The sequence below is a fragment of the Delftia lacustris genome (assembly GCF_040267515.1).
GTDB lineage: Bacteria > Pseudomonadota > Gammaproteobacteria > Burkholderiales > Burkholderiaceae_C > Comamonas > Comamonas tsuruhatensis.
On the sequence record NZ_CP141274.1, the window covers coordinates 2,428,913 to 2,481,837 of the forward strand.

Annotated in this window: 62 protein-coding genes and 1 tRNA gene (1 of these 63 cut by a window edge); 28 read left to right on the plus strand and 35 right to left on the minus strand. The window is 66.0% G+C overall.

Annotated elements, in window-relative coordinates; all coding sequences use genetic code 11:
* The 9 genes from U6958_RS12365 to U6958_RS12405 all read left to right on the plus strand — a co-directional run.
* A protein-coding gene (locus U6958_RS12365; protein WP_074923687.1) for a hypothetical protein crosses the window boundary here: on the plus strand, window positions 1–364 show its 3' portion. The gene continues 74 nt to the left of window position 1, outside the view; only the last 364 of its 438 coding nucleotides appear in the window; its start codon lies beyond the left edge, outside the window; the stop codon is at window positions 362–364.
* Window positions 361–891 carry a hypothetical protein gene (locus tag U6958_RS12370; RefSeq protein WP_074923686.1) on the plus strand — a complete coding sequence of 177 codons (531 nt, stop codon included), beginning with the start codon at window positions 361–363 and terminating at the stop codon, window positions 889–891. Before U6958_RS12365 ends, U6958_RS12370 begins: the two co-directional genes overlap by 4 nt.
* A gap of 13 nt (window positions 892–904) precedes the next feature.
* Window positions 905–1,411 (plus strand): hypothetical protein, encoded by a 507-nt coding sequence (locus U6958_RS12375; protein ID WP_074923685.1) that lies wholly within the window; start codon window positions 905–907, stop codon window positions 1,409–1,411.
* Between the two features lie 956 nt (window positions 1,412–2,367).
* Window positions 2,368–2,808, plus strand: coding sequence for a hypothetical protein (locus U6958_RS12380; protein ID WP_244160564.1), 441 nt, complete (start codon window positions 2,368–2,370; stop codon window positions 2,806–2,808).
* Between the two features lie 51 nt (window positions 2,809–2,859).
* Entirely contained in the window at window positions 2,860–3,171 is a 312-nt protein-coding gene (locus tag U6958_RS12385; protein WP_074923684.1) for a hypothetical protein, read from the plus strand.
* Window positions 3,168–3,746: a glycoside hydrolase family protein gene (locus U6958_RS12390; protein WP_074923683.1), complete on the plus strand. Its 579-nt coding sequence runs from the start codon at window positions 3,168–3,170 to the stop codon at window positions 3,744–3,746. Before U6958_RS12385 ends, U6958_RS12390 begins: the two co-directional genes overlap by 4 nt.
* Entirely contained in the window at window positions 3,743–3,991 is a 249-nt protein-coding gene (locus tag U6958_RS12395) for a hypothetical protein (RefSeq protein ID WP_074923682.1), read from the plus strand. Before U6958_RS12390 ends, U6958_RS12395 begins: the two co-directional genes overlap by 4 nt.
* Window positions 3,992–4,150: 159 nt before the next feature.
* Window positions 4,151–4,504 carry a hypothetical protein gene (locus U6958_RS12400; protein ID WP_404997201.1) on the plus strand — a complete coding sequence of 118 codons (354 nt, stop codon included), beginning with the start codon at window positions 4,151–4,153 and terminating at the stop codon, window positions 4,502–4,504.
* Window positions 4,501–4,773 carry a hypothetical protein gene (locus U6958_RS12405; RefSeq protein ID WP_074923681.1) on the plus strand — a complete coding sequence of 91 codons (273 nt, stop codon included), beginning with the start codon at window positions 4,501–4,503 and terminating at the stop codon, window positions 4,771–4,773. Before U6958_RS12400 ends, U6958_RS12405 begins: the two co-directional genes overlap by 4 nt.
* A gap of 37 nt (window positions 4,774–4,810) precedes the next feature.
* Here U6958_RS12405 and U6958_RS12410 read toward each other — a convergent pair whose 3' ends face one another.
* From U6958_RS12410 to U6958_RS12420, 3 genes are read right to left on the minus strand one after another with little or no spacing between them, the layout of a single operon-like run.
* On the minus strand, window positions 4,811–5,020 hold the full coding sequence (locus tag U6958_RS12410; protein ID WP_074923680.1) for a hypothetical protein: 210 nt from the start codon (window positions 5,018–5,020) through the stop codon (window positions 4,811–4,813).
* Entirely contained in the window at window positions 5,013–5,216 is a 204-nt protein-coding gene (locus tag U6958_RS12415; protein ID WP_143044682.1) for a hypothetical protein, read from the minus strand. Before U6958_RS12415 ends, U6958_RS12410 begins: the two co-directional genes overlap by 8 nt.
* A gap of 12 nt (window positions 5,217–5,228) precedes the next feature.
* The gene (locus tag U6958_RS12420; RefSeq protein WP_143044681.1) at window positions 5,229–5,486 is read right to left on the minus strand and encodes a hypothetical protein; all 258 of its coding nucleotides are present in this window, start codon (window positions 5,484–5,486) and stop codon (window positions 5,229–5,231) included.
* 249 nt (window positions 5,487–5,735) lie between these two features.
* Between U6958_RS12420 and U6958_RS12425 the strand changes: the two genes are divergently transcribed.
* On the plus strand, window positions 5,736–6,398 hold the full coding sequence (locus U6958_RS12425) for an SOS response-associated peptidase (protein ID WP_074923678.1): 663 nt from the start codon (window positions 5,736–5,738) through the stop codon (window positions 6,396–6,398).
* A 254-nt stretch (window positions 6,399–6,652) separates the two neighbouring features.
* Here the strand turns inward: U6958_RS12425 and U6958_RS12430 are convergent, their stop codons facing one another.
* Complete coding sequence (locus U6958_RS12430; protein WP_016453327.1) at window positions 6,653–6,871, minus strand: hypothetical protein; 219 nt, start codon at window positions 6,869–6,871, stop codon at window positions 6,653–6,655.
* Between the two features lie 62 nt (window positions 6,872–6,933).
* Window positions 6,934–7,230, minus strand: a complete 297-nt coding sequence (locus tag U6958_RS12435) for an H-NS histone family protein (RefSeq protein WP_016449506.1) — start codon at window positions 7,228–7,230, stop codon at window positions 6,934–6,936.
* Between the two features lie 466 nt (window positions 7,231–7,696).
* On the opposite strand from U6958_RS12435, the gene U6958_RS12440 reads away from it, so the two are divergent.
* Window positions 7,697–11,518: an ExeM/NucH family extracellular endonuclease gene (locus U6958_RS12440; protein ID WP_074923677.1), complete on the plus strand. Its 3,822-nt coding sequence runs from the start codon at window positions 7,697–7,699 to the stop codon at window positions 11,516–11,518.
* Between the two features lie 102 nt (window positions 11,519–11,620).
* Here U6958_RS12440 and U6958_RS12445 read toward each other — a convergent pair whose 3' ends face one another.
* The gene (locus U6958_RS12445) at window positions 11,621–11,869 is read right to left on the minus strand and encodes a hypothetical protein (RefSeq protein ID WP_143044680.1); all 249 of its coding nucleotides are present in this window, start codon (window positions 11,867–11,869) and stop codon (window positions 11,621–11,623) included.
* A gap of 610 nt (window positions 11,870–12,479) precedes the next feature.
* On the opposite strand from U6958_RS12445, the gene U6958_RS12450 reads away from it, so the two are divergent.
* Window positions 12,480–12,806 (plus strand): lipopolysaccharide assembly protein LapB, encoded by a 327-nt coding sequence (locus U6958_RS12450; RefSeq protein ID WP_016453324.1) that lies wholly within the window; start codon window positions 12,480–12,482, stop codon window positions 12,804–12,806.
* A 17-nt stretch (window positions 12,807–12,823) separates the two neighbouring features.
* On the opposite strand, the gene U6958_RS12455 is transcribed toward U6958_RS12450, so the two are convergent.
* Window positions 12,824–13,288: a ribonuclease HI family protein gene (locus tag U6958_RS12455; RefSeq protein WP_074923676.1), complete on the minus strand. Its 465-nt coding sequence runs from the start codon at window positions 13,286–13,288 to the stop codon at window positions 12,824–12,826.
* Window positions 13,289–13,389: 101 nt separating this feature from the next.
* Here U6958_RS12455 and U6958_RS12460 point away from each other — a divergent pair, with 101 nt between their 5' ends.
* A complete protein-coding gene (locus U6958_RS12460) occupies window positions 13,390–14,013 on the plus strand; it encodes a glutathione S-transferase (protein ID WP_074923675.1) in 624 nt (207 codons plus the stop codon).
* Window positions 14,014–14,084: 71 nt separating this feature from the next.
* Here the strand turns inward: U6958_RS12460 and U6958_RS12465 are convergent, their stop codons facing one another.
* Entirely contained in the window at window positions 14,085–14,519 is a 435-nt protein-coding gene (locus tag U6958_RS12465; RefSeq protein WP_016449501.1) for a YbaY family lipoprotein, read from the minus strand.
* 663 nt (window positions 14,520–15,182) lie between these two features.
* On the opposite strand from U6958_RS12465, the gene U6958_RS12470 reads away from it, so the two are divergent.
* Together U6958_RS12470 and U6958_RS12475 are read left to right on the plus strand one after the other, a co-directional pair.
* Window positions 15,183–15,470, plus strand: a complete 288-nt coding sequence (locus U6958_RS12470) for an H-NS histone family protein (RefSeq protein WP_016449500.1) — start codon at window positions 15,183–15,185, stop codon at window positions 15,468–15,470.
* A gap of 571 nt (window positions 15,471–16,041) precedes the next feature.
* A protein-coding gene (locus U6958_RS12475) for an IS3 family transposase (protein WP_201266015.1) occupies window positions 16,042–17,225 on the plus strand; the annotation gives its coding sequence in 2 pieces (ribosomal slippage) (window positions 16,042–16,324 and window positions 16,324–17,225; 1,185 coding nt in all).
* 169 nt (window positions 17,226–17,394) lie between these two features.
* On the opposite strand, the gene U6958_RS12480 is transcribed toward U6958_RS12475, so the two are convergent.
* Both U6958_RS12480 and U6958_RS12485 read right to left on the minus strand, forming a co-directional pair.
* On the minus strand, window positions 17,395–18,504 hold the full coding sequence (locus U6958_RS12480; RefSeq protein ID WP_074924211.1) for a PHB depolymerase family esterase: 1,110 nt from the start codon (window positions 18,502–18,504) through the stop codon (window positions 17,395–17,397).
* Window positions 18,505–18,514: 10 nt separating this feature from the next.
* The gene (locus U6958_RS12485; protein WP_047326841.1) at window positions 18,515–18,934 is read right to left on the minus strand and encodes a CopG family transcriptional regulator; all 420 of its coding nucleotides are present in this window, start codon (window positions 18,932–18,934) and stop codon (window positions 18,515–18,517) included.
* Window positions 18,935–19,138: 204 nt separating this feature from the next.
* Between U6958_RS12485 and U6958_RS12490 the strand changes: the two genes are divergently transcribed.
* Entirely contained in the window at window positions 19,139–19,792 is a 654-nt protein-coding gene (locus U6958_RS12490) for a hemolysin III family protein (RefSeq protein ID WP_074924208.1), read from the plus strand.
* A 93-nt stretch (window positions 19,793–19,885) separates the two neighbouring features.
* Here U6958_RS12490 and U6958_RS12495 read toward each other — a convergent pair.
* A tRNA-Pro gene (locus tag U6958_RS12495) sits at window positions 19,886–19,962 on the minus strand.
* Window positions 19,963–20,022: 60 nt separating this feature from the next.
* A complete protein-coding gene (gene infA, locus U6958_RS12500; RefSeq protein ID WP_012206460.1) occupies window positions 20,023–20,271 on the minus strand; it encodes a translation initiation factor IF-1 in 249 nt (82 codons plus the stop codon).
* A 452-nt stretch (window positions 20,272–20,723) separates the two neighbouring features.
* On the opposite strand from infA, the gene asd reads away from it, so the two are divergent.
* Entirely contained in the window at window positions 20,724–21,578 is an 855-nt protein-coding gene (gene asd / locus U6958_RS12505) for an archaetidylserine decarboxylase (protein WP_026062786.1), read from the plus strand.
* 48 nt (window positions 21,579–21,626) lie between these two features.
* Here the strand turns inward: asd and U6958_RS12510 are convergent, their stop codons facing one another.
* The 8 genes from U6958_RS12510 to U6958_RS12545 form a co-directional block, all read right to left on the minus strand.
* Window positions 21,627–21,914, minus strand: a complete 288-nt coding sequence (locus tag U6958_RS12510) for a hypothetical protein (protein WP_016448351.1) — start codon at window positions 21,912–21,914, stop codon at window positions 21,627–21,629.
* Between the two features lie 71 nt (window positions 21,915–21,985).
* A complete protein-coding gene (locus U6958_RS12515; protein WP_074924206.1) occupies window positions 21,986–23,038 on the minus strand; it encodes an NAD(P)/FAD-dependent oxidoreductase in 1,053 nt (350 codons plus the stop codon).
* 13 nt (window positions 23,039–23,051) lie between these two features.
* Entirely contained in the window at window positions 23,052–23,381 is a 330-nt protein-coding gene (gene fdxA, locus U6958_RS12520; RefSeq protein WP_012206456.1) for a ferredoxin FdxA, read from the minus strand.
* A 165-nt stretch (window positions 23,382–23,546) separates the two neighbouring features.
* On the minus strand, window positions 23,547–24,914 hold the full coding sequence (locus U6958_RS12525) for a sulfate adenylyltransferase subunit 1 (protein ID WP_016453316.1): 1,368 nt from the start codon (window positions 24,912–24,914) through the stop codon (window positions 23,547–23,549).
* Entirely contained in the window at window positions 24,914–25,846 is a 933-nt protein-coding gene (gene cysD / locus U6958_RS12530) for a sulfate adenylyltransferase subunit CysD (RefSeq protein WP_016448348.1), read from the minus strand. Before cysD ends, U6958_RS12525 begins: the two co-directional genes overlap by 1 nt.
* A 40-nt stretch (window positions 25,847–25,886) precedes the next feature.
* Complete coding sequence (locus U6958_RS12535) at window positions 25,887–26,645, minus strand: phosphoadenylyl-sulfate reductase (protein WP_013801647.1); 759 nt, start codon at window positions 26,643–26,645, stop codon at window positions 25,887–25,889.
* Between the two features lies 1 nt (window position 26,646).
* Window positions 26,647–27,030, minus strand: a complete 384-nt coding sequence (locus tag U6958_RS12540; protein WP_017407096.1) for a DUF934 domain-containing protein — start codon at window positions 27,028–27,030, stop codon at window positions 26,647–26,649.
* Between the two features lie 28 nt (window positions 27,031–27,058).
* Window positions 27,059–28,891 (minus strand): nitrite/sulfite reductase, encoded by a 1,833-nt coding sequence (locus U6958_RS12545; RefSeq protein ID WP_074924203.1) that lies wholly within the window; start codon window positions 28,889–28,891, stop codon window positions 27,059–27,061.
* A gap of 264 nt (window positions 28,892–29,155) precedes the next feature.
* On the opposite strand from U6958_RS12545, the gene U6958_RS12550 reads away from it, so the two are divergent.
* Window positions 29,156–30,199 carry a hypothetical protein gene (locus U6958_RS12550; RefSeq protein WP_074924201.1) on the plus strand — a complete coding sequence of 348 codons (1,044 nt, stop codon included), beginning with the start codon at window positions 29,156–29,158 and terminating at the stop codon, window positions 30,197–30,199.
* Here U6958_RS12550 and U6958_RS12555 read toward each other — a convergent pair.
* From U6958_RS12555 to U6958_RS12590, 8 genes are all read right to left on the minus strand, one after another.
* Window positions 30,135–30,989 carry an ABC transporter ATP-binding protein gene (locus U6958_RS12555; RefSeq protein WP_074924198.1) on the minus strand — a complete coding sequence of 285 codons (855 nt, stop codon included), beginning with the start codon at window positions 30,987–30,989 and terminating at the stop codon, window positions 30,135–30,137. The genes U6958_RS12550 and U6958_RS12555 overlap by 65 nt on opposite strands.
* The gene (locus tag U6958_RS12560; protein WP_074924195.1) at window positions 30,982–31,995 is read right to left on the minus strand and encodes an iron ABC transporter permease; all 1,014 of its coding nucleotides are present in this window, start codon (window positions 31,993–31,995) and stop codon (window positions 30,982–30,984) included. The genes U6958_RS12555 and U6958_RS12560 overlap by 8 nt, the downstream gene beginning before the upstream one ends.
* Window positions 31,995–33,056, minus strand: coding sequence for an iron ABC transporter substrate-binding protein (locus U6958_RS12565; protein WP_074924193.1), 1,062 nt, complete (start codon window positions 33,054–33,056; stop codon window positions 31,995–31,997). Before U6958_RS12565 ends, U6958_RS12560 begins: the two co-directional genes overlap by 1 nt.
* 5 nt (window positions 33,057–33,061) lie before the next feature.
* Window positions 33,062–33,613 (minus strand): DUF2478 domain-containing protein, encoded by a 552-nt coding sequence (locus U6958_RS12570; protein WP_016448340.1) that lies wholly within the window; start codon window positions 33,611–33,613, stop codon window positions 33,062–33,064.
* Between the two features lie 132 nt (window positions 33,614–33,745).
* A complete protein-coding gene (locus U6958_RS12575) occupies window positions 33,746–35,800 on the minus strand; it encodes a TonB-dependent siderophore receptor (protein ID WP_074924190.1) in 2,055 nt (684 codons plus the stop codon).
* A gap of 189 nt (window positions 35,801–35,989) precedes the next feature.
* A complete protein-coding gene (mnmC, locus tag U6958_RS12580; RefSeq protein ID WP_074924188.1) occupies window positions 35,990–37,930 on the minus strand; it encodes an FAD-dependent 5-carboxymethylaminomethyl-2-thiouridine(34) oxidoreductase MnmC in 1,941 nt (646 codons plus the stop codon).
* A 15-nt stretch (window positions 37,931–37,945) separates the two neighbouring features.
* A complete protein-coding gene (locus U6958_RS12585) occupies window positions 37,946–38,614 on the minus strand; it encodes a trimeric intracellular cation channel family protein (RefSeq protein WP_016453307.1) in 669 nt (222 codons plus the stop codon).
* Window positions 38,615–38,786: 172 nt separating this feature from the next.
* On the minus strand, window positions 38,787–39,059 hold the full coding sequence (locus U6958_RS12590; RefSeq protein ID WP_012206441.1) for an oxidative damage protection protein: 273 nt from the start codon (window positions 39,057–39,059) through the stop codon (window positions 38,787–38,789).
* Between the two features lie 144 nt (window positions 39,060–39,203).
* Here U6958_RS12590 and U6958_RS12595 point away from each other — a divergent pair, with 144 nt between their 5' ends.
* From U6958_RS12595 to U6958_RS12625, 7 genes are all read left to right on the plus strand, one after another.
* Window positions 39,204–40,226, plus strand: a complete 1,023-nt coding sequence (locus tag U6958_RS12595) for a sulfate ABC transporter substrate-binding protein (protein ID WP_012206440.1) — start codon at window positions 39,204–39,206, stop codon at window positions 40,224–40,226.
* Window positions 40,227–40,594: 368 nt separating this feature from the next.
* Entirely contained in the window at window positions 40,595–41,596 is a 1,002-nt protein-coding gene (locus U6958_RS12600; protein WP_016448337.1) for a sulfonate ABC transporter substrate-binding protein, read from the plus strand.
* Between the two features lie 23 nt (window positions 41,597–41,619).
* Window positions 41,620–42,675 (plus strand): aliphatic sulfonate ABC transporter substrate-binding protein, encoded by a 1,056-nt coding sequence (locus U6958_RS12605; RefSeq protein ID WP_074924186.1) that lies wholly within the window; start codon window positions 41,620–41,622, stop codon window positions 42,673–42,675.
* A 38-nt stretch (window positions 42,676–42,713) separates the two neighbouring features.
* Complete coding sequence (gene ssuD / locus U6958_RS12610) at window positions 42,714–43,874, plus strand: FMNH2-dependent alkanesulfonate monooxygenase (protein WP_012206437.1); 1,161 nt, start codon at window positions 42,714–42,716, stop codon at window positions 43,872–43,874.
* A gap of 11 nt (window positions 43,875–43,885) precedes the next feature.
* Window positions 43,886–44,737: an aliphatic sulfonate ABC transporter permease SsuC gene (gene ssuC / locus U6958_RS12615; protein WP_074924182.1), complete on the plus strand. Its 852-nt coding sequence runs from the start codon at window positions 43,886–43,888 to the stop codon at window positions 44,735–44,737.
* Window positions 44,738–44,752: 15 nt separating this feature from the next.
* The gene (locus tag U6958_RS12620; RefSeq protein ID WP_074924179.1) at window positions 44,753–45,733 is read left to right on the plus strand and encodes an ATP-binding cassette domain-containing protein; all 981 of its coding nucleotides are present in this window, start codon (window positions 44,753–44,755) and stop codon (window positions 45,731–45,733) included.
* A gap of 54 nt (window positions 45,734–45,787) precedes the next feature.
* Entirely contained in the window at window positions 45,788–46,003 is a 216-nt protein-coding gene (locus U6958_RS12625; RefSeq protein ID WP_012206434.1) for a molybdopterin-binding protein, read from the plus strand.
* Window positions 46,004–46,044: 41 nt separating this feature from the next.
* On the opposite strand, the gene U6958_RS12630 is transcribed toward U6958_RS12625, so the two are convergent.
* From U6958_RS12630 to U6958_RS12645, 4 genes are read right to left on the minus strand one after another with little or no spacing between them, the layout of a single operon-like run.
* Complete coding sequence (locus tag U6958_RS12630) at window positions 46,045–46,524, minus strand: DUF2269 domain-containing protein (protein WP_012206433.1); 480 nt, start codon at window positions 46,522–46,524, stop codon at window positions 46,045–46,047.
* Entirely contained in the window at window positions 46,521–46,925 is a 405-nt protein-coding gene (locus U6958_RS12635; RefSeq protein ID WP_016453303.1) for a DoxX-like family protein, read from the minus strand. The genes U6958_RS12630 and U6958_RS12635 overlap by 4 nt, the downstream gene beginning before the upstream one ends.
* Window positions 46,918–47,787, minus strand: coding sequence for an NAD-dependent epimerase/dehydratase family protein (locus U6958_RS12640; protein WP_074924176.1), 870 nt, complete (start codon window positions 47,785–47,787; stop codon window positions 46,918–46,920). The genes U6958_RS12635 and U6958_RS12640 overlap by 8 nt, the downstream gene beginning before the upstream one ends.
* Before the next feature lie 38 nt (window positions 47,788–47,825).
* Window positions 47,826–48,380: a GbsR/MarR family transcriptional regulator gene (locus U6958_RS12645; protein ID WP_074924174.1), complete on the minus strand. Its 555-nt coding sequence runs from the start codon at window positions 48,378–48,380 to the stop codon at window positions 47,826–47,828.
* A gap of 187 nt (window positions 48,381–48,567) precedes the next feature.
* Between U6958_RS12645 and U6958_RS12650 the strand changes: the two genes are divergently transcribed.
* Both U6958_RS12650 and rlmD read left to right on the plus strand, forming a co-directional pair.
* Complete coding sequence (locus tag U6958_RS12650) at window positions 48,568–48,885, plus strand: hypothetical protein (RefSeq protein ID WP_017405967.1); 318 nt, start codon at window positions 48,568–48,570, stop codon at window positions 48,883–48,885.
* A 76-nt stretch (window positions 48,886–48,961) separates the two neighbouring features.
* The gene (gene rlmD / locus U6958_RS12655; protein ID WP_046240686.1) at window positions 48,962–50,434 is read left to right on the plus strand and encodes a 23S rRNA (uracil(1939)-C(5))-methyltransferase RlmD; all 1,473 of its coding nucleotides are present in this window, start codon (window positions 48,962–48,964) and stop codon (window positions 50,432–50,434) included.
* An 88-nt stretch (window positions 50,435–50,522) separates the two neighbouring features.
* Here the strand turns inward: rlmD and U6958_RS12660 are convergent, their stop codons facing one another.
* Entirely contained in the window at window positions 50,523–50,951 is a 429-nt protein-coding gene (locus U6958_RS12660) for a hypothetical protein (protein ID WP_016448327.1), read from the minus strand.
* Between the two features lie 67 nt (window positions 50,952–51,018).
* On the minus strand, window positions 51,019–51,711 hold the full coding sequence (locus U6958_RS12665) for a Bax inhibitor-1/YccA family protein (RefSeq protein WP_012206426.1): 693 nt from the start codon (window positions 51,709–51,711) through the stop codon (window positions 51,019–51,021).
* Window positions 51,712–51,901: 190 nt separating this feature from the next.
* On the opposite strand from U6958_RS12665, the gene U6958_RS12670 reads away from it, so the two are divergent.
* The gene (locus tag U6958_RS12670) at window positions 51,902–52,309 is read left to right on the plus strand and encodes a heme-binding protein (protein ID WP_017405970.1); all 408 of its coding nucleotides are present in this window, start codon (window positions 51,902–51,904) and stop codon (window positions 52,307–52,309) included.
* A 265-nt stretch (window positions 52,310–52,574) separates the two neighbouring features.
* Here U6958_RS12670 and U6958_RS12675 read toward each other — a convergent pair whose 3' ends face one another.
* Complete coding sequence (locus U6958_RS12675) at window positions 52,575–52,796, minus strand: hemin uptake protein HemP (protein WP_016448325.1); 222 nt, start codon at window positions 52,794–52,796, stop codon at window positions 52,575–52,577.
* Window positions 52,797–52,925 lie beyond the last annotated feature (129 nt).

Genomic DNA, 52,925 nt, shown 5'->3' on the forward strand with positions numbered 1-52,925 from the left:
CGTTCCGTATCCGGTGCGAGAGGAATGCGGCCAGCTGGTGAAGGCCTGTAGCGGCGAGCCGGTGCCCGATGCCGACAAGGTGCCAGAGGACTACACCGGCTGCACGGCCCGCATGCAGCTGCGGCGCGAGATCGATGACCCGGAGGTGCTGCTGGAGCTGAGCACAGCGACCGGTGGCATCGAGCTGGACGGCCCCTGGCTGCGCCTGCTGATGACGGCAGAGCAGACCGCAGCCTTTGTGTACGGCGCTGTTGCGCCCGGCTGGACCTCCTGCATTGGCCAGATCGAGATCACGCGCCCCAGCGGTGACGTGGAGCGGCAGTACGAGCTGCACTTCGCCCTGTACCCGGAGGGCACCCGGTGACCACCGTCGTCTCGTCCGAACCCTCGGCCGCCGTCATCGAGCGGCAGACCTCGGTGGTGGTGACGCGCGAGGGCGGCAAGACCCATGTGGTTCAGCAGCCGGCGCCGCCACAAGTCGTGGTGACCCGAGGCATCCCCGGCCCCGAGGGCAAGCGCGGCCCGGTGGGCCCAGCAGGCGACGCCATCACGGTCAAGGTCGGCCCATCCCCCATCAGCGGCCACAGCGTTGTGGCCTGCAACGCCCAGGGCGAGCTCATCGCCGCCGACTCGACCATTCCCTCGCACCGGGGCGCCGTCCTCGGCGTGGTGGCCGACGCATACAGCCCCGGCGACGACGCTGTAGTGCAGACCGGCTTTGTGCTGGAGCACAGCGGCTGGACCTGGGCGCCAGGCCCGGTGCTGGTCGGGCTGGCCGGCCAACTGGCCCAGGCCCCGCCTGCTGGCGCGCTATTCGCCCAGGTCATCGGCCAGGCGCTGTCCGCCACCCGCATCCTCATCGACATCAACCCACCCATCACCCTTGCTTGAATAGGAGGCCACCATGGCTGCAAAGAAACTTCTCCGCTTCGTCGGCAACGCCATCACCGAGGTGTTTGGCGTGCAGGCATCCACAGGCGCCGCAAATGCTGGCGATATCGTCTCCCTGGACGATTCCGGGCGCTTGGACATGAGCATGATGCCGGTTGGCATGGGTGCTGACACAGCTGTCATTGCCTCCAGCGAGGCTCTCGCAGCAGGCGACTTCGTGAACATCTGGAACAGCACCGGCGCGAAGGTCCGCAAGGCCGATGGCACGGTGGCCGGCAAGGAGGCCCACGGCTTTGTGCTGGCCGCAGTGACCAGCGGAGCGAACGCTACGGTGTATTTCGAGGGCACCAACACCCAGGTGTCTGGTCAGACGGCAGGCCCCGTGTTCCTGCAGACTACGGCCGGCATGGCTGGCGCCACCGCGCCCAGCGCGGCGGGCAACGTGGTGCAGCGCCTGGGCATCGCCATCAGCGCCACGGCCATCAACTTCGAATCCGGCGTCCCGGTGGTGCTCGCGTAAGCCATGGCTCAACGTCGCCCTGTCGTCCTTATCAATGGCGCTCTGCGGGAGCTGCCAGTGGGGGATGTGCTACCCGCGCGAATCTTGGGCCCTGGCCTGAAGACGCCGTTTTTCGAGAGCGGCGTTTGGACCGCGCCACAAGACGGCATCATTGTTGTGCGTGCAATGTCGGCAGGTGGATCGGGCGCACTCACAAATTCCACAGGCACGGCTGGCACCGGCGGCTATTCCGGCGCATGGGGAATGAAGCTGCTGCGCGTTGTGAAGAATGACGTTGTGACGGTCACCATCGGAGCGGGTGGAGCCGCTGTACTTGCGACTGGCAACGGCAATGCAGGGGGCAACACCACAATCACCGTGCAGGGCGTTACGTACACCTTGCCCGGTGGCCCGGCTGGCATCTACTCTGCGTCTGGAGTGCCCAACGTACCTGACGGCGCGGCGCTACCCGCCGGCTGGGACATTGGGGCCGGATGCGTGAAGCCCGGCGCCATTGCATCTGGTCGAACGGGCGGGGCTGGCGTGGACATCCTGCGTCTTGGCAACAATGCAACAACATCGGGTAGCAGCGCATATAGCGGGGGAGGGGGCACGGGAGGGCCATCTCCCGGAACAAGAGGAGGCGGTGCAATGCCCAATGGCGCAGATGCCACGGGTCTGCTTGCGACGAATGCGGGAGCGAATGTCGACGCCAGCGATGGCGGTTGGCTGATCAGTTTTTACGGGGGTAGTGGGGGCGGCACAAGCAACGGCGGTAACGGTGGTGGCGGCGCCGGGAGCACATCAGGTACTGGTGGTTCAGGCGGCAACGGCGGCGGTGGCGGAGGGGGAGGTGCTGCCGGTGGACCGGGGGGGCTGGGAGGCGGCGGCGGAGCGTGCACGTCGCCCAGCGTGTCCGCGCGCGGGGGGAATGGCTACGCCTGCATCGAGTTCATCACAGATTTAGGAGTGTCCTGATGCCTGTGATCGAAATCGTGGACGGTGCGGGCAAAGCCGTGGACCGCATCCTTGCAACCCCAGAGATTGCAGAGCAGCTGCATCCCGGGGCTTGGCGCCTTTCCCCTGAGCCGGCTCCTGATGATGTGGCCAGCCCTACGCACGAGGTGCCCCGCTGGGCCGGCCGCTTGGCGCTCAAACGCCATGTGCTGGAGCAGGGAGACTTGGTGGTGCTGGCCCCTGACGATGCCAGCCCCGAGGGCAACCTGCTGGCGCGTGTGCTGGCGTGGCGCGAGACGCTGCCTGCCGGGGAGCTGCTGGACCGGGTGGATGCCGTGCTCAACGATGCCAAGGACTGGCTGCGCGACAGCGAGACCGTTGCGGCGGTTGCTCAGGTCCTGGGCCTGACAGCAGAGCAGGTGGACTCGCTGTTCGTCTGGGCAGCCGCGCAGCGGGCGTAGGCCCCCGTGTAGGGTTCGCCAGCGCGGCCCGGCCCCGGAATCATCGGGGCCATGAAGAAACACCTCGTATCCCTGCTCGCGCTGATGGGCATCCACCAGCACCTGAGCGCAGAGCAGCGGCAGGACATTGCCGGCGCCATCATGCAGGCCACGCCGGGCGCCGCCGCGACCGGGGTGTTCAAGGTCTGGGGCCTGCCGTTGAGCGACTGGCTCGTCGTCGCGTCCCTGGCCTTCATTGCGCTGCAGGCCGGCTATCTGGTCTGGAAGTGGCGCCAGGACTACCAACGGGCCCAGCAGCGGCAGCGCCTCGCGCAGTTGGCCGGCCTGAAGCCGGAGCCCGAAACAGACTGGGGCGCGCCATGAGCACGGCCCGCATGCCAGCCGCAGGCCTGGGCATTGGCGCGGCCATTCTCGCGGCCTGGATTGCCGCAGAAGGCTTCAGCGCAGATCCGATCATCCCGGTTCGCGGCGATGTGCCCACCATCGGCCACGGCACCACTCGCTACGAGGACGGCACGCGCGTGACCCTGGCTGACCCGCCCATCACCCGCGAACGGGCGCGCGAGCTGGCCATCAACCTGCTGGAGCAGCAGTACGGCGCCTGCGTGCGTGATTCGCTGGGTGACACGCGGGTGCACCCGGCCGAGTTCGCCCAGGCGGTGGACTTCGCAGGCCAATACGGCTGCGGGGCCTGGCGCGGCTCCTCGATGCTGGCGCGCACACGGGCTGGGGACTATGCCGGAGCCTGCAATGCCTACCTGGCCTATCGCTACATGACCAGCGCCCAGCCCCTGCAGGGCTACAGCGCCTACCAGTGGGATAAGGCAGGCCTCCCGAAACGCTGGCGCTACGACTGCAGCACGCCCGGCAACAAGATTTGCCGCGGCGTCTGGACCCGTCAACAGGCGCGGCACGCCGCGTGTATGGAGGTCCGATGAAATCTCTTCTGATCGGAGCCGCTGCGGTCCTGGCCGGCTGCACCGTGGTCCCGGCTGGCTCTGCGCTGCAGGCCTGCCGCGTGGTCGAAATCGCGGCGGCTGAGGCCGAGATGGCGCCGGCCTGGTACATCAGCGCGGGCCAGGTGCTGGAGCGATGTGGCGTGCCAGAGGCCCGCGAGCGCGCCGAGCAATCGGCATGCGCGGCCGAACGTCGCAACGGCTACGACTGCGAGGCCCAGCCATGAACGCTCTCTGGATCGCAATGTGGTGGTACTGGTGGAGGGCGTCATGAAATCAACGCTAATGAAGTGGGCCGCGACGGCCCTTTTTGTGACCTGGGAAGCTGGCTTGCGCGTGCGCGGCTGGGCCCGGAGAAAGGGGTGGTGGAAGCGATGATCAGCCCCGTGCAAATCATCATTGCCGCGCTGACCCTGGGCAATCTGCTGATAGGCTGGGCCTGGCTGTCCGCGCGCGACGATGCGGTGACGGCCCGCGCCGAGCTGGCGAGCATGCAGCAGCAGCGCGACGGCGCGCGCCAGGCGGCGCAGGCCTGTAGCGACGCGACCGAGGCCCTGGGCGCGGTGGCTGCGCAGCGCGCGGCCGAGGCAGCGCCGGCCCGTGCCGCTGCCGCTGGCCAGGCCCAGGCACTCAATGCCCGCGCCGACTACACGCTGTCCCGCCAACCCGCGCCTGGCGACAGCTGCGCCGCGCTCCAGGTCCTGGGCGCAGACTGGTTGAAGGGGAGGGCCAAGCCATGATGCGTGCCATCCTGCTGCTGGGCGCGCTGGCCCTGGCTGGCTGCGGCTCCGTGCCGCGCGTCGAGGTCCAGGAGGTCAAGGTGCCCGTGCCCGTGGAGTGCCGCGAGCCCATCCCGGACAGGCCTGCCATGCCCACGGAGACCCTGGCCGATGATGCCGACCCCTTTGAGCTGCTGCGCGCTGCCCTGGCCGAGATCGACCGCCGCGAAGGCTACGAGGTGCGGATCCTGGCCGCGCTGATTGCGTGCACGCGGCCAATCAGGCCGTAGGCGCCGGGTCAGCCGGCACGATCGACACGACGTGCCGTCAGTCTTCGGGACACATCTCCATGGCCAAGTCCATGGCCTCGGTGGCCGATTCGTGCGGGCCCTGGAACGCGCGGATACCGCGCTTATCGTCCCAGAGCGCTCCGGTCCAGCGCCGGGCAGCCGGGAAGGGCAGATAGCCGTAGTCCACGACGCATGCGTACCAGCCCGGCGCCGTGGGCTGGCCGCCCCATGTCAGGCTGTCAGCCATGGCGGGCAGGGAGGATCTGCACGGGGCCGAGGCCGCTGTGCACGACCTGGCCGCCAGGGCCGCGCACCACGAACCAGTCCTTCGCCTGCTGCTCGACTCGGTAGTCCTCCGGCGGGCCAGGCAGTAGCTCCTCTTCGGGCTGGCCGAACCAGGGGTGCATGCGAAGAATCGTCGGATAGATCATCGGCGGGTGCATGGCTGTCTCCTGTCAACGTGTGAGGGGCATCTCGCGCCCTTGCTCTGCATACCACTGCGCGGCAATGCTGGGCGCCTCGGATCGAGGCGGGAGCGTCGCGGGCAGCTTTGGCGAAAAGCGGGCGGCATCGAATTTCGTCAGCGCAGGCGCATCCAGGGATTCCACGGTGCGGATAAGCCACATCTGTTCATACTCGGCAATACCCTCGTCGGTGCGTGCACAGACATGGCCCCGCCAGAGCATTGCATCGCCCAGGATGTCCAACAGCATGGGCTCAAACATCCGGGGGCCAGGTATGTCGTGACCACTCCACTCGACCCAAAGTGACGCGACGCGCATGTTGCGCCGGCTGTTGTTGGTCTTGCCATCGTCGTATGCAATGCGCAGGTCTCCTCGGACGGGTGCTGGCCAGTCTTTTGGCGCGAGCCTGAGCCCGGCGCGGCGGAGTTCGATGAGTTCGCAAAACACTGTGCAAATATACAGCTATAGGACGGGTCTTAAAAAAGTTAGCATCCACTTATGTGCAATCGATATAAGTCGCCCCGGGAAGATGAGATCGAACGCATGTGGCGCGTCGGTCGGCAGAATCCTGGCAGGTGGTGGGATGAGGATGTGTTCCCGCGCGGCGCCGGCGCGTTCATCCGGCGCGCGCAGGATGACGCTGGCTACAGCCGCGAGCTTGTCGCTGGGCAGTGGGGTTTGATCCCCTGGTTTGCGAAAGAGCCCAAGCTCAAGTTCCCAACGAACAACGCACGCTCCGAAGAGCTGGCGGCCAAGGCCAGCTACAAGCACCCGTGGGCACGGGGTCAGCGCTGCATCATCCCGGCGACGACGTTTGACGAGCCGAACTGGGAGACGGGCAAAAACGTGTGGTGGAGGTTCGCGCGAGCCGACGGCGACCCGTGGGGCTTGGCGGGCTTGTGGAATGCGTGGACCGACCCTGCCACGGGGCAGATCCATGAGAGCTACACGATGCTCACGATCAACGCAGACGCGCACCCGTTGATGAGCAGGATGCACAAGCCCGACCCGAAGCTGCCGGCCGACAAGCAGGACAAGCGCAGCGTGATCCCGATAGAGCTGGCCGACGTTGACCAGTGGCTTGCTGGCACTGTGGCCGAGGCCTCGCAGCTGCTCCGCGTGGCGCCGGTCGAAGTCTTCCAGGCCGGCCCGGCAGCCTGAAGCCCAAACGCAAAAAAGCCCCCTCGGCTGCCGTGATGGCGCCGAGGGGGCTTTTGTCGTTTCTGGTGTCTGATGGTGTCGGTGGGTTTTATAGATTCGCACGGAAATCGCACGGATCAGATCGGTGCCAGCATGGATAAAGGCCTGGACGGCGGTTCAATTCCCGCCAGCTCCACCATCCAAGACACCGCCACACACTGAAGACCTCAGTGTGTGGCGGTTTTTTCTTGCCTGTTCGTTGCCTCGCGCCTGCCTCAGTGGCTGTTCATGTCGGGCATGGGCTGCTGGGACAGTTCCTGGATCAGCGTCAGGCGGAAATGTGCCAGGGCCTTGGCTCCATGCTGTATATGGTTCAGGTCTGCCACTCCGCCGATGCCCGACACCAGCAGTTCGGGCTTGGTCGACAAAATGACTTCTATGAAGTGGTCGGCCAGTTCTGCAGCCAACAGCGTGTCCGAGTTCTGTTTGCTCATGTGTGCTTCCTCCTGGTGATGGAAGCACATGGTATGGCATCGCGCCTGAATATGGCTGGCGATCAGATGGCGAGGCTTGCGCGGTCCTTGCCTTCTATCCACTTGGGCGGCTTTCCGCGGCCTGTCCAGGTTGCGCCGGTTTCGGGGTTGCGGAATTTGGGTTCGCCCACGCTGCGCTGACCGGTCTTGCGAGGTTTGATCCTGGCGGAGGGGAAGACATCCTCTTTCGTCAGGCCATATTGCTGCACCATGGCCTTTGCTTCAGTGATCGCATCCGTTCTTGCGTGCTTGATCAGAGCGTCGATCTTTTTCTCAAGATCGGCTTTTTGTTGCAGCAGGGCCCGGTAGTCGGATGTCATGGCGATGATGATTTTCAGTGGGAGATGCGCGTGTATATCACGGGAATGAATATTTTGTAAGTTATGAGTAAGAAAAAGAGTGTTGGAGTGTGCGGACGCACGAAAAGCCACCAGCGACGTGGCGCGTTCAAGACGGGTGACGAGGATGGTTGTGGCGAGGAGGCGCGCCCAAGAAAAAGGCCAGCGGCTTGCGCTGGCCTGGGAAGAAAGAGCCGGTGCCTTTTTGAAGGCTTCCTGGGGGAATGAGAGGGAGGGAGGAGGAAATGCCCCAGGGCCGGCAATGAAACGATTCAGAAACTGGGTGCAATGATGCATGCCGTGTGGGGAGTGGCAGATGGGTGAGCGGCCAGTCTGCGCGTAGGACGCGGGAGCATCCGCCGAGTCACAGGCTGGTCATGTCCATGCGCGATAAACCGAAAGTTGCGCAACCACGGGGGGATGCGCATTATTTTTTTATTGCACATCCATGTCCATTGCCCGCACGCTGATTCCGTTTGTGTTCAACCCGGCCAATCCGATGAGTCCGCCGCTGCAGCGCCATCGTTGGCGTCTGTATGGTGCAGGCCTGCTTCTTTCGGCCTCCGCCGGCGTATGGGCGCAGGTTCCTTTCACTGGCACCTATGCGCAGAATTTCGACACCCTGGCCGCGTCCGGGGCGGGGCTGGCCTGGGCCAATGACAGCACCCTGCCGGGCTGGTTTCTCTTTAACAGGAGCCTGGCGGCCATCACTGCATATGCGGCAGGCAATGGCGCGTCCAATGCCGGCAGCTTCTACAGCCTGGGGCTGGATGCGGACCGTGCATTGGGTGGCGTGGCATCGGGTGGAGCTTACTTTGGCAGCCCCTCCCAGGGTGCCGTGGCCGGCTGGATTGCACTGGCGATGCGCAATGACACGGGCGGCGCGGTGGATGGGATCAGCCTGCGATTCAGTGGCGAGCAATGGCGCAATGGCGGCAACACCTCCGAGCAGCCCATGGAGCTGGAGTACGGCATGGGCGCGACCTTTGCCGATGTGCCTGAATGGCTGCCTGCCGGTGCGAATTTCAATTGGAAATCGCCGATCGCTACCGGTACTGCCGCCCCGGTGGATGGCAATGTGGCCGGACGGGTGAATGATGTGGGCGGCGATCTGCGCGGTCTGGGCTGGGCGCCAGGCGCCACGTTGTGGCTGCGTTGGGTCGAACTCAATGATGTGGGCAACGATCACGGCCTGGCCGTTGACGATGTCTCCATCGCCCTGGCACTGCCCGATACCACGCCACCCACAGTGCAGGCCACCATTCCTGCTGCGGCGGCAACCGGGGTGGCGCTGAATCCCGAAATCAAGCTGAGCTTTGATGAGGCGGTGAAACCCGGTAGCGGCAGCTTCGAACTGCGCCAGGGCAGCACCGTGGTGGCAATGCTGCAGGCTGGCGATGCGGCGCAGGTGAAATTCAGTGGCTCGACCATCACGCTCAACGCCGGTGTGCGGCTGGCGGTCAATACGTCCTACAGCCTGGTTCCCGTGGGCGAGCCGGTGTTGGATACCTCGGGCAATGTGTGGACCGGCACGGCGCTGGGCTTCACGACGGGGGACGAGCCGCCCATCACCAGAATTTCTGCACTCCAGGGTTCCGGCGACCAGTCTCCCCTGGTGGGGCAGAAGGTGACAGTGAGCGCCGTGGTAACGGCCTATATGCCAGGGTTGAGCGGCTTCTTCGTGCAGGAAGAGGCGGCGGATTCCGATGGCGATGCTGCCACCTCGGAGGGCGTCTTCGTCTATTACGGCAATGCGAATCCCGGGGTGGATGAGGGCACGGTAGGCAAGCTGGTGCAGGTCTCCGCCTCGGTGAGCGAGTTTCGCAACCAGACCCAGCTCAGCGCCGTCACGGACTTCGTGGTCCGTGGCGCGGCCGCCTTGCCGGAGCCCGTGCGCGTCACGCTGCCTGTCAGCGACATGGGGCAGTGGGAGCGTCTGGAGGGGATGCGTGTGGAGGTCGCGTCCGCCACTGCGGGCGGAAAGCTGGTGGTGAGCGACAACCGCACGCTGGGCCGCTACGGCAATGTCACGCTGTCTGCCGACGCGCCGCTGGCGCAGTACACCGAACTCAATGCGCCCAGCGTGACGGGCTATGCTGCCTATGTGCAGACATTGCAGCGCAGCCAGATCATTCTGGATGATCGCTCGGGCGCACAGAATCCCGCCTCTGTGCCGGGCCGCGGTGGACAGTCTCTGTCGGCCTCCAACACGCTGCGTGCCGGCGATGGCGTGGACCGTGTCATCGGCGTGCTCGATCAGTTCTCGGATGCAGCTGCCAGCGAGCCGTATCTGACCAGCTACCGCGTACAGCCCACGCAGACGCCGCAGTTCTCGGGGGCGGCGCGTCCCTCGGCTGCTCAGTTGCAGCAGGCTGTGGGGGCGGCATCGCTCAAGATTGCCTCGGCCAACGTGCTCAATTTCTTCAACCTGACGGGCGCCACCAGCGGCTCTTCCCAGGTGATGTTCAGCACGCCCCTGGGCAATCAGCAGGGCATTCGTGGTGCCAACAGCATTGCCGAGCTGGACAGGCAGCGCGCCAAGATCGTGGCCAATCTGCTGGGGCTGGGCGCCGATGTGTACGGCCTGATGGAGGTGCAGAACAACGGCTTTGGCCCGGGCAGCGCCATCCAGGATCTGGCCGACGCCTTGAACGCGAGTGCGGACAAGCCTGCCGGCGCCGTATATGCAGTGGTCAAGGCGCCTTTCAGCGAGGCTTCAGGTACGGTGGCGGGTGCTGGCACGGATGCGATCACCGTGGCCATCCTCTATCGCAGCGATCGTGTCACACCGGTGGGCAGCGCAGCGGCACCCAGCGTCACCACCTACGACGCCTTCAACCCAGGCGTAGGCGGCGCCCGCGTACCGATTGCACAGACTTTTGCGGTAGGCGGCAGCACGGAGCAGTTCACGCTGGTGGTGAATCACTTCAAATCCAAGGGCAGTGTGCTCAGCAGCCCGGGCAATGCAGACGCGCTTGACGGCCAGGGCGCCAACAACGCCGCGCGTGTGAAGACGTCCGAGCAACTGAGCAGTTGGCTGGCAACCCGGCCCACAGGCACGACCAGCCCGCATGTGGTGCTGGTCGGGGATTTCAATGCGTACTCGAAGGAGGACCCCATCAAGGCGCTGGAGGATGGCGGCTACGCCAAGGTGTCTCAGGGCCTGTCCTATGCGTTCGATGGAATGTGGGGCTCGCTGGACCATGTGCTGGTAAGTGCCAGCCTGCAGCCGAGCGTGGGGCGCGCGGTCAAGTGGGCCATCAATGCCGAGGAGCCTGAAGTCCTGGACTACAACCTCGAGTACAAGTCGCTGGACCAGCAGGCCAGCTTCTATGCGCCGACGGCCTATCGTTCCAGCGACCACAATCCGATTTTGCTGGGTCTGAATTTCGGTGGGCAGGCGCCATCGCTCAGTGGCTTGCCCGCCAATGCGCAATCCGTGGTGGTTGGCCAGGCGGCCGATCTGGCCGATGTGCAGGTGGCAGATGCCGACAGCCCTGTCGTGACGCTGTCCATTGTTGCCAGCAACGGGCAGGTGCTTGGACTGGAGGACGCCGATGCCGCGCAGCCGGGCATACAGTTGCGCGGCAGCCCCGCTCAGGTGTCGGAGCAATTTCGCTCCGCCGTCTATCTGGCATCGGTGGCCGGTTCGGCCAGCTTGCAACTGAGCGTGAGCGATGGGGTCCATGCGCCTGTGACTGCCAGCTATCCGTTGCTGGCGGCTGCTGCAGGTCCTGTGGACCAGGCCAACCGCTTCAACATCACCGGGTCGGGCCAGATGGCGGTATCGGGCGAAGTCGCCGGCGGCGGTATCAACTGCCGCCTGGCCGAGCCGCCTCAGGTCATGGCGGCGCCTGGCACACCGCGTCCGGGGGCTGTGGTGCCCCACGGACTGCTGAAGCTGAATACCGATGGCTGTGATGCGGGTGCGCTCGTGACTGTCAAGCTGACCTATCCCAGTGATCTGCCCAGCGGTGCCGAGTACTGGAAGTGGGGGCGCACAAGCGACAACGCCACGCAGCACTGGTATCGGATACCGGCAACGCTGCAGGGGCGCGTCGTCTCCTTCGTGCTGCGCGATGGTGGCCTGGGTGATGACGATCTGGTGGCCAACGGCCGGGTGGAAGATCCCTCTGCACTGGTTGTGCCTGCTGCGGCGGTCGGCGGCAGCACGCCAGCGGCGATTCCTTCACTGAGCGAATGGGCTGTGGCTCTGCTGAGTCTGATGATGGGCGGGCTGGCCATCCGTTTGCGCCGTCGCGGCTCCTGATCCGGCAATAGAAAAGGCCCGGCTTGCACTTGGCGCGGGCCGGGCCTGTTGCATTGCGCGAAGGAAATCTGCAGCCAGGGCATTGCCTGGATGCGATGGAGTTCAGAGAAATTTGGCGTGCAGTCGCAGGCCGGTGCGCGATGGCAGTGTTGAGGCGAAGAAAAAGCGCCTGCTGTGGACGCTGCTCAGTGCAACTGATGCATTGAATATCCAGAAATGATCGTGCTTTAAAAAAAGAGCCTGGCTAACCGGCATACCGCTGGCTGGCAAAAACGACTGCAGGCTGAACTGGCCTGACGAGTCGCCCCACGATGAAACTGAACTGCTGCAACACCATGAATGCTGCGGCATGGGTTGAATCATATACGCAAACAAGAATCATTCTCAAATAAACCTGTGCTTTTCTCTGGAATTGAGAAAAAACTTGCCTTTGTGCCCGTTTCGGTTGTTGCCAGGGCGCCTGAGCGATCGTCGTCAAGAAAAAACGCCCCGGCTGCGGAGGCGGCCGGGGCGCTGAATGGAGCGTTCCATGCGATCAATCCAAGAAGGACACATGCTAAGAGTTTGAAATGAGAGCGCTGGCGTCTGGCGCCTCCGGTCCTTCCTGGTTGTCAAGTGTAAATTGAAACAAGGTGCTTGACGGAGCTAACTCGGGTGAAGTTGCATGCAACTGAGTCGTAAATCCTGTTTTTCACACGCCATCGTGAGACCAGCCATGCAGTGGGAATGCAAAAAGCCCGCTTGAAAGCGGGCTTTTTGCGGGTGATGTGGACGATGGCTCTTACGCGACCATCGTTTTACGGCAGAACGTCTCTGCGGCTGTCACCGTTGTTTTTTTCGTCGTAGTGCACGACGCGCCGGCGTGAGATACAGCATTGTCTGCGCAGACAACCGCGAGATTGTAGCATGACCGCAATTTCAGCTGGATCGAGAACATGCATTGCCACCAAAGGATGAAACCATGAACGAAATGACGCAAAGGCTCGAGGGCCTCCTGGCGTCCGGCAAGGACTCGGCTTTGATGCGCTGCACGTTGGGCAAGGCGTATCTTGATGGCGATGCGCCTGCTGTGGCGCACTCGCACCTGCAGCGCGCCACTGAACTCGATCCCGGCTATTCGGTGGCATGGAAGCTTCTGGGCCGGGCATTGCTGGCGCTGGACGATGCTTCGGGGGCTCGGCAGGCGTGGAGCACGGGGTTGGCCTGTGCGCAGGAAAAGGGAGATGCCCAGGTCGTCAAGGAGATTGGTGTGTTCCTCAAGCGGCTGGACAGGCAGCAGTCCGCCTGAGTGCGGCAAGCGCGGGGTCACGGCTGCAAAAGGGCCGCTCTGGCCAGCGCGTCGGCCTCGGTGTTGCGGTGACGAGGAATCCAGCGCAGTTGCACATGCTCGAACTCGGCCAGCATGGCGCGGGCCTGATCGAAAAGGTCGGCCAGCCGCACGATGGGCCTGGTGGGGCGGGGCGATGGCGCCAACTGCTCTACCAGGACGCTGCTGTCCGTGAAGATGGCCAGCCGGCGAGCCTGCAGGCCTAGCAGGGTCTGCAGCACAGCCATCAAGGCCCGCAGCTCGGCTTCGTTGTTGCAGCCTTGGTCGGGGCAGACCTGGGACAGAAGCTGCCGTGTTCCGTCGGGCGCCGTGATGACGGCTCCGAAGGCCATGCGACCCGGGTTGGGCAGTGCGCTTGCATCGATGTATGCAGTCCACAGGTCTGTGTCGGTCGGAGAAGGGCCAGAGTGGTTTCGGCGGGATGACGGCTGTTCCAGATGCATGTCTGCATCATGCGGCAGCAGTGGGAATCTGACCGCATTCCTCATCGGATTGGACGGGACAATGCAGGATTGCAAATCACCGAAACCGAAGAAGGCTGCGAATGATCAGGATTCTGGGAAAGTCATCGTCCATCAATGTGCGCAAGGTGCTGTGGCTTTGCGTGGAGCTGGGAGTCTCGTTCGAACAGGAAGAGTGGGGTTCGGGCCATCGGTCAACGCAGGAGCCGGGATTTCTTGCACTCAACCCGAATGCCATGGTTCCCGTGCTGCTTGATGGGGCGCTGGTGCTGTGGGAGTCCAACACCATTTGCCGCTATCTTGCCGCGCGCCAGGCTCGGCATGACCTGCTGCCTGCAGCACCCGCAGAGCGCGCACGCGTCGAGCAATGGATGGACTGGCAGGCGACCGAACTGAACAACTCCTGGCGCTATGCCTTCATGGGATTGGTGAGAAACAGTCCGGAGCATCAGGATCCTGCGCTGCTGGCCAGCAGCATGGCGAACTGGCATTGCCACATGCGCATACTGGAGGAGCAACTGTCGCGCACAGGCGCCTTTGCTGCAGGCGCGCAACTCACCCTTGCCGACATCGTGCTGGGCCTGTCTGCCCACCGCTGGCTGTCTGCCCCGATGGAGCGCCCTGACTTGCCCGCAGTCCGTGCGTACTATGAGCGGCTTTGCGAGCGCCCAGGCTTTCGCACGCATGGTGCCAACGGCATGCCTTGATGGCCGCCTGGTGCCCTCTGCGCGAAAAAGCCCGCCGGAATGTCCTGCGGGCTTTGTCTTTTTAGGGAAGGTCAGGGGGCAACCCGCACCAGCACCATATCGGCCTTCGGGCCTGCTCCACGGGTCAGGACCGGGTGGACGGTGTCATTGGTGAAGATGAGCTGGTTGCCCTGGGTGATACGTGAGGTCACCGTATATTGCGCCGCAGGATTGAGACGATTGGGCTCCACGGGCAGCTTGTAGCTGAACGGGGGCTTGAGGCCTTCAAGCCGCACGGATTGCTGAGATATCACGGGGGCGGCGGCATCGGCGCGAGAGGTGTCCTGCAGCTCCACAACCAGCACGGCATCGGACGGGAGCGGCATGGGCTCTCTCAGATCGACCGTGCCCATGACGGCGGTGACCGGCGCGTTGGGCGAGGGCTGGGACTGGGCACATGCGCCCAAAAGTGCGGCGGCCATCACGATGGCGAGAGAGGTGCGGCGCTGGAGGATGTTGGGATTCATGGGAATTCCTTCTTGATTGGAAAGGTCCCAGTCTGGCTTGGCGCATTCTGGAGGGCTGTAGGAACGGGTTCCACAGAGGCTGCTGCCATTTCCCAAAGTCGCATACGCCGATCTGCGGTCGGGTTGCCAGCCAGGGCGACGGGCGTGTGAAAGCTCAGGTCGCGCCGGCGCATGAAGGACGCTGCCAGGCAGTCCACAGGGTTTCGGAGGGGGCTGCATCGTTCGAAGCCTGTGCCATGCCAAGAGCGATGGGTCAAGCGTCCCGATCTATTTGCTTTACTTCTCATCAATCCGCCGCTCCTCTTTGGGCGGTGAATCGTTCTTGCTTTTGCCATCGCTCGCCGCAGGGGAGAGCACCGTTTCTTTTGACGTGCCGGGGCAACTATCTCCACATTCCACATCGCGGCAGCCGAGGGCAAGTCATTGCTGCCCAAGGGGCTGACTCCTTGGCGCGAAGAGGTGTGCGCAAGTGTGCAGAGGTGCGGCAGCGATTGATCTGGGCAGCCGCCGCGTCGGCCACGGAGCCTCGCTCCACGGCTGTGGCGTGCCGCGCGGAAGGGCTTCTCTGTCCCAGCACACGGCGGTGGAAAGCTGGTGCTTTGGGGCGCGGAGCATTTTTTGAATAGAATGCGTTTTTGCTAGCATGCATCCAAAGAAAAAGCCATGACATCTGATTACAAGACTCTCCTTCAGCAAAAGGCCGAGATCGAGGCTCGAATTGCCGAGGTCCTCAAAGCCGAAAAAGGCGGTGCCATCGCCAAGGTCCGTGAACTGGTCCAGCAGTTCCAGTTGACCCAGGAAGACGTGTTTGCTACCGGTAAGCGCAAGTCTCCTGCTGGCACAGGTGTGGCCAAGTACCGTGATCCGTCCACTGGCGCAACATGGACCGGCCGGGGCAAGCCTCCCGGCTGGATCAAGGACGCAGCGGACCGAACCGCTTTCGAGATCTGATCAAGGGCCCGCAGTCGCGGGCCTTTTCTTTTGTGGGTCCCCGTGTGGGTTCGATCGGCCGGCAGCTGTCCGGGAAAGGGCGACTGAGCGCTGTCTTGCTCGAAGGTCTCCCAGACCGAGCTGGACATGTGGAAGAGCGCGGTAAAGGTATCTCTCGCGGACCATGCCGCTGGCGCTGGCAGTGCGTCCACCGCGCATTACTGCGCAGCATCTGCTGCCATGCGGGCCTGCAGGCCAGGCCTCCAAGGAAATCCTGTACGTCCTGCCTGGCTTTCACTGCATATCCTTCGCAGGCGTAGCCCGGATTTATCAAGGTCTCCAGCATGGACAAGGCTCCTGTATTCCAGCTTCCGAAATGGTCAGGGCTGTGCTTATCTCATCTGGCAGAGCTTTCGACCCATCGTGAATTGCATATGGCTGCCTTGTCTCTTGTGCCTCGCGGTGATTTCCCATGCCTTTCGAGGCAGCTTGACTCCATGCAGGCAAAAAAGGGCCCTGGGGGCCCTTTTGCTGTCTGTCATGGTCCAATGAAATAGGACACCTCGATAGGGGCCCATAGACCCCAGAGGAAATGACGAACATGAAAGACAAAAGAGCGCGCAGGGCGTTTGACGCAGCCTTCAAGCTACAAGTGGTCAAGATGGTCCGAGAACAGAATCTGAGCGTGGCTCAGGTCAGCAAGGATCTGGATCTGGTTGACAGCGCGGTGCGCCGCTGGCTGGCGCAGTACGACGAAGAGGCGGCCGGACGTCCGGGTATTGGCAAGCCGTTGACGGCCGAGCAGCAACGCATTCGGCAATTGGAGTCGCAGGTCAGGCAACTGCAATCGGACAATGAACTCCTAAAAAAAGCGTCGGCCTTCTTCGCCCGGGAAATGAAATGATTCAGGACCTGATGAGTGCGCAAGCACAGGCGCAGAAGGCCCCAGTAAGCCAGTGGTGCAGGGTGTTGGGCATGAGCCGCTCGGGCTGGTACGCGGCGCGCAAGCGCGCCACCACAAAGGCTGCAGTGAGCCCACTGAGCCTTCAGGCCAAAGCAGTCTTCCATGCCAGTGGGAGCAGCTACGGCAGTCGCCGCCTGAGTGCACAGCTGAAATTGCAAGGCTGGGCTGTTGGGCGCTACAAAGCACGCACTTTGATGGCCGCGCACGGACTGCGAGCACGCTGGCGGCGCAAGTTCACGCACACCACCGACAGCCGCCATGGCTTGCCTGTTGCAGACAATGTGCTGCAGCGCCAGTTCAAACCTGAAAAGCCCAACCAGACATGGGCCAGCGACATCACCTACGTTCGCACACGCAGTGGCTGGCTCTATCTGGCGGTGGTGCTGGACCTGTTCTCCAGAAAAGTAGTGGGCTGGGCCATGGCCCCGAGCATGCCAGCACAGCTGGTGTGCGAGGCGCTGCGCATGGCCATCACAAGCCGCCGCCCCAAGCCAGGATTGCTGGTTCATTCGGACCGAGGCAGTCAGTACGCCAGCGAACTGCACATGGGGTTGCTGGAGAGCCATGGCCTGGTGTGCAGCATGAGTCGCAAGGGCAACTGCTGGGACAACGCAGTGATGGAGAGATTCTTCCTGAACTTGAAGATGGAGCGTGTCTGGCAGCGCGACTATGCAAACCATGCTGAGGCCCAGGCGGACATCGCGGACTACATCGTGGGCTTCTACAACCCTATCAGGTTGCACTCCACGCTGGGATACCAGTCACCCAATGACTACGAGATGCAGCAGGCGTTGGCAGCTCACTCAGCTTGAACGAACATCCCCTATCGGAATGTCCGAAAAGACTTGACCACGACAGTCCTGGCCAGCCCATTTATTGCTGAGCCTGCTCTTCCGGAGTAATAGGCCCATGCTCAACCATTCCTAACCCTTGTGAGCCTTTGAAATCATGTGGTTGGCGAATGCGAGCAGCGGCGCCGAATCAGCAGTTGCGCGCACGCTGGTGCGAAAGGAAAAAGCGCAGCATCTCGGCGCTGGCGTCGATTCCTCCCGGCGCGGTGTAGCTGCCCGCAGCGCTGCCGCCGGACCAGGCGTGGCCTGCGCCATGCAGCTGCCAGTGCTCGATGGCGGTACTGCCATCGGCTGCGATATAGGCAGAGCGGGTGAACCGTTGGCGGTTCGGCGCATGGCCCTGGCTGACGCGAGGTGCGCCTGTGGGGCTTTGCGCGCTGCGTGCAGCATGCACGACGGCCGCACCGTTGTCGTGATGTACCGTGGTGTCCGCGTCACCATGAAACACGATCACTGGACACACGCTGGGGCCGCTGGCCGAGCCAGATGCTGCGCCTCTTCGCATCGCCTCGAGGGCTGAGGGCAGATTAGACGCGGCACCGGCGGCCAGGCCCGAATGCACGCCCACGGCGGCGAACAGCTCGGGATAGGTGCGTCCCAATATGTCCGCCATTGCACCTCCGGCCGAAAGTCCGGCGACATAGACCCGCGATGCGTCCGCGCCATGGTCGGCCATCACCTGGCGCGTGAGGCCTGCCAGCAGTGCGGGCTCGCCTCGGCCCCGTTGCTGGTGCTGGGCCTTGAACCAGTTCCAGCACCTTTGCGAGTTTGCATGCTGTGTTTGTTCGGGATAGAGCACCAGTACGCCAGCGCTGCGCGCCTGGTCATTCATGCGCGTGCCGGCGGCGAAGTCTTGCGGCCCTTGGGTGCAGCCGTGCAGCATGAGGATGAGCGGGCGAGGTCCCGCTTCGAGGGCACTGCTTGGCGGCACGTACAGCCGATAGGCCAGCTGCCGGCCTCCGTGAGAGTAGCTGCCGAGCAGCCATTGCTCGTCGCTGGAGGTGCCTGCCTGCGATGTGCCCACAGGCACGGCGAGTTCGGGAGCATCGTCGATGAAGCGGGCTTCGGCATCGACGATCCAGCCTGCATCCCGATGACTGGTTGCGGCTGGCTTGTCGTGGGGTGTGGGCGCACTTTGGCCTCGCAGCGTGCGCTGAATCAGCTCGGTGGCTTCCAGCAGATGGCCGGTGCGCGTCAGGCGTGTCGCCTCGCCCAGCATGTCTTGAAAAAGCTGTTTCATGGAATGGTTCTCAGGTAATGCGGCCGGCCAGAGCGGCACGAACGGCGGGGCTGGCCTGGAGCGCTCCCAGCACCGTGATGGATTCGATGGTTTCGGCGGCAAGCTGCGCAGGCACGTCCTGCGCGATGCTGGCCAGGCCCAACACGCGGATCTGCAGCTTTTCCCCGGCAGCATGCACCCGCATGAGATCGGCCTGGGAGAAATGCTGCATCCCAAGGACCAGCATCTTGCGGGCGACGACCTGTTGCACCGCGTCCGCATGGCTGCGCAGGTGATTGCGTATCGCTGTGCGGATGAAATCGCTGCGGTTGGCGTAGAAGCCTTCGGCGACCAGCAGGTCGATCTGGCCCAGGTCGACATAGCCCAGATTGATGGTGAGCTTCTCGGATTCGCTCACGCGAGGGTTGGAGGTGGTTGTGTTTTCGGCCATGGAACATCCTTATGCCATCCATGTGGATGGTTTGGGGATGGTTTCAAGGCCTGGCGTTGCAATTTGACTCGGCGCGTCGTGGGGTATCCGACGGACGGCGCTGCAGCGTGTGAGTTGCAATCATTGCCCTGTCACGTCTGAGCCGTAAGGTGGCGGAGCCGGGCACGGCGTCCGGCGTTCCTTGGTCATGCGACAGGAGGCTTCATGCCAGACTTGCAGGCAGGCTTGCCGAGCGGCACGAGCGTTTGGTGCCAGCCCGGCGAGCGGTTCAATACCTGGAGTCATCTGGCAGCCCTGCTCGTGGGCGTGGTGGCCAATGTGGGCCTCATCTGCGAAACGGTGGCCGGCGGCGATGCGCGCAAGATTGCGGGCTCTGTGGTGTTTGGCCTCTCTCTGGCGGCGCTGTTCGGTGCCTCGGCCCTCTTTCATGGCTGCACCGGGGCACGCAAGCGTTTTTGGCAGCGCGTCGACCACGCCTGCATCTACCTGCTGATTGCCGGCAGCCACACGCCTTTTGCCTTGATGGCGCCCTCTGGCTTGTGGGCTTGGTCCTTGCTTGCCGGTGTATGGGCGCTCGCATTGCAGGGCGCGATACGTGCACTTGGTTTCGATTCGCCGCCGCACCTGTCCCTGTACATCAGCCTTGGCTGGCTCAGCTTGGGGGGCGCGGTGCCGATGGCCTTGCGCCACGGTGCGCAGACCCTGGCCTGGCTGCTCGCGGGCGGACTGCTCTATTCGGCAGGAACGGTGTTCTACCGAAGCCTTTCGAGCATGCGCCATTCGCATGGCATCTGGCACCTGTTCGTGGTTGCCGGCAGCGCCTGCCATACCGTCGCGGTGGTCGGTTTGCTGGCCTGAAGCGAGGGCTCGTGCTGGCGGCGCTGCGTTGGACGCTTTGGATTCTGTTAGACAAAAGCCCCTGGCTCTTTCGAACCAGGGGCTTGAATCATTTGGTCGGAGCGGCGGGATTCGAACTCGCGACCCTCTGCTCCCAAAGCAGATGCGCTACCAGGCTGCGCTACGCTCCGACTAAAACGCTATTGTAGCGTCAAAAAAATGGGTATTTTCGCAATGTGCGAATTTTCTGTTCAACGCGATCCAGGGCCGGGGCCACGGTTGGCCAGGTGGCGGAAGGTGATGCGGCCCTTGGTGAGGTCGTAGGGCGACATCTCCAGCGATACCTTGTCGCCAGCCAGGATGCGGATATGGTGCTTGCGCATCTTGCCGCCGGTGTAGGCGATCAGCTGGTGTCCGTTTTCCAGCGTCACACGAAAGCGAGAGTCAGGCAGGACTTCCGTGACGGAGCCTTGCATTTCAATCAGTTCTTCTTTGGCCATGTGTTCAATCTCTTAGGTCTGGGTCGGTTGCGGCACTCATTTGTCGGAACCACGAAAACCTTGCCTGGCCCACAGAACATGGGGTACGTGGTCAGGCTGAAAAGGCTGTGGATGTTCTGCGCAAAAGGCGCAGACCGGACAGAGGACCAGGTCACAACGGTGTCGCAAAGACGAAGCCCGGCAACACCTAAACTTCCTGATTCTACAGTGTTGTATTCGTCGCCGTGCGGGCGGTGCTCAAAGCGGCCATCGTACGCAAAACACAGGTCGGATTCGTGCTGGGACGGCGAGGCTTTTGTCATCCGCGTGTGATGAGATGGCCTCGAAAAACGTGTGCGAGGCTTTGGGGCGGTCCGGCCAGGGTTGAAGGCCGCGGTAGCCGAGGAGGGGCGATGGTCGCGGGTTGGCTAGAATCCGCCCACAGCTTCTATTACTTTTATAGCAAAACCTCGATGTCTGATCGACTTGCCGTTCTCTCCCAGTATCTTTTGCCCAAGCAGGCGCTGACTGCCGTCATGGGGCGCCTGGCCCAGGCGCGTGCGGGTGACCTGACCACGGCAGTCATCCGTCGCTTCATTGCACGCTATGGCGTGGACATGTCGGAGGCGGCCGATTCCGATCCTGCGGCCTATGCCAGCTTCAACGAGTTCTTCACGCGGGCGCTCAAGCCCGGTGTGCGGCCGCTGGCTTCGGCTGACTGGGTCTGTCCTGTGGATGGCGCCATCAGCCAGATCGGCGCCATCGAGGGCGAGCAGATCTTCCAGGCCAAGGGGCACAGCTACAGCGCCACGGCGCTGGTCGGCGGCGATGCGCAGCTGGCGCGGCAGTTCGACAACGGGCATTTCGCCACCATTTACCTGAGCCCGCGCGACTATCACCGCATCCACATGCCCTGTGCCGGCCGGTTGCGTCGGATGATTTATGTGCCCGGCGAACTGTTCTCGGTCAATCCGGTCACGGCGCGCGGCGTGCCGGGCCTGTTTGCGCGCAACGAGCGCGTGGTCTGCGTCTTCGATACGGACCACGGTCCCATGGTGCTGGTGCTGGTGGGGGCCACCATCGTGGGCAGCATGGGAACGGTGTGGCACGGCATCGTCAATCCGCCGCGGCCCGGTCGCATCCAGGACTGGCGCTACGACGACCAGTCCATCGTCCTGGGCCAGGGCGAGGAAATGGGGCGCTTCCAGCTGGGCTCCACCGTCGTCATGCTGTTTCCCGCATCGGCAGGGCTGCGCTTCAACGCGCAGTGGACACATGCCGCGCCCGTGCGCCTGGGCCAGAAGATGGCCGGGCGCGGCGAGGCCTGAGTCTCGAAGGATCGTCGATGAAAAACCGGGCCCAGGCCCGGTTTCCTGTCAAAGAATCCAGCTCAAGGCTTCAGGGCGCCGCTGTGTGGTGAACATCGAGGGTGCGATGCTCAGCCGCTCTGGCCTGACGGGGTCTTCATGGCCGACCAGATAGACCATCAGTTCACGGCGGCGCAGTATGACGTGGCTGACCTTCTCGGCCTTCCCGTTCTGTGTGACCTGCGTGCCCGGGCGGAACAGCGGCATCTGGAAGGTGAAGCTGCGCGGATCGGCCGGTGGCGCGACGGCAGTGCTGGGAGGGGCTTCTAGAGTGGCAACCATAGGCTTGATGTGCATGAGTGGACGCTGCCCACCTTATCGGCACTGCCGCGCCGAACTGTAGGGTCGCCGGGCGGCGAACACCAAGCTCAGGCGTCCGGATGGGAAACGCCGAGGATGGCGTGCAGCCGTGCGCTGGTCGTCGTGTACTGCAGCAGCGGTTTCTCGCCCTGCAGGTACTCGGCGGCGGCAAAGGCCGCCATGGTGGCTTCGTGGAAGCCGCACAGGATCAGCTTGTGCTTGCCCGGGTAGCTGACGATGTCGCCAATCGCATAGATGCCTGGCGCATCGGTGGCCTGGGTTGCAGGGTTCACCAGCAGCTGCTTGCGCTCCATGGCCAGGCCCCATTCGGCGACCGGGCCCAGGCGGGGGGAGATGCCCAGGCAGACGACCAGTTGCTGCGCCGCCAGTTCATGCTCCTGCCCTTCGCCATCCATCCACTGCACGGCACGCAGCAGGCCTGAGTCGGCATGCAGTTGCGTGATCTGGCCGATCACCACGCGGATGGCGCCGCTGTCGCGCAGCTCCTGCAGGCGCTCCAGCAATGGCGCCGAAGCCTGGAAGGCGTCGCGGCGGTAGAGCAGGCAGGTGGTCTGGGCCTTGTCGGCGCAGGCAATGGCCGCGGCCACGGCCTCTTCGTCGCCACCGTGGACGATGGCGGTCCGGCCGCGCACCATGTCCAGATCGGCGGGATGGTAGTGGAGCTGGCCTGCAGCCAGCAGCTCCACGCCGGGCACCTTCAGCGCCTTGGGCACAAAGGCGCCCACGCCAGCCGCGATGAAGACGCTGCGCGCATGCAGTTCAAGGCCTTGCGAGGTCTGCGCCAGCCAGCGGCCATCGTCCATGCGCTGCAGCTGGGCGACCTGCTGGGAAAGGTGCAGTTGCGCGTCCATGGGCGCGACCTGCCGCTGCAGCAACTGGACCAGTTCATGGCCCGTGCACACCGGAATGCCGGGAATGTCGTAGATGGGCTTGTCGCCGTACAGCTGCGCGCACTGCCCGCCCACATGGGGCAGGGCATCGACGACATGGCAGCGGATGCCTTGCAGCCCCAGCTGGAACACCTGGAACAGGCCCGCCGGGCCTGCGCCTATGACGAGGGCATCGGTCTGGATCGGGTGCGCGCCGGAGGTGTCTTGCATGGGCTGCGCGGCTTCAGCGTTCGAGCTGGTCCAGCTTGCCGGGCTTGCCGTTCCAGTCGTCGGCGTCGGGCAGCGAGGCCTTGCGCTTGGTGATGCTCTTCCAGCCCTTTTCCAGCGACAGCTCGGCATTGAGCTTGATGAAGGCGAGCTGGTCGGCGGGGACGTCTTCCTCGGCAAAGATGGCATTGGCCGGGCATTCGGGAATGCACACGGCGCAATCGATGCACTCGTCAGGATCGATCACGAGGAAGTTGGGGCCTTCGCGGAAGCAGTCCACGGGGCAGACATCCACACAATCTGTGTATTTGCACTTGATGCAGTTTTCGGTGACGACGTGAGTCATGGGAGTCTTTTATTTGCGGTGTGAATGTCGGTATCAACCCGGGATTCTAGAATTTTTCGGAACACGGTCCTGCACATGCAAGAGATTCTGGCGCGGACTGCTGCGGTTTTCTGAAAGCCCACGAGCCGGCATGTGCCGGCTCGCGAAGCGGGACTGTCCAGTTGCTCAATCCAGCAGTGCAGCGCCTGCGGTAGCGTGGCTGGCCGTGTCCACGAGGATCAGCGCACCCAGCTGGCGGGCCTGGGCGAAGGGCGCCGCGGGAATGCTTTCCTGCAGCAGCAGCTCCACGCGGCCGATGGCGTTGGGCTCCAGCTGGGTGGCCTCTTCCTGGGCCAGCGTGTGGATGTTCAGGCGGTGCACCACGCGGCGGGCCTTGGCCTTGATCCAGCGGTGGCCGTGCAGCGCCAGGTAGGTGCGGCCGGGGACCAGCGGCTGCTCGTCCATCCAGGCCACGGTGGCGGTCAGCTCGCGCTGGCTGGGCCATGCCGGCTGTGTCCCGGGGGCATCGAAGTCGTCGTCTGCCACTGCTGCCGCAGCCACCGGGGCGGCGACGATCCAGTCGCCGCGCGAGACATCGACCTCGCGGTCCAGCGTGATGCCGGCCGACAGGCCCGCGTCGATGGAGCCGGGAACGCGGGCATGGTCCAGCACCTGGGCAATCACGGCTTGCTGGCCGCTGGGCAGGATCTGCACGGCGTCGCCCACGCGTGCGCGGCCTGCGGCCACGCGGCCCCAGAACACGCGGCGGCCCTGGCTGGTATCGGCCGAGGACGAGAATTTCTCCACCCACTGCACCGGGAAGGCCAGCGCCAGGCCGGTGTCGGTCGGCGTGTTGGGCAACTGCTCCAGCAGTTGCAGCAGGCTGGGACCGTCGTAGCCGGCCCAGCCGGGCTCGGCGTTGACCACGTTGAAGCCCTTGAGGGCCGAGACGGGCACGGTGGCCGCGGAGGCGATGCCGGCCTCGGCCGTGAAGCGCTGCAGCGCGCCACGGATGTGGACGAAGGCCAGTTGCGGGTCTTCGACGGCGTCGAGCTTGTTGACGGCAAACACCAGCGAATGCACGCGCAGCAGGTGGGCCAGCAGGCTGTGGCGGCGCGTCTGCGGCAGCAGGGTGAGCTGCGGGTTCTTCCAGTCGAGCTTGGTGGCATCGACCAGCACCACGGCGGCGTCGGCGCTGCTGGCGGCGGTGACCATGTTGCGCGTGTACTGCTCATGGCCCGGCGCGTCGCCGATGATGAACTTGCGGCTTTCGGTGGCGAAGTAGCGGTAGGCCACGTCGATGGTGATGCCCTGCTCGCGCTCGGCCGACAGGCCGTCGGTCAGCAGCGCCAGGTCGGTCTCGCCGCTCTTGGTGACGCCGGCGAGCTGGTCCTGGAGCACGGCACGCGTGTCCACCAGCAGGCGGCCGATCAGCGTGCTCTTGCCGTCGTCGACGGAGCCGCAGGTGATGAAGCGCAGGGCCGAGGCGTTGGAGGCCTCGGTGGCGGGGGAATCCGCAACGGCTGCGCCGGCGGCAATGCTTGCGGTGGTCATCAGAAATATCCGTCCTTCTTGCGCTTTTCCATGGAGGCTTCGCTGGTCTTGTCGTCCATGCGCGTGGCGCCGCGCTCGCTGACATCGGCGGCCAGGGTTTCGAGCACGATGTCGGCCGCCGTGGCGGCATCGCTTTCCACGGGGCAGGTGCAGGTGATGTCGCCCACGGTGCGAAAGCGCACGTCGCGCACCACGACTTCCTCGCCGTCGCGCGGCGGTGTGAGTTCGGTCACGGGCACCAGCAGGCCGCGGCGTTCCACCACTTCGCGCTTGTGCGTGTAGTAGATGCTGGGCAGGGCGATCTGCTCGCGCTCGATGTATTGCCACACGTCGAGTTCGGTCCAGTTGCTGATGGGGAACACGCGGAAGTGCTCGCCGGGGGCCAGACGCGTGTTGAACAGCGTCCACAGTTCGGGGCGCTGTGCCTTGGGCTGCCATTGGCCGAAGCTGTCGCGGTGGCTGAAGATGCGTTCCTTGGCGCGGGCCTTTTCCTCGTCGCGGCGCGCGCCGCCGATCAGGGCGTCGAAGCGGAATTCATCGATGGCCTCCAGCAGCGTCACCGACTGGTGGACGTTGCGGCTTTCGCCCGGATGGGCCAGGCGCACGGTGCCGCGTGCCATGGAGTCCTCGACGCTGCGCACGATGAGTTCGGCGCCGAGCTCCTTGGCGCGCAGGTCGCGGAAATCGGTCACTTCCGGGAAGTTGTGGCCGGTGTCGATCATCAGCAGCGGGTAGGGGATGCGGCCCTTGCCGAAGGCCTTTTCGGCGCAGCGCAGCATGACCAGCGAGTCCTTGCCGCCCGAAAACAGCAGGGCGGGGCGCTCGAAGGCGGCGGCCACTTCGCGCAGCACGAAGATGGTTTCCTCTTCAAGGGCGTCGAGGTGGCGGTTGCTGAGATGGCTCAGCACGGAGGTGTCCACACGGGCGTTCATTTCTTGGTTTCCAATCAAATCGGTGTCAAACGCTGTCGTTTCACTTCTTGGCGTGCAGCCCGCATTCCTTGGCCGCTTCGTCCTCCCACCACCAGCGGCCGGCGCGGAAGTCTTCGCCAAGGCTGACGGCGCGCGTGCAGGGTGCGCAGCCGATGCTGGGATAGAACTGGTCGTGCAGCGGGTTGTAGTCCACGCCATGGCTGGCGATGTAGTGCCAGACATCGCCCTGGGTCCAGTCGGTCAGCGGGTTGAACTTGGTCAGGCCCTTGGTCTCGACCTCGCTGCGGTCTACGGCGGGCACGTCGGCGCGGGCATTGGACTGCTCGCGGCGCAGGCCCGTGATCCAGGCGCTCTTGCCGGCCAGCGCGCGCGCCAGCGGCTCCATCTTGCGCACGCCGCAGCAGGCCTTGCGCAGCTCGATGCTGCGGTACATGGCGTCCTGGCCGTTGTCGCGGATGAAGTGGATCACCGATTCGAGCTGCGGCCGGTAGACCTTGACGCTCAGGCCGGGCAGCGACTGGGTGCGCTCCAGCAGGGCCAGGGTCTCGGTGTGCAGCGCGCCGGTGTCCAGCACGAAGACGGGGATGTCCAGGCCCAGGCGGTGGATGATGTCGGTGATCACCACATCCTCGGCGCCCAGGCTGGAGGCCTGCGTCACGGCCTCGGCGCCCAGCGCCGCTGCCTCGCGCAGCAAGGCCTCGGTGGCGGCCAGCTTGTCGGCAAAGCCGCTGCTGGCTCGGCCGTTGACCTCGGTGGCCTTGGCCGATGCCTGTCGCGACAGAAAGCTTTGCGCACCCATGTCAGGCTGCCTTGACGAAGTGGGGCTCGGGATGGACGGCATCACCCTGGTAGAAGCCGTGGAAGCGTTCCAGCTGGCGCTGGGCATCGGAGATGTCCACGCCTTCGCGCAGCACGGCCACGTCGAAGCCGCAGCGCTGCATCTGCACCAACTGGTCGATCAGCACGTCGCCCGTGGCGCGGATTTCTCCCTGGAAGCCCAGGCGCTTGCGCAGCAGGCGGGCCTGGCTGAAGGCGCGGCCGTCGGTGAACTTGGGAAAGTTGAGGTCGATGCGCTGCACGCCGGTCAGGTCCAGCGTGAAGGGGTCGGCGTCATTGGCCGGGGCGATGACAGTCTGCTGGCCTTCGGCCGGGCTTTGGTGCTCGTGGGCGGCGATGATTTTCATGGGGATCTCCTGCGGCTCTCACCTGGGGTCAGGCGGCCGCTTCCTCGGTGTGCTTGGCGGGGTGGCGGGCTGCATTGCCGGCGGCCTTGAACGGTTCGATGCCCACGCGGCGCACGGTGGCGATGAAGGTCTCGAAACGGCCGCCTTCGCTTTGGCGCTGTTCGCGGTAGGTGGCCAGCAGGGCCTCGATCACGCCGGGCACTTCGGCGGCGCTGAACGAGGGGCCGATGATCTTGCCGGGCGTGGCCGGGCCGGACAGGTGGGAGCCGTCGGCGCCGCCCAGCGTGATCTGGTACCACTCCTTGCCGTCCTTGTCCACGCCCAGGATGCCGATGTGGCCGCTGTGGTGGTGACCGCAGCTGTTGATGCAGCCGCTGATGTGCAGGTCGATCTCGCCCAGGTCCCACAGCTCGTCCAGGTCCTGGTAGCGCTCGGTGATGGCCTCGGCAATGGGCAGGGAGCGTGCATTGGCCAGCGAGCAGAAGTCGCCGCCGGGGCAGGCGATCATGTCGGTCAGCAGGCCGATGTTGGGCTTGGCCAGGCCCAGGGCCTTGGCCGCCTTGTACAGCTGGGGCAACTGGTCGCGGCGCACCCAGGGCAGCAGCAGGTTCTGCTCGTGGGTGACGCGCATCTCGCCGGCCGAGAACTGATCGGCCAGCGCGGCGGCGGCATCCATCTGGTCTGCCGTGGCGTCGCCGGGCGCGTAGCCCAGGCGCTTGAACGACAGCAGCACGGCGCGCAGTTGCGGGTGGCGGTGCGGGCGCACATTGCTGGTCAGCCAGCGGCCGAAGTCCTTGTCTTCCTCGGCGGCGGTGCGCAGCAGGGCCAGGGTCTCGGCCTCGGCATTGGCGGGCGACAGGTCCAGCTCGGGCTCGCGGAAATTGGCGGCCACGCGGTCGTACTCGGCTTGCGTGATGGTGTGGGGGCCACCCTCGACCTCGACGATCTGGCGGAATTCCTCATCGACCTGGTCGATGAAGTTCTGGCCCTCGGACTTCACGAGGATCTTGATACGCGCCTTCCAGGCGTTGTCGCGGCGGCCGTAGCGGTTGTAGACGCGGATCACGGCTTCCAGGTAGTTCATCAGCTGGTTCCAGGGCAGGAACTCGCGCAGCACCGGGCTGATGGTGGGCGTGCGGCCCATGCCGCCGCCCACGCGCACCTTGAAGCCCAGCTCGCCAGCCTCGTTCTTGAGCAGCTGCAGGCCCACGTCGTACCAGCCCAGCGCGGCGCGGTCTTCCTCGGCGCCGCTGATGGAGACCTTGAACTTGCGCGGCAGGAAGCTGAACTCGGGGTGCAGCGTGCTCCACTGGCGCAGGATTTCGGTGAAGGGGCGGGGGTCGGCGATCTCGTCGATGGCAATGCCGGCCAGCGCGTCGCTGTTGATGTTGCGGATGCAGTTGCCGCTGGTCTGGATGCCGTGCAGGTTCACGCTGGCCAGCAGGTCCATCACGTCGGCGGCCTTGGACAGGGGAATCCAGTTGTACTGCACGTTGGTGCGCGTGGTGAAGTGGCCGTAGCCGAACTTCAGGTCGGAGCCGATGCGGCGGCCGTCGTGCAGGGGAATGTCGCCCAGCTTGGCCTGGGTGGCGCGGGCCTCGGCCAGCAGGGCGGCGTCGGGCTGGTCGTACTCGCGGGCCACGCGGGCCAGCACGCGCAGCTGGGCGCTGGACAGCTCGCCATAGGGAACGGCCACGCGCAGCATGGGCGCGTAGCGCTGCACATACCAGCCGTTTTGCAGGCGCAGGGGCTTGAACTCATCCTCCGAGAGCTTGCCGGCCTGCCAGCGTTCGAGCTGGTCACGGAACTGCTCGGCGCGCAGGCGGATGAACTGTTTGTCGAATTCGGTGTATTGGTACATGGCGCTTCGGATGTGGGGTCTTCGACTGCCGCCAGTGGCGGCGGTGCAGGGGCTCATCGCGTGGCACCGAGGCACTTGCGGGACACGCGCACAGAACCCTGCATGGAGGGGAATGTAAGCAATGGCCTTATAGAAGCAAACGATTGTTTTGTCCTGCAAGTATGTGGATATGGATATAAGTGAATGGCAGCAGACTTTGCGGGGCTGGGCATGCCAAACGCGTGAGTGGCCGATATGCTTGCCGGCCAGAGGGAGGATTTCAGAATGCGAAACCGCTTGGTTGCCATCGGGCTGTCCTTGGCATTGGCAACTGCTGCTCAGTCGCAGGCCCAGCAGCGGGCACAGCCGCCGTCTCCGTTGTCAGCAACGCACACAGCTGACGCGCCTGAACCCGACGAATCCGCACGGGAATCAGCCTGGGATGCGTATCTGCACCGCGTGGCGGCGCAGTTGGCCGGTTCCGGCAGCGGGCGCGATCTGGCCCTCGCAGCCATCCTGATCAATCTGTCGGTCCCGCCCTTCGGACAAGAGGATGCCGACAGCCGAGCCCCGCAATGGCGCCAGGCCGCCTTGGAGCGGGCCGGGCAGGACGTGCTGGCCTACCAACTGCTGGCTGCCAGGGCGCCTGAACGTGAAGGCGAGTTGCGGTCGCAGGCTGCGCGCCGCTGGCTGGCGCTGGAACCCAGCAATCTCATTGCGCTGATGTGGCAGGCGCTGGGGCCGCAGGAGTTGCTGACTGCCGCGCGCGAAAGCCGCTATGCGGACCTGCACATGTATGAGGGCGTGCGCTGGATGCAGTCGGCGCTGCTCAAACACCCGCCCACGGCCGAGGAGTTGCAGGCGTTTGGAGGTGGGCAGCCCTACCGCCCCGAGGACGGCGCTGCCATCACGGCCATGGGCATCTGGGCGGCCTTTGAACTGCCGGGCTACCGGACCCTGATCGATGCCTGCAAGCCCGAAAAGCGGGGCGATGCCCCGGCGCGAGATGCCGACTGCCTGCATGTGGCGCACCTGATGACGGAACGCTCATCCACCGTGCTGGATGAGGCCTTTGGGCTGGCGATACGGCGCTGGCTTGCCAAAACCCCGACCGAGCGCGCTGCAGTGCAATCCCGGCGGCGCCAGCTGGACTGGCTGATGCACGAGTCCAACCCACTGAGCATGCAGGCGGGTGGCGATCCGTTTGTCCGGCTGTTGTCCGATCCCTCCATCCACAGCGAACAGCAACTGCTGGAGCGCATGCTCAAGGACGCAGGCCGCCCGCTGCAGCCCCCGCCTGGCTGGAAGCTGCCCGTTCCCAAGCACTGATGCCAACGCTGCGCCTATCCAGGTCTGCTGGCAGCCGCGCCGCCACCGCCGCCTCGCTCACCCCATAGAGCGCAGCCAGCGCGGCCGGTGTCGCCACTTGCGCCGCCGCACCGCAGGCCTGCAGGCCGCCGCGGCCCAGCAGGGCGATGCGGTCGGCCACCTGCAGCGCATGCTCGGGCTGGTGGGTGGACAGCAGCACGGCCATGCCGCGTGCACGCAGCGCGGCAATCTGGTCCAGCACGCGGATCTGGTTGCCGAAGTCCAGGCTGGCCGTGGGCTCGTCCATGACCAGCAGCGCGGGCTCCTGGGCCAGGGCGCGTGCGATCAGCACCAGCTGGCGCTCGCCGCCGCTCAGCTCGGTATAGGGGCGCAGCGCCAAATGGGCGATGCCCAACTGCTCCAGGCAGCCCAGCGCCAGGGCGCGGTCGGCACTTGAAGGCCGGGCCAGCGCAGGCAGGCGCGCGGCACGGCCCATGAGCACCATGTCCAGCGCTTCGAAGCCGAAGACACCGGCCTGAGCCTGGGGCACATAGCCCACGCGCCGCGCAAACTCGGCACGCGGCCAGCTGAGCACGGGCTGGCCCTGCACGCGCACCTCTCCGGCCAGCGGCGCCAGCAGGCCCAGCACGGTGCGGAACAGCGTGGTCTTGCCGCAGCCGTTGGGGCCCAGCAGGCACAGCACCTCGCCTGCGGCAATGGCCAAGTCCAGCCCCTGGCTGACGCGCCGGCGCCCATGGCCCGTGGCCAGGGCCAGCGTCTGCAGCACGGGCGCCGTCGGCATTTCAGTCATTGCGGCCCGTGCGCGACAGCAGGTAGAGGAAGAAAGGCGCGCCGACCAGGGCCGTGAGAATGCCCAGCGGCAGCTCGATGCGTGCCGCACTGCGCGCCAGCGTGTCGGCCGCAACCACGAAGCCAGCGCCCAGCAGCGCCGAGGCCGGCAGCAGGCGCACAAAATTGGGGCCGACCAGCAGGCGCGCCACATGCGGCACCACCAGCCCCACCCAGCCGACGATGCCGGCCAGCGATACGGCGGCCGCCGTGCCCAGCGTGGCACAGGCCACCAGCAGCAGGCGCAGGCGTGCCACGGGCACGCCCAGGGCCAGCGCCTCCTCGTCAGGCAGGCCCAGCAGGTTGATGCGCCAGCGCAGCAGCATCAGGGGCAGCAGGGCGCACAGCATCACGGGTGCCGTGGCACCCAGCTCGGGCAGGGTCACGGCGCTCAGGCCGCCCATGAGCCAGAAGGTGATGGATGGCAGCTGCGTATTGGGGTCGGCCAGCGTCTTGACCAGGGCGATGCCCGCGCCCAGCAGCGCGCCCAGCGCAATGCCGGCCAGCACCAGGACCAGCACCGGGTCATGGCGGCGCACGCTGGTGCTGATGGCCACCACCACGGCCACGGCGGCCAGCCCGCCGCCAAAGGCCAGGGCCTGCACGGCCGCCATGGACCAGCCCAGGAAGATGCCCAGCACCGCGCCCAGGCCGGCACCGGCCGAGACGCCCAGGATGTCGGGCGAGACCAGCGGGTTGCGGAACATGCCCTGGTAGGCTGCGCCTGCCGCCGCCAGCGTGGCGCCCACGGCCAGGCCTGCGGCGATGCGCGGCAGGCGGATGTTCCAGAGCACGGTCTCGGCGCTGGCGGACAAGGGCGAGGCAGTGCCCATTGCGCGCGCCAGCAGCGACTGCCACAGCTGCTGCGGCGTGATGGAGAACTGACCCGCCGCCAGCGCCCCCAGCAGCACAGCGGCCAGCAAGCCCAGCGCGAGCACCCACCCCATGCGGCGGCCTGTGGCAGGCATCAACGCGCAGTCTCCATCAGCCTGCCCAGCGCTGCGGGCGACAGGTCGGCGCCGTAGAACAGGCGGTAGAAGTCGCGCACCTCGCGTTCCAACGGCGGCAGTCCCTGCAGGGCCGGCGCCTGCGGGTGGAGCTTTTCCAGCAACCAGCGCACGCCGATGAGCCGGTTGACGCCGGGCGGACCATCCAGCCAGCCGAAGGGCCAGACCGGCGCGCAGTGCACGCGGCCCGAGCGCACGGCGGCCACGCCGCGCCACAGCGGGTCCTGGCGCATGCGCTCGGCAAGGCCGGGTTCCTGCGTGACGATGACCTGCGGGTCCCAGGCCAGGATCTGCTCCATGGACACGCGTCTCAGTCCGCCGCGCCCTGCGTCGGCCGCCACATTGAGCCCGCCCGCGTACTCGACGGCTTCCACATTGATGGAGCCCGCCAGCCCTGTCTCCAAGCCGTTGGCGCTGCGCGCGAAATACACGCGCGGGCGCTCGGCCGGTGCCATGCCCTGGGTGGAACGCTGCGCCAGCGCCGCCACGGCATCGGCATGGCGGGCCAGGGTTTCGCCACGTGCGGCCTCGCCCAGCAGGGCGCCGACCTCGCGCAACTGGCGTGCGTGGTCGGCCAGCGAGCCCTGGATCAGCACGCAGGGCAGGCCGGTCTGGCGAGCCAGCCGCTCGGTGGCCGAGATATAGGTGGCATCGGCCGTGCCGGCGTCCAGCACCAGGTCGGGCTGCAGCTTCAGCAGCGACTCCAGCGGCATGGTGCTGCCGCGCCCGGACAGGCGGCCCAGATGCGGCAGCGCCTGCAGTGTGGGCCCCAGATAGGCGCGCGAGACATCGTCCAGCTGCTGGGGCCAGCCCAGCAGCTTGTGCGGTGCCAGTGTGGCCACCAGCACGCCTGCGGGCGGGCCTGCAGCAAACACCCGGCGCAGTTTGGTCGCGTCCGGTATCTGGCCTATGCGCGCGGCAATGGTCGTGGTCTGGGCATGGCCGGGAACAAGAGCCGATGAGGCCATTGCCGCCATGGCCTGGCCCAGCCAGCGGCGGCGGGTGAACAGAAGATCGGTCATGAAAGTCAGGGGATGGGGCTGGCGCAGCCACGGCGCTCAAGCTGTGCCTGGCACCATTGCTCGATCTGCACCTCATCGGCTGCCAGCTCGGCATGCAGGCTGCCGGTGTACCTGCGCCAGTCTTCAAGATGGCGGGCCGCGACGGCCGTGAGCACGGGCGTGCCGGCTTCGACAAAGGCCGCGAATTCGGCGGCAAAGCCCTGGCCCGAGGCCTCGACGATGCCGAAGCGGTTGATCACCACCAGATCCACGCCATCGTCCAGCGCCTGGCGCAGCACGGCGCTGGCCTGGGCCAGGGCCTGGGGGTTGAGGCTGCAGGCGCGCGAGGCGCAGCCCAGGTCCTGGGACAGCTCGAATTGGCGGTCACTGCGCAGGTCGAACAGCTGCATGCGCTTGTTGCCGTTGGCATAGCGGTCCTGGCGATGCACCAGGCCGCCCACGCGCCAGCCCGCGCCTTGCAGGCGGCGTGCCACGCGTTCGAGCAGCAGCTCCATTGCATGCTCGTCGTCGGGATGGACCAGGGCGGCCAGGGGCAGGGTGGTGAAGGGCGGGTTCATGGCATGCAGGTTGATGCGTATCAATGGGGCTGTTGTACTCCTGCCCGACCCCGGTGTCGTTGACCATGGGCAGCTTGGCTGGACCCGGAGCGCAGGCAGGCGTGGGCGGGCGCTTCGCGCCGGGTCCGCTCCTCAGAAGCGATAGCCCAGGTTGACATACCAGCTGCGGCCCGGCATGGGCAGGCCGTCATCGAACTGGTACCACTTGTCGCCGATATTGGCCACGCCAAAGTCCACGGTGATGTCGCTGCGCGGCTTGTAGCGTGCGCGCAGGTTGGCAATGCCGTAGCCGGGCAGCTTGAGCGTCTGCAGCTGGCCGCTGCCCGACAGCGGCACGTAGCGGCCCTTCTCGGTCTCGACCTCGGCATTGAATTCCCACTGCGCCAGCGGACGCCACTGAACGCCGGCCAGCAGGCGGTGGCGCGGCGTGTGGGTCAGCGTGATGCTGGAGTCGCTGGTGTTGCGGCGGTTCAGGTAGGTGTAGCCGGCGTTCACGCCCCATTGCGCGGACAGTTGCTGGGCCAGGGACAGCTCCATGCCGATGTTGCGCGTGCGCCCCACGTTCTGCGCCTGGTTGCAGGTGGTGCCGCCGCATTCGGCCGAGGCCAGGACCACGGTCTGGATCTGGTTGCGCACGCGGCTGTAGAACAGCGCGGCCTGGCCCTGGCCGCCCTGCCAGGGTGAGCCGCTGACGCCCAGCTCCAGGTGGTTGGCCGTCTCGGGCTGCAGGTCGGGGTTGGCCAGGGCCGTGCCCATGCGTGCCGAGTAGCGGTCCTTGATGGTGGGAAAGCGCGTCTTGTGCGAGGCGATGAAATACGCCTCGCTGCCACCGCCCAGCGCATAGCCGAGCTTGGCCACGCCATTGGTGGCGCTGGCGGAGCCCGTGGGCCACTGGTAGGCCTCGCGCGCATCGCGCTGGTCGTGGCTGAGCGCCAGGTTCAGGCTCCAGCGCTCGGCCAGGGAGATCGTGTCCTCGATCACCAGGGAGCGCGTCACGTCGCGGTAGTGCTTGCTGGGGTCCTTGGCCGAGGCGGCATCGGTGTGCTCGTCGATCTTGTAGTGCGCGCCCAGGCGCAGCGCATGGCCCTTGAAGCTGTAGTTGGCCCACTCGATGCTGGCGCCCTGGCTCACGTCCTTGTAGCTGCTGGTGGGGTCATGGCGCGTGTAGCTCGCGTCCGTGTACATGTCCAGGCCGTTTTGGTAGGTGTCGTGGTAGATGCGTGTCTTGAGCAGGTTGTCGGCATTGATGCGCGTGGTGCTCAGGAAGTACACGCTGTCCTTGTCCCAATAGGGCCAGCGCCAGTAGCGGATGACGTTCTTGCCCGTGGCGCTGCCGGTATACACGGGGTTGCCCTTCTCGCCTTCCTGGCGCACATAGCCCAGCGCGTACTCTTCCGTGGCATTGGGCGTCAGGCCCAGCTTGAACGACAGCCGCCTGTCCGTGCGGTAGGCGTTGTCGCGGTAGTTGCCCGTGTCGGTGGGCTGCTTCTTGAAGTCCTTGAAGCCCTTGGGCAGCGGAAAACTGTCCGCGTCCAGGTAGGAGGCGCCAAGCTGGTAGTACCAGGTGCCCAGGTTGCCGCCCAGGTTCACGGCGGCCTTGCGTTCGCCGCCTGCGCCTGCGCCGATGCGCGCATCGCCCTCGAAGGATTTGACGGGCTTGCGCGTGACCAGGTTGATGGCGCCGCCCAGCGTATTGGGGCCATACATCAGCGAGGCGCCAGCCTTGGCCACGCGGATCTCGGACAGGTCGAACGTGGTGAAGCGGCCGAAGTCCACATAGCCGTCATAGGGCACGTACAGGGGCACGCCGTCCACGAAGACCGGCACCTGGCGCGGATCGAAGCCGCGCAGGTAGATCATTTCCTCGTTGCGATTGTTGCGCGACAGCGTGGCGCCCGGCAGCAGGCGCACGGCGTCGGCCACGGTGTCGGCATTGCGCCGGCGCATCTCGGCGGCGTCCGTTCGTTGTTCATAGTTAGATATGGCGTCGCGCTCTTCACGATCATCGCGCACATCGACCGTGCCCAGCTGGAAGGTCTGCGAAGCCTGTGTTGCGGACGTGCCCGATTGGGCTTGTACCTGGGTGCTGGCGGCCAGGCCCGCAAGCAGCAGGGCGTGGGCCAGCGTGGATTGCAGGCGGAAGACAGGGGAGGAGGCTGGGGCGCTGTAGCGGGGCTGGAGGGGCACGATTTTCGGTGGTTGTGTGAGTGGACGCGGGGCAGCTGGTTGTTTCCTTTTGAAAACAGGTTCCGGATTCTAGCGATATGTACTGATAAACATAACGAGTGACAAAAAACCGTCTGCGGGAAGACTCGGGTTTTCTTTCAGGCCGTTGTGTGAATGCCCGGCCGTCCAGCGGCCGGGCGGTTCAACGGCTCAGCGCCTGCGGCCCAGGCGTTCGCTGGCCAGGGCAGCCGCCAGCCTGGCATCCAGGGGCAGCGGTTCGTCGTGCAGGCGTGCTGCCAGCAGCTCGCCGCACAGCAGCGACAGCGTGAGCCCGCGCGAGCCCATGGCCGTCAGCGCCCACAGGCCGGCAGCCTGGTCGGACACCGGTCCGACCACGGGCAGCCGGTCTGGCGAGGCCACGCGCACGGCGCCCCAGGTGGCGCGCGGTGGCGCGTCGAAGAAGCCTTGCAGGCCCTGGTAGGCACGTGGCAGCAGCTGCGCCAGCTTGGCGCCATTGGCTGCATGGGCAGCGGCCTGGTCTCCGGGGCTGGGCGGCAGCGCGGTCTGGTCGCGCTCGAAGGTCGATCCCATGACCCAGCCTGGCCCGGCTGCATCGCCGGGCAGCGGCATGGCAGGCACCAGGTTGCCATGGCCGTTGACGGGAAAGGGCGGCATGGCCTGTGCGCTGGCCGGGGTGTGCACATCCCAGCTGACCTGGCCGCGAATGGGCTGCAGCGGCCAGGCGGCCTGCGCACCCAGGCTGTGCTCCAGCAGCGCATTGGTTGCGGGGCCCAGTGCGAGAACGACCAGTTCAGCCTCGGCCAGCAGATTGCCCTGTGCATCCAGGGCCTGCCAGACGGGCGCGCCACCGGCTGTGTCGGTGGGTGCAAGACGCGCCACGCAGGCGCGGCCCTGCCAGCGCACGCCCGGCAGCGCCAGTTGCGCCTGCACCAGCCGCGCCGGGCGTACCCAGCCAGCTTGCGCATGCCAGCAGGCCGGGGCGTCGGCGGGCAGGCCGGCCGCCGAGAGTTGATCGGCGCTTGCGGGCCGGCTCCAGTGGTCGCCCGGGCCGGGGGATTGCCAGTCGCGCGGCAGCCGCGGGGCGGCCTCTACGCCGTGCTCCAGCACGCCGGTATCGCACCAGTCCGTGCCCGGTTGCAGCAGGCCCTGGCCGGAGAGCATTTGCAGCTGCGCCAGGGTCAGGCGTGCGCCGTCGCGGCTCAGGCGGGACAGCAGGCTGTCATCGGGCGAGACATGGGGGCAGAACAGGCCCGCGGGCAGGGCCGAGGCGCCCGCTGCAGGCGCGTCGGCAGCATCCAGCACGGTGACCTGCCAGCCACGGCGCGACAGGCTGGCGGCGGCGGCCGCACCGGCGATGCCTGCACCCAGCACCATGCAGCGCCGTGGGGTGATGGGTTCCTGCGGCTGTGCACCCGGCCCGCGCGGCCCGCGCGGTTGCCAGGCCGGGTCGAAGACGGCATGCAGGTTGTGGCGCTTGGGTGGGACGCCATCGACCTTGCGCACCTGAAAGCCGTGCTGTGCCAGGCCATCGCGCACCGTGCGCGCCACGCACCAGGTGGACAGCTGCGTGCCGCGCCGGCAATGGCGCGCCAGCGCGCGCAGGGTATCGGCGCTCCAGAGGTCGGGGTTGAGTTCCGGCGTGAAGCCGTCCAGGTAGATGCTGTCGGCCGTGAGCTGCTGGCGCCGCAGCATGGCCTGGGCATCGCCGATGTACAGCGTCAGCAGCACGCGCCCCTGCTCGAAGGCGAGGCGGTGCACGCCGGGCAGCAGGCCCTGGAACCGGGTGGCCAGCTCCTCGGCCAGCAGGCGCAATCCTGGCTCGCGCGGCATGGCCTGGCGCATGGCGTCGGCGCTGACGGGAAAGGCTTCGGCCGAGACGAAATGCAGCAGCCTCGGGCGCCGGGGATCGGCCTTCCAGGCTTCCCAGGCCACGAGGAAATTCAGCCCGAACCCGAAACCGGTCTCCAGGATGCGCCATTGCGGCGCATCGGCCCAGGCCGCCGGCAGGCCGCAGCCGCCCAGAAAGACGTGGCGGGCCTGGTCCAGGCCGCCGAGTTCGCTGTGGTAGCGGTCGCCGAAGCGCGGGCTGTAGGGCGTGCCATCGGGCAGCCAGTCAATGGGTTCGGACATGGGCAAGGGGCAGAACTACTCCTCCCAGCGCTGCTGGTAGGAGAACACGGGCAGGCGCCACTTGAAGCGGATGGCGGCCAGGCGCAGCGTGAGTCCGCCGGCAAAGCAGACGACGGTGCTGAGGTTGGAGCCCACGTCCAGCGTGCGCAGCCCCAGGAACAGCAGGCACACGGCCAGGGACACGCTGGCGTACAGCTCGCGCCGGAAGACGACCGGCACCTGGTTGCACAGCACGTCGCGCAGAATGCCGCCGCTGATGCCGGTCAGCATGCCCGACATCACCACCACCACGGGCGGGTAGCCCAGCTCCAGCGCCACGTTGCAGCCGATCAGCGAGAAGGCGATCAGCCCCATGGCGTCCAGCAGCAGAAAGACCTGCTTGAGATGGTGCATGTGGCGCGCCACGACGATCGTCAGCAGCCCGGCCGAGATGACCAGGTAGACATATTCAGGGTGCTGCGTCCAGCCGATGGGGTAGTGGCCCAGCACCATGTCGCGGATGGTGCCGCCGCCCAGCGCGGTGACGAAGGCGATCACGGCCACGCCGAAGATGTCCATGTTGCGCCGGCCCGCCGCCAGCGCGCCCGACATGGCTTCGGCCGTGATGGCCACGAGGTAGATCACCAGCATGACGGTGAACTGCGATGCCTGGAACGATTCCAGCAGGGAGACGGATGGAAGCACGGAAAACCTCGGATGAAGACCGGCCCGCGCCGCAGGGTGTGCGGCCACTGCGCCGTCCAGCGCAAGAAGGCGGGCATTGTAGGCGGTCTCTGGGCGGCGGCCGTTTGCGGCACCGCAAATGAAACCGCCCCCGGCGCGGTGCGACGGGGGCGGTGAAAGGGCACGAAGCGGCTCAGGCCGTAGGAGGCACGTAGCCGGCCGCCGCATCGGCGCCGCCGCCGAAGAAGTGGTTTTCCATCTGGCGGGCCAGGTACTGGCGGGCGCGTGCGTCGGCCAGGTTCAGGCGGTTTTCGTTGACCAGCATCGTCTGGTGCTTGAGCCAGTCGGCCCAGGCCTGCTTGCTCACGCCTTCAAAAATGCGCTTGCCCAGCTCGCCGGGGTAGGGCGGGAAATCCAGGCCTTCAGCGTCAACGCCAAGCTTGATGCAGTGAACGGTACGTGCCATGGGGAATTGAGTCCTTGTCTTGCAGAGATTCAGATGTTTTGGGAATAACAAACTGAAATCTTATTGGTTTGAGTTTTAAGAGTTGGCTTTGAGAATGCTTTCCACGGCACCAGACCGTCGTCTCCACTCTCTACCGACACTCCAATGAAAATTCGCCGCCACTTTATCAAGTTTCCTGTTGCCGCCGGCCTGATCGCGGGCTTGACCCTGTCGGCTCTGCCGGCGTTGGCCCAGTCGGTGCAACTGCTCAATGTCTCCTACGATCCGACGCGCGAGCTGTACGTGGAATACAACCAGGCCTTCGCCAAGCACTGGAAGGCCAAGAGCGGCCAGGACGTGAGCGTCAAGCAGTCGCACGGCGGCTCGGGCAAGCAGGCGCGTTCCATCATCGACGGCATCGACGCCGACGTGGCCACGCTGGCGCTGGCCGGCGACATCGACGCCCTGGTCAAGAACGGCAACCTGCTCAAGGCCGACTGGCAAAAGCGCCTGCCTCACAACTCGGCGCCCTACAGCTCCACCATCGTCTTCCTGGTGAAGAAGGGCAATCCCAAGAACCTCAAGGACTGGGACGACCTGGTCAAGCCTGGCGTGCAGGTGATCACGCCCAACCCCAAGACCAGCGGCGGTGCGCGCTGGAACTACCTGGCCGCCTGGGAATTCGCCAAGCGCAAGTACGGCGGCGACGCACAGGCCAAGGACTTCATCGGCAAGCTGTTCAAGAACGTGCCCGTGCTGGACACGGGCGCGCGCGGCGCCACCATCACCTTCGTGCAGCGCGGCGTGGGCGATGTGCTGCTGGCCTGGGAGAACGAGGCCTTCCTGGCGCTCAAGGAGTTCGGTCCCGACAAGTTCCAGATCGTCGTGCCTTCGCTGTCCATCCTGGCCGAGCCTTCGGTGGCCGTGGTCGACAAGGTCGTGGACAAGAAGGGCACACGCGCCGTGGCCGAGGAGTACCTGAAGTACCTGTACTCCGAGGAAGGCCAGCGCATCGCCGGCCGCAACTACTACCGTCCCACCGATGCCAAGGTCAAGGCCGAATTCGCGGACAAGTTCCCCAAGCTGGAGCTGGTCACCATCGACCAGGCCTTTGGCGGCTGGGCCAAGGCCGACAAGGACCACTTTGCCGACGGCGGCAGCTTCGACCAGATCTACACCAAGAAGTGAGTGCGGCGCGCCGGCCCGGCCGGCGCCCACCCACTGAATTCACCCGCTTTCCCAGATCTCTGCCAACTACCACGATCCGCCATGTCCATCTTGCTGACTTCCCGCCACTCTTTGCAGGCCCCGCGCCGCACGGCGCAGGCAGGCGTGGTGGCATCCAGCTCTTTTCCTCGCTTCGAGACCGTGGCCTTCGCCAGCCGGCGATGTAGCACCTGACGACTCCGTGCGGCGCGTCTGCAGGCCTGGTCCTGCAGGCGGCTGCCCCTTGCTCCGCCTTCCCTTTTTGTTTTCTGGCTGCATGCCGCGCGCATGCATGGGCAGCGCTTTGCCTGCACCACGCACCACGCACCACTCTTCCAAGGATGTCCGTCATGGTCTCGTTCGATTCCTTCCCCCGACACACAGCCAACTGGCGCCGACGCCAACTGCTGGGCGCGGGCCTTGCCGCAGCAGTCGCCACGGTGGGCGGCCCGGCCCTGGCCCAGGACAAGGCGGGTGACCGCGTGCTGCGCGTCGGCCACCAAAAGGGCTGGCTGTCCATCCTGAAGAGCCGGGGCACGCTGGAAAAGCGGCTGGCGCCGTTGGGCGTATCCGTGCGCTGGATCGAGTTCAACGCCGGCCCCGTGCAGCTGGAGGCGCTGAACGTGGGCTCCATCGACTTCGGCGATGTGGGCGAGGCCCCGCCCATCTTTGCGCAGGCCGCAGGCGCACCCCTGGTCTATGCGGGCGCCACCGTGCCGCGCCCCGGGCTGGAGGCGGTGATCGTGCCCAAGGACTCGCCCATCCGCAGCGTGCAGGACCTCAAGGGAAAGCGCGTGGCCTACAACAAGGGCTCGAACGTGCAGTACTTCCTGGTCAAGCTGCTGGAAAAGCATGGCCTGAAGTACGGCGATGTGCAGTCCGTCTTCCTGGCGCCGGCCGATGCGCGCGCCGCCTTCGAGCGCGGCTCCGTCGATGCCTGGCTGATCTGGGACCCCTTCCTGGCTGCCGCGCAAAAGACGCTGGACGCCCGTCTGCTGGCCGATGCCACGGGCGTGGTCAACAACCGCGCCTACTACTTCACCTCGCGCGATTTCGCCACGCGCAATGCCGATGTGCTGCGCATTGCCATCGAAGAGGTCGATGGGATTGACCGCTGGGCCTCGAAGAACCAGACGGCGGCGGCCGCCGAGCTGTCCAGCATCCTGGGCCTGGACAAGTCCATCACCGAGCTGTACCTGAGCCGTGCCCGCTTCGGCACCTCGTCCGTGACGCGCGAGATCCTGGCCGAGCAGCAGCAGATCGCCGACACCTTCTTCGAGCTCAAGCTCATCCCCCGCAAGCTCAACCTGCTGCATGCCGCGCCGGTGGACCTGATCGCGTCGCGCCCCTGAGCCCACTGCAAGGAGTCCGCACCATGAACGCCATCCCCAAGAAGCCCCGCCTGGACCGCGTGCGCCGCCAGGCCCTGCAACTGCTGGGCACTACCGCCTTCAGCTGGAGCCTGGCCGGCCAGTACGCACGCGCCGAGACGCCGGCCGCCGTGGCCGGGCCCGAGCAGTTGCGCATCGGCTACCAGAAGTCGGCCGTCAACCTGGTCATCCTCAAGCAGCAAGGCGTGCTGGAAAAGCGCTTTGCGGGCACCAAGGTCAGCTGGCTGGAGTTTCCGGCCGGCCCCCAGCTGCTGGAGGCCCTGGCCGCCGGCAGCCTGGATTTCGGCCTGACCGGCGATTCACCCCCGGTCTTTGCCCAGGCCGCGGGCCGCGACCTGCTGTACGTGGGCGCCGAGCCGCCCAAGCCCGAAAGCTCGGCCATCCTCGTGCCGTCGGACTCGCCGCTGCGCGCCCTGGCCGACCTCAAGGGCCGGCGCGTGGCGCTGCAAAAAGGCTCCAGCGCCCATTACCTGCTGGTGCGTGCGCTGGACAAGGCGGGCCTGGCCTGGAACGAGATCCAGCCCGTGTACCTGGCCCCGGCCGATGCGCGCGCCGCCTTCGAGCGCAAGAGCGTGGACGCCTGGGCCATCTGGGACCCGTTCTACGCGGCCACCGAGCTGGCGATTCGCCCGCGCGTGCTGGCCAATGGCGAAGGCCTGTCGGGCAACGCCTCGTTCTACCTGGCCGCGCGCGGACTGGTGGAGCGCCATCCGCAGGTGCTGCGCGCGCTGTTCGATGAGCTCACGCGCGCCGATCGCCTGGCCCAGAGCGCACGCCAGGAGGCCGTGGCCCTGGTGGCCGGCTTCAGCGGCCTGGATACGGCGGTGGTCAGCCGCTTCATTGCGCGCCGGCCCAGCTCCCCCGTGGGCCTGCTGGCTGCGCAGACCGTGGTGGAGCAGCAGCGCGTGGCCGATGCATTTTTTCGGCTGGGCCTGATTCCGCGCCAGGTACAGGTGGCCGACATCGTCTGGCGGCCCTCGGCGGCCGAGTACGCGCGGCTGGCCGAGCCTGCGGCGGCACGGCCTTCTTCCGCCCTTTGATTCCCTTCCTCGATTCCGTCCCCTGACTGGAGCAGCGCATGCAGGTTTTCTGGTTCATTCCCACCCACGGCGACAGCCGCTACCTCGGCACGGCCGAGGGCGCCCGCCCGCTCAGCCACGACTATGTCAAGCAGGTCGCCATCGCGGCCGACAGCCTGGGCTACGAGGGCGTGCTGATTCCCACGGGCCGCTCCTGCGAGGACCCCTGGGTCGTCGCCTCCAGCCTGATTCCGGTCACCAGGCGCCTGAAGTTCCTGGTCGCCGTGCGGCCCGGCCTGCATCAGCCCAGCCTGGCGGCGCGCATGGCGGCCTCGTTCGACCGCCTGTCGGGCGGGCGGCTGCTGATCAACCTGGTCACGGGCGGCGACCGCGCCGAGCTGGAGGGCGATGGCGTCTTCCTCGACCATGCCCAGCGCTACGAGCAATCGGCCGAGTTCATCCGCATCTGGCGCGAGATCCTTGAGCGCAGCCATGAGGGCGGCACGCTCGACTACGAAGGTGAACACCTCTCGGTCAAGGGCGCCAAGCTGTTGTTCCCGCCGCTGCAAAAGCCGTATCCGCCCGTGTACTTCGGCGGTTCGTCCGAGGCCGCGCACGACCTGGCCGCCGAGCAGGTCGATGCCTACCTGACCTGGGGCGAGCCCCCGGCCGAGGTGGCCAAGAAGATTGCCGATGTGCGCGAGAAGGCGGCGCGCCATGGCCGCAGCGTGAAGTTCGGCATCCGCCTGCACGTCATCGTGCGCGAGACCGAGGACGAGGCCTGGGCCGATGCCGATCGCCTGATCAGCCGCCTCAAGGACGAGACCGTGGTTCAGGCCCAGGCCGCCTTCGCGCGCATGGACTCGGAAGGCCAGCGCCGCATGGCCGCCCTGCATGCCGGCGGCAGCCGCCGCACGCGGGCCGAGCTGGAGATCAGCCCCAACCTCTGGGCCGGCGTGGGCCTGGTGCGCGGCGGCGCGGGCACGGCCCTGGTGGGCGATGCGCAGACCGTGGCCGACCGCATCAAGGAGTACGCGGACCTGGGCATAGACACCTTCGTGCTGTCCGGCTATCCGCACCTGGAAGAGGCCTACCGCTTTGCCGAGCTGGTCTTCCCGCTGCTGCCGCTGTCCGTGCGCGACAGGCTGGCTGGCGGCGTGGGCGGGCCGCTGGGCGAGACCGTTGCCAACCTGTACTCGCCGCGCGCGTCGCAAAGCTGAGGGAGTCACGCATGTCCGATGCACGTACCGTTTCTGCGCTGCCGGCCTCCTCGGCCCCCCCGGCCGGCGATTCCTGGTCGCCGCTGCTGCGCTTTGCGGCCGGCGTGGGCCGCCGCCTGGTGCCCTGGCTGGTGCCGCTGGCGCTGATCGCCGTCTGGCAGGCCGCCTCGGCGTGGGGCTGGCTGTCCACGCGGGTGCTGCCCGCTCCGCTGGATGTGCTGCGCGCCGCGCAGGCGCTGGCCGAGTCGGGAGAGCTGCTCAAGCATGTGCAGGTGAGCGCGGGCCGCGCGCTGGGTGGCCTGGCCATCGGCGGCGGGCTGGGGCTGGCGCTGGGCCTGCTCACGGGCTCGCTGCGCTGGGCGGAGACGCTGCTGGACTCCACCATCCAGATGGTGCGCAACATCCCCGCGCTGGCGCTGATTCCGCTGGTCATCCTGTGGTTCGGCATCGACGAGAGCGCCAAGCTGTTCCTGATCAGCGTCTCGGTGTTCTTTCCCATCTACCTGAACACCTTCCACGGCATACGCAATGTGGACCCCGCGCTGATCGAGATGGGGCGCAGCTACGGCCTCACGCGCTGGCAGCTGTACCGCGAGGTCATCCTGCCGGGCGCGCTGTCCTCCATCCTCGTCGGCCTGCGTTTTTCGCTGGGCCTGATGTGGGTGATCCTGATCGTGGCCGAGACCATCTCGGCGCAGTCGGGCATCGGCTACCTGACCATGAACGCCCGCGAGTTCCTGCAGACCGACGTGGTGCTGGTCGGCATCCTGCTGTACGCCCTGCTGGGCAAGCTGGCCGACTGGTTTGCGCGTGCGCTGGAGCACTGGTGGCTGCGCTGGCATCCGGGCTACCAGCCCAAGTGACACAAGGAGCACGACATGAGCCGATGGAACCGCATGAAGACCACGCTGGCACAGGCCGTGGAGCTGAACACCACCGCGCCGGCGATGGCCTGGGAGGCCTCGTTCGACGCCGATGGCCTGGACGTCAGCGACCGCCTGGCCCAGAACGACGATGCGTCGCAGTCCGCATCCCTCCAATCCGCACCGCGCCGTGGCGTGCGCCTGCAGGCCGGCGGGCTGACCAAGCGCTACGGCCAGCGCGAGGTGCTGCACGAAGTGCAGCTGCAGGTGGAGCCTGGCGAATTCGTCGCCATCGTGGGCCGCAGCGGCTGCGGCAAGAGCACCTTGCTGCGCCTGGTCGCAGGCCTGGAGCAGGCCACGGCCGGCACCCTGCTGCTGGACGGCGAACCCGCACGGGCCGTGCAGGGCGCGCAGGGCGGCACGCGCATCATGTTCCAGGACGCGCGCCTGCTGCCCTGGCGGCGCGTGCTGGCCAATGTGACGCTGGGCCTGCCCGCCTCGGCCCAGGAGCGTGGCCGCGAAGTGCTGGCCCAGGTCGGCCTGGCCGACCGCGAGGGCGAATGGCCGGCGCGCCTGTCCGGCGGCCAGCGCCAGCGCGTGGCCCTGGCGCGCGCCCTGGTGCACCGCCCGCAACTGCTGCTGCTGGACGAGCCGCTGGGCGCGCTTGATGCGCTCACCCGCATAGAGATGCACCGCCTGATCGAAGGCCTGTGGCAGCGCCACGGCTTCACGGCCCTGCTGGTCACGCATGACGTGCAGGAGGCCGTGGCCCTGGCCGACCGCGTAGTGCTGATCGAGGACGGCCGCATTGCGCTGGATGAACGCATCGCCCTGCCACGGCCGCGCGTGCACGGCAGCGTCGCGCTGGCGGCCATCGAGCAACGCATTCTCGACCGCGTGCTGCAAAAGCCCGCCGCCGAGCCCGAATCCAACCCGCTGACCGACACCACGGCCTGGCCCGGCGTGCCGGCCCATGGCCTGCGCTGGGCGGTCTGACTTTTCGTTTTCCCCAACCTTCCTTTGATTCCTTTTGATCCCCAGGAGAAAAACATGTCCATTCAAGCCATCAACGTGCGCAACCAGTTCAAGGGCCAGGTGCGCGAAATCATCCGAGGCGACGTTGTCTCCGAAGTCGATGTGCAGACGCCCTGGGGCGTGGTCACTTCGGTGATCACCACGCGCTCGGTGGACGAGCTGGGCCTGGTCGTGGGCTCCGACGTGGTGGCCCTGGTCAAATCCACCGAAGTGTCCATTGCCAAGCTCTGAGGCCAAGCTCTGAGGCCAGGCACTGAAGGCACTGCCGATGCTCAACCGCCCCAGAGCATCGGCTTGTTGACCATCAGGTAATAGGTCACGGCCATGGCGATGAAGGCCGGGTAGCCCAGCGCCTCCCAGCGCCGGGCGTAGACGGCATATAGGGCGGGCAGGGCGGCCTGTGCTGCGTGTGCGCCGCGCGCCATGGCGGCCATGCGCACCTGCAGCCAGACCACGGGCAGCCAGCAGGCGCCGGCCAGCAGGTACAGGCCCAGCGACAGTGCCAGCCACGGCGTGGTCAACGGCCAGCCCGCCATATGGGCCAGGGCAATGCCGCTCACAGGCTGTATGACCACGCAGGGCGTGGTGAACCACCAGTCCGCACGCACCACCAGGCGGCTGACCACGGCCTGGGCAGCGACGCTGCCGCTGCGGTTGGCGAAGAACATGTAGAAGGCCGAGCCCAGGCCGGTGCCGACCAGCAGCACGCTGGACGCGATATGCAGCGTCTTGAGCAACAGGTAGAGATTCATGCGGACTCCTTGGACGTGACGGGCGCCGACATCAGGTGCAGCAGCATGGCTGCGATCGGCAGGTTCTTGAGCAGCGGCCCCAGCGGATGCAGCCACAGCGTGGGCTGCAGCGCCGTGGCCAGTACGGTCATGGCGGCCATCAGCAGCAGGGCCGCCAGATAGCTCTTGCGGCCGGGCAGCAGCCACAGCGCCAGGCCCACGGCCAGGTCGGCGAGCAGGCCGCTCCAGATCAGGAATGTCTGCCAGCCCGCATCGTGGATGCCGGCATCGGCCAGCACCTGCACGCTCAGGCCGCGGTGCTCGATGGCGCTGACCAGGGCCGTGCCCAGCCAGACGGCGATCAGGCTCAAGTGCATGGTGCGCAGCGGCGCTGGAACGGTGCGAGAGCGGCGCTCATCCATGGCGCAAGGTGGACAGCAGTTGGGAGGGCGCAACGCCGGGCCGGCCCAGCAGGCCTTGCAGGCCAGCCGGATCAGTGACGTTGTCGCTGGCCAGCATGGCCAGTGTCTCGCTGCACCAGGGCGAGGCGCTGACCCAGTCGCCAGCGCGTGCGCTGGCGCGGGTGAGCCAGCCGGGCAGCGTGCCCACGCGAGCGGGGGCGCGGCCCATCTGCGCGCGCAGGCTGGCAATCAGCGCGGCCAGCGGCAAGGGCAGGGGGCCGCCGATCTCGATCATGCCCACGGGCTCGGGGCGCGTCACCAGGCCGGCCACGGCCTCGGCCAAGTCGCGCACGGCCACGGGCTGCACGCGGGCCTGCAGCACGGGGCGCGGCAGCAGCAGCGCCGGCAGGCGCGCCATGGACAGGAACATCTCGCTGCTGGCGCCGCCAGCGCCGAACACCACGCTGGGGCGGACCACGCAGCCTTGCAGATGGCCGGCTGCCGTGAGTGCCAGCAGATGCTCGTCAGCGGCGCGCTTGGTGGTGGCGTAGCGCGTGGCACTGCCTTCTATGCCCAGGGCAGAGATCTGCACCACGCGCCGCACGCCGGCCGCCGCGCAGGCATCGAACAGGGCGATGGGGGCCTGGGCGTGCATGGCATCGATGGGCCGGGAGGCGCTGTCGCGCAGCACGCCCACGGCATTGACCACGGCGTCCACGCCCGCCAGGTGCGGCAGCCAGGCGTCGGGCGTGGTGGTCTTGGCGTAGTCGAGCGCAGGCAGTGAATGGCGGCTGCGCGCCACGGGGTCGTGGCCGGCCAGTGCCAGCAGGTTGACGATATGGCGGCCGATGAAGCCGTTGCCGCCGCAGACCAGAATGCGCATGGTGACCTCCAGTTTCTCTTGTGACGGAAATTTCAGGCTCAGCGTCCGCGCTTGACACGGGTGTCAGCGGCCTCGGAGCGCACGAAGCGCTGCACGCTGGCGCCAAGGCGCAGGAGCTTGTCCAGCGTGGAGGGCGACAGCCGCAGCATCTCGTCGGTCCAGATGCCCAGCGACTCCATGAGGCGCAGCGTCTCGTGCACGCGGTCCTGGGTGTCGGGGGATTCGGCATCGAAACCGGGCTCGGCGATCAGTTCGCGCAGCATATCGGAGGTCGGGTCGAACTCGCGCTGCTTGCGCTCTCGCACGATGGTGCGCAGCAGCTCCCAGACATCGGACGAGGTCTCGAAGTAGTCGCGGCGGTCGCCGGGCCTGCGGCTGGTGCGGATCAGCTCCCAGTCCTGCAGTTCCTTGAGGCTGTTGCTCACATTGGAGCGAGCGGCGCCCAGCGTGCCGGCAATCTCTTCCGCATTGAGCGGGCGGCCATGGAAAAACAGCAGGGCGTGGATCTGGGCGACCGTGCGGTTCACTCCCCAGGAGCTGCCCATGTCGCCCCAATGGTGGATGAAACGGTGTGCGATGGGACTCAGTTGCATGGCTTCAGTGTCTGCAGGCCTGAAATTTCTGTCAAGAGAGAAATTTGTGAAAGCTGAAAAATCCAGACTGGCTGCAGCGCGGAGGCGGCACCTGGCGGGGCGCGGCATGTGCTGCTCCATAATGCTGGGCAGCCTGGCCTGCCACCCAGTACATACACAGGCGGGCCGCCGTTTTGAGGGGAACACCATGACTGCTGTGCAAAACCTGCGTGCCATCACCGTGCTGGCCGCCTGCGCGCTGGCGCAGGCTGCGTCTGCCGCCTGCTATTCCGTCTACACGCCCGAGCAGGAACTGATCTACCGCTCCAACCGCCCGCCGGTGGACCTGACCTTGCCGCTGCACCAGACCGTGGACAAGATCGAGCGCGGCGCCACCATGGTGTTCACGCTGGACGAGTTCAACTGCCTCACTGAAGTCAATCTGCTGGCCGAGCGCGAACAGCTGGCGCGTGCACGCCAGGAGCGCCAGCGGGACCTGGGCCGCAGCAGCACGCCGCGCTCCTGAGGGGCAAAAGCGAGTTCGGGGCTTTTTTGGGGGGCCGCCACCAGGGCAATCGGAGAGCCTGAGACAATCTGGCCCCATGAGTGAACCCCGCGACAACAAGATCCCCGACAACCTGCCCGAAGCCGACGCCGACGCCCCTGCACTGCCCGAAGGCTGGCTGCAGGTGCTGTCCATGGATATGGACGCCCAGGGCGTGGCCCGCAAGAGCGATGGCAAGGTGGTATTCATCGACGGCGCACTGCCGACCGAGCTGGTCAGCGCCAATACCCATCGCAAGAAAAACAACTGGGAAGCCGCCAGCCTGACGGCCATCCACCGCGAATCCTCCCAGCGCGTGCGCCCCGGCTGCCCCAACTTCGGCTTGCATGCCGGCGCCTGCGGCGGCTGCAAGATGCAGCATCTGCACGTCGCTGCCCAGGTGGCCATCAAGCAGCGCGTGCTGGAGGACAACCTCTGGCATCTGGCCAAGGTCAGGCCCGAGACGCTGCTGCGCCCCATCGAGGGTCCGTCCTGGGGCTACCGCTTCCGCTCGCGCCTGTCGGTGCGCTACGTGGCCAAGAAGGGCAAGGTGCTGGTGGGCTTTCACGAGCGCAAGAGCCGCTACATCGCCGACATGGAGACCTGCAAGGTCCTGCCACCCCATGTGGATGCCATGCTGCTGCCCATGCGCGCGCTGATCGCCTCCATGGATGCGCGCGAAACCTGCCCGCAGATCGAGGTCGCCTGCGGCGACTCCGTCACGGCCCTGGTGCTGCGCCACCTGGAGCCGCTGTCCGAGGACGATCAGGCCCGGCTCCGCGCTTTCGCGGCCGAGCACAACGTGCAGTGGTGGCTTCAACCCAAGGGCCCGGACACCGTGCACCTTATGGAGCAGGGAGGCGCCCAGCTCGATTACGGCCTGCCTGATTTCGGCATCACCATGCCGTTCAAGCCCACGGACTTCACCCAGGTCAATCCGCACATCAACCGCGTGCTGGTCACGCGCGCGCTGCGCTTGCTGGATGTCAAGAAGGATGAGCGCGTGATCGACTGGTTCTGCGGTCTGGGCAACTTCACCCTGCCCCTGGCCACGCAGGCGCGCGAGGTGCTGGGCATCGAGGGCAGCGACACCCTGGTCAAGCGCTCCCATGAAAACTACGCGGCCAACAACGCGCAGCGGGCGGAGGGCGACAAGCTCGCGCCCACGCGCTTTGTGGCGCGCAACCTGTTCGAGATGACGCCCGAGATGCTGTTCGCCGACGGCGTCGCCGGCAAGTGGCTGGTCGATCCGCCGCGCGAAGGAGCGTTTGCGCTGTCCAAGGCCCTGGCCGACATCCACCAGGCGCGCATCGGCGCCGAAGGCGCCGAGCCCCTGCCGGCAGGGCATGAGGACTGGCGCTTTCCAGAGCGCATCGTCTATGTCAGCTGCAATCCCGCCACGCTGGCGCGCGATGCCGGTCTGCTGGTGCACCTGGCCGGCTATCGCTGTGTTTCGGCCGGCGTGGTCAACATGTTCCCGCACACGGCCCATGTGGAGAGCATGGCGGTGTTCGAGCGTCGCGTGGACTGACGGCGGCCCCTCAGGCCCTGCATGAAAAAGCCGTGGCCGCCTGAGGGCGCCACGGCTTTTTTGCGGCCGGATCCGGATGCCTGCCGGATCAGCTGCGATTGCGTCCTGCCGAAGGCTCGGCAGGCACATCTTCCTTGTCGCTGCGGCGGCGGTCACTCTGGCCCAGGACCGAAGGCGTGCCCTCGATCTTGTTGGCGCGCATGTATTCGTCCATATCCTTCCAGCCTGCGAACACCAGGGCCTTGGGCGATTTGGGGTTGAGCGTGTAGCAGTCCTCCAGCCCGCGCAGGGCATGGCGGCAGGCCCCGCCAATGGCCTTGGCCTCGGCCTCCTTGGCGACGGCGCGGGGGTCCGGCCCCAGGCCCGGAATATCATCCAGCTTGCAGCCGGCAAGCAGCGTGGGCAGCAGCAGGATGGCGAAGGTGCGGGGAAGATTAGGCATGGTCATCTTGACGAGATTATCGGCACGACCCGGAAAAAGTTGAGCCCGCCTTGCACGAATGATGATCCCGGACATGCAAAAGGCCTCCCGAAGGAGGCCTTTGGTGTGCAGCACGCAAGGCGCAGCCTTGGCGCGTGCGGCATCAGTCGCGTTCGCCGCCCATGATGCCCAGCAGGGCCAGCAGGCTCTGGAACACGTTGAACAGGTCCAGGTACAGGGCCAGCGTGGCGCTGATGTAGTTGGTCTCGCCGCCGTCCATGATCTGCTTGAGGTCATAGAGCATGTAGGCGCTGAAGATGCCGATGGCCGCCACCGAGATCGCCATCATGCCGGCCGTGGAGCCGATGAAGACGTTGATGATGGAGCCCACGAACAGCACCAGCACGCCCACGAACAGGAACTTGCCCATGCCCGACAGGTCGCGCTTGATCACCGTGGCCAGCGAGGCCATGACCAGGAACACGCCGGCCGTGCCTGCAAAGGCGGTCATGATCAGCTCGGAGCCGTTCTTGAAGCCCAGGATCATGCCGATCATGCGCGACAGCATCAGGCCCATGAAGAAGGTAAAGCCCAGCAGCACGGGAATGCCGGCTGCCGAGTGCTTTGTCTTCTCGATGGCGAACATGAAGCCGAAGGCGCCGCCCAGGAAGACGATGAGCCCCAGACCGCCGCTCAGCGAGCGCGTGATGCCCGTGGCCACGCCCAGCCAAGCGCCCAGCACGGTGGGGAGAAGACTCAGGGCCAGCAGCCAGTAGGTGTTGCGCAATACGCGATTGCGCTCTTGCTGCGAGACACCGTAGCCCGCAGAGCCCAGTGTGGTGACTTGATCATTCATGTGGCCAGTCCTCCGAAGGAGTGTTGTTGCGACTTGCCCATTCTAGGTGGCGGCTCGCGCGCCGCTTGCAATACCCCGAGCCGCTGCCATGGTTTGGTTTCGAATGTTTTGTTCTGCGCATGCATTGTCAGTCCTCATACGATTGCTATGCTTATAGGACATTTGTGATGGAATGGATAACTGCAATCTTATGAAGACCAAGCATGAACTCGAACTGGCCGACGTGAAGGCCATTGCCGCCGCCGCAGAGGCCGAGGCGCTGAAGAACAAGTGGGCCGTGACCATTGCCATCGTCGATGACGGCGGTCACCTGCTGTGGCTGCAGCGCCTCGATGGCGCCGCCGCAGTCTCGGCCCATATCGCTCCGTCCAAGGCCCGTTCGGCTGCCCTGGGCCGCCGCGACACCAAGGGCTATGAAGACATGATCAACAACGGCCGTACGGCCTTCCTGAGCGCCCCCACGGTGGACGGCCTGCTCGAAGGCGGCGTGGCCATCATGAAGGACGGCCAGTGCCTGGGTGCCGTGGGCGTCAGCGGCGTCAAGGCCAATGAGGATGCCCAGGTGGCCAGCGCCGGCATTGCGGCTCTGGGTCTGTAAAAGCCCCTGATGCACCCTGCATGAATCTGCCTTTTGGGCCGATTCATGAGGCAAAGAAAAAGCCCCTGTACTGAGGTACAGGGGCTTTTTCTTTGAAGCGATCCACATTGCAGCGCAGGGAAAAAATGCTTGGCTACGCAAAATCCGAAGATTCTGTTGGCTGGCTAATCGACCTTTGGGACTGGAAGCCCCAAGGTCGCCCCACGATGAAACAAAGAAGCGGTCAGCGGACCCGAACATGACCCGCCGACGGCTGCAATCTTGGTTATTTGGTCAGGATGAGCTTGCCCAGCTTGGTGGCCTGCAGACGATAGGGTGTGCCGTTGTGCACGATGGTCACAGCCTTTTGCCCATTGAGCAGCAAGGTGCTGTCGAGTCCGCTGGCGGCCCCGCTGAGGGCTGCGGATGCTGCGGCCTGCAGCGCTGCAAAGGCCTGGGCTGTGGAGTTGCCGGACAGATGCGAGGTGGCGGCGGAAGTGGCAGACATGCAGGGAATTCCTCAAAAATTGGAAAGTTTTGTGAATGATAACAATTCTCAATTGAAAATCAAGTGAGACTTACTCTCATTGTGGTTTCTGCCCCCCGAACGACCGAACGCCTGATCACCTCGCGAGAT

Bases quoted from the DNA above. Each gene is read 5' to 3' on its own strand.
- U6958_RS12375 (WP_074923685.1), top strand. From the start codon at position 905: ATGGCTGCAAAGAAACTTCTCCGCTTCGTCGGCAACGCCATCACCGAG.
- U6958_RS12380 (WP_244160564.1), top strand. From the start codon at position 2,368: ATGCCTGTGATCGAAATCGTGGACGGTGCGGGCAAAGCCGTGGACCGC.
- U6958_RS12385 (WP_074923684.1), top strand. From the start codon at position 2,860: ATGAAGAAACACCTCGTATCCCTGCTCGCGCTGATGGGCATCCACCAG.
- U6958_RS12390 (WP_074923683.1), top strand. From the start codon at position 3,168: ATGAGCACGGCCCGCATGCCAGCCGCAGGCCTGGGCATTGGCGCGGCC.
- U6958_RS12395 (WP_074923682.1), top strand. From the start codon at position 3,743: ATGAAATCTCTTCTGATCGGAGCCGCTGCGGTCCTGGCCGGCTGCACC.
- U6958_RS12405 (WP_074923681.1), top strand. From the start codon at position 4,501: ATGATGCGTGCCATCCTGCTGCTGGGCGCGCTGGCCCTGGCTGGCTGC.
- U6958_RS12410 (WP_074923680.1), bottom strand. From the start codon at position 5,020: ATGGCTGACAGCCTGACATGGGGCGGCCAGCCCACGGCGCCGGGCTGG.
- U6958_RS12415 (WP_143044682.1), bottom strand. From the start codon at position 5,216: ATGCACCCGCCGATGATCTATCCGACGATTCTTCGCATGCACCCCTGG.
- U6958_RS12420 (WP_143044681.1), bottom strand. From the start codon at position 5,486: ATGCTGTTGGACATCCTGGGCGATGCAATGCTCTGGCGGGGCCATGTC.
- U6958_RS12425 (WP_074923678.1), top strand. From the start codon at position 5,736: ATGTGCAATCGATATAAGTCGCCCCGGGAAGATGAGATCGAACGCATG.
- U6958_RS12430 (WP_016453327.1), bottom strand. From the start codon at position 6,871: ATGAGCAAACAGAACTCGGACACGCTGTTGGCTGCAGAACTGGCCGAC.
- U6958_RS12435 (WP_016449506.1), bottom strand. From the start codon at position 7,230: ATGACATCCGACTACCGGGCCCTGCTGCAACAAAAAGCCGATCTTGAG.
- U6958_RS12440 (WP_074923677.1), top strand. From the start codon at position 7,697: ATGTCCATTGCCCGCACGCTGATTCCGTTTGTGTTCAACCCGGCCAAT.
- U6958_RS12445 (WP_143044680.1), bottom strand. From the start codon at position 11,869: ATGCCGCAGCATTCATGGTGTTGCAGCAGTTCAGTTTCATCGTGGGGC.
- U6958_RS12450 (WP_016453324.1), top strand. From the start codon at position 12,480: ATGAACGAAATGACGCAAAGGCTCGAGGGCCTCCTGGCGTCCGGCAAG.
- U6958_RS12455 (WP_074923676.1), bottom strand. From the start codon at position 13,288: ATGCATCTGGAACAGCCGTCATCCCGCCGAAACCACTCTGGCCCTTCT.
- U6958_RS12460 (WP_074923675.1), top strand. From the start codon at position 13,390: ATGATCAGGATTCTGGGAAAGTCATCGTCCATCAATGTGCGCAAGGTG.
- U6958_RS12465 (WP_016449501.1), bottom strand. From the start codon at position 14,519: ATGAATCCCAACATCCTCCAGCGCCGCACCTCTCTCGCCATCGTGATG.
- U6958_RS12470 (WP_016449500.1), top strand. From the start codon at position 15,183: ATGACATCTGATTACAAGACTCTCCTTCAGCAAAAGGCCGAGATCGAG.
- U6958_RS12480 (WP_074924211.1), bottom strand. From the start codon at position 18,504: ATGAAACAGCTTTTTCAAGACATGCTGGGCGAGGCGACACGCCTGACG.
- U6958_RS12485 (WP_047326841.1), bottom strand. From the start codon at position 18,934: ATGGCCGAAAACACAACCACCTCCAACCCTCGCGTGAGCGAATCCGAG.
- U6958_RS12490 (WP_074924208.1), top strand. From the start codon at position 19,139: ATGCCAGACTTGCAGGCAGGCTTGCCGAGCGGCACGAGCGTTTGGTGC.
- infA (WP_012206460.1), bottom strand. From the start codon at position 20,271: ATGGCCAAAGAAGAACTGATTGAAATGCAAGGCTCCGTCACGGAAGTC.
- asd (WP_026062786.1), top strand. From the start codon at position 20,724: ATGTCTGATCGACTTGCCGTTCTCTCCCAGTATCTTTTGCCCAAGCAG.
- U6958_RS12510 (WP_016448351.1), bottom strand. From the start codon at position 21,914: ATGCACATCAAGCCTATGGTTGCCACTCTAGAAGCCCCTCCCAGCACT.
- U6958_RS12515 (WP_074924206.1), bottom strand. From the start codon at position 23,038: ATGCAAGACACCTCCGGCGCGCACCCGATCCAGACCGATGCCCTCGTC.
- fdxA (WP_012206456.1), bottom strand. From the start codon at position 23,381: ATGACTCACGTCGTCACCGAAAACTGCATCAAGTGCAAATACACAGAT.
- U6958_RS12525 (WP_016453316.1), bottom strand. From the start codon at position 24,914: ATGACCACCGCAAGCATTGCCGCCGGCGCAGCCGTTGCGGATTCCCCC.
- cysD (WP_016448348.1), bottom strand. From the start codon at position 25,846: ATGAACGCCCGTGTGGACACCTCCGTGCTGAGCCATCTCAGCAACCGC.
- U6958_RS12535 (WP_013801647.1), bottom strand. From the start codon at position 26,645: ATGGGTGCGCAAAGCTTTCTGTCGCGACAGGCATCGGCCAAGGCCACC.
- U6958_RS12540 (WP_017407096.1), bottom strand. From the start codon at position 27,030: ATGAAAATCATCGCCGCCCACGAGCACCAAAGCCCGGCCGAAGGCCAG.
- U6958_RS12545 (WP_074924203.1), bottom strand. From the start codon at position 28,891: ATGTACCAATACACCGAATTCGACAAACAGTTCATCCGCCTGCGCGCC.
- U6958_RS12550 (WP_074924201.1), top strand. From the start codon at position 29,156: ATGCGAAACCGCTTGGTTGCCATCGGGCTGTCCTTGGCATTGGCAACT.
- U6958_RS12555 (WP_074924198.1), bottom strand. From the start codon at position 30,989: ATGACTGAAATGCCGACGGCGCCCGTGCTGCAGACGCTGGCCCTGGCC.
- U6958_RS12560 (WP_074924195.1), bottom strand. From the start codon at position 31,995: ATGCCTGCCACAGGCCGCCGCATGGGGTGGGTGCTCGCGCTGGGCTTG.
- U6958_RS12565 (WP_074924193.1), bottom strand. From the start codon at position 33,056: ATGACCGATCTTCTGTTCACCCGCCGCCGCTGGCTGGGCCAGGCCATG.
- U6958_RS12570 (WP_016448340.1), bottom strand. From the start codon at position 33,613: ATGAACCCGCCCTTCACCACCCTGCCCCTGGCCGCCCTGGTCCATCCC.
- mnmC (WP_074924188.1), bottom strand. From the start codon at position 37,930: ATGTCCGAACCCATTGACTGGCTGCCCGATGGCACGCCCTACAGCCCG.
- U6958_RS12590 (WP_012206441.1), bottom strand. From the start codon at position 39,059: ATGGCACGTACCGTTCACTGCATCAAGCTTGGCGTTGACGCTGAAGGC.
- U6958_RS12595 (WP_012206440.1), top strand. From the start codon at position 39,204: ATGAAAATTCGCCGCCACTTTATCAAGTTTCCTGTTGCCGCCGGCCTG.
- U6958_RS12600 (WP_016448337.1), top strand. From the start codon at position 40,595: ATGGTCTCGTTCGATTCCTTCCCCCGACACACAGCCAACTGGCGCCGA.
- U6958_RS12605 (WP_074924186.1), top strand. From the start codon at position 41,620: ATGAACGCCATCCCCAAGAAGCCCCGCCTGGACCGCGTGCGCCGCCAG.
- ssuD (WP_012206437.1), top strand. From the start codon at position 42,714: ATGCAGGTTTTCTGGTTCATTCCCACCCACGGCGACAGCCGCTACCTC.
- ssuC (WP_074924182.1), top strand. From the start codon at position 43,886: ATGTCCGATGCACGTACCGTTTCTGCGCTGCCGGCCTCCTCGGCCCCC.
- U6958_RS12620 (WP_074924179.1), top strand. From the start codon at position 44,753: ATGAGCCGATGGAACCGCATGAAGACCACGCTGGCACAGGCCGTGGAG.
- U6958_RS12625 (WP_012206434.1), top strand. From the start codon at position 45,788: ATGTCCATTCAAGCCATCAACGTGCGCAACCAGTTCAAGGGCCAGGTG.
- U6958_RS12630 (WP_012206433.1), bottom strand. From the start codon at position 46,524: ATGAATCTCTACCTGTTGCTCAAGACGCTGCATATCGCGTCCAGCGTG.
- U6958_RS12635 (WP_016453303.1), bottom strand. From the start codon at position 46,925: ATGGATGAGCGCCGCTCTCGCACCGTTCCAGCGCCGCTGCGCACCATG.
- U6958_RS12640 (WP_074924176.1), bottom strand. From the start codon at position 47,787: ATGCGCATTCTGGTCTGCGGCGGCAACGGCTTCATCGGCCGCCATATC.
- U6958_RS12645 (WP_074924174.1), bottom strand. From the start codon at position 48,380: ATGCAACTGAGTCCCATCGCACACCGTTTCATCCACCATTGGGGCGAC.
- U6958_RS12650 (WP_017405967.1), top strand. From the start codon at position 48,568: ATGACTGCTGTGCAAAACCTGCGTGCCATCACCGTGCTGGCCGCCTGC.
- rlmD (WP_046240686.1), top strand. From the start codon at position 48,962: ATGAGTGAACCCCGCGACAACAAGATCCCCGACAACCTGCCCGAAGCC.
- U6958_RS12660 (WP_016448327.1), bottom strand. From the start codon at position 50,951: ATGTCCGGGATCATCATTCGTGCAAGGCGGGCTCAACTTTTTCCGGGT.
- U6958_RS12665 (WP_012206426.1), bottom strand. From the start codon at position 51,711: ATGAATGATCAAGTCACCACACTGGGCTCTGCGGGCTACGGTGTCTCG.
- U6958_RS12670 (WP_017405970.1), top strand. From the start codon at position 51,902: ATGAAGACCAAGCATGAACTCGAACTGGCCGACGTGAAGGCCATTGCC.
- U6958_RS12675 (WP_016448325.1), bottom strand. From the start codon at position 52,796: ATGTCTGCCACTTCCGCCGCCACCTCGCATCTGTCCGGCAACTCCACA.